The following is a 55,253-nucleotide window of genomic DNA, read 5'->3' as shown; positions in this document are numbered from 1 at the left end:
ACAGGCAACAACAAGCTTGCCGGCAAGATGATGGCGCTGGACAAATATCATCAGCCGTATCGAAAGGAGCTTGTCCCGCATCTGGAGATAATAGAACAGCATGCTCAGAAATTAGGGGCATACGGTGTCGCCTTAAGCGGTGCAGGTCCAACAGTCTTATGTTTCATTGAAACAGGGAAGACAGAAGCGGTTGCCGCTGGACTGAAGGAGCTTTTGCCTGATATGAATTATCTTCCCGTGCAAATTGATAAGAATGGTGTGGAAGTAAAAGGGAAAGCATACAGCAATATATAAAAAGGGCAGCCATTGGCTGCCCTTTTTAGCTATTAAAGTTGTATTAGAATACTTGCTCTACTTCATATACCCCTGGAACTTCTTCCAAAAGAGCGCGCTCAATACCAGCTTTTAGCGTGATTGTCGAACTTGGGCAGCTTCCGCAAGCTCCAAGCAAACGCAATTTTACGATGCCGTCTTCCACATCTACCAATTCACAATCCCCACCATCTCTAAGAAGGAATGGGCGTAATTTATCTAGTACTTCCTGTACTTGTTCTCTCATTTCTAATTCTGCCATTCATATCGACTCCTTTCCTATAATTTATTATAATCACATTAAAGAGAAAAATCTATTCTAGAAACATGAAAACACCTAAACATTATTTCATATTGCATTGTCTCTTCCTGAGACAATAATGTCAACACTTCAATGAGTGAATTAAACAGGAAAGAGAGGAAGAAAAATGAAAAGAGAATTAGAAATAAGCATTTACGGTGCAGAACAAATTTGTGCGAGCTGTGTGAATCTCCCTTCTTCAAAGGATACATATGAGTGGCTGCAGGCTGCTCTTAAAAGGAAATTCCCTGATCAAGATTTCAAGATTCATTATTATGATATCTTTGAAGCTAATTATGATGAGGATAAAAACGCCTTTTGTAAAAGGGTCATTGAAGAAGATTTATTCTATCCAGTTGTCGTAATTGACGATGAAATAATTGGTGAAGGCAATCCGAAGCTGAAACGGATTTATGAGGAGTTTGAAAGGTACGGATACAATAGCGCACAATAATCCAAAGAAAACAGGCTGAAGAGATGTTGTCTCGTCAGCCTCAAAAGGCTCAAAGCCTCATCGCTTCAGCCGCGATTTTTGGGCTGAATGAAGTAACTTTTTTTTTTATTTTTATCTTTCCATAATACCCCGTGCTTTAAAATTCTCGGAATACGGCCAGTCAATGCAGTGTTGGCAATAAGCCCAAATCCATGCTTTTTTCCAAGTGAGCCCAGCACCCCTTTCAGTTTCAGCGTTGGAAAGGAAGGAAGTCTCTCTCCTTTCCAACGGGCAATCAAAACGGCAGCTATTTGCACAGCCTGTTTTTCTGCGAGCTGGGCGCTCGGTGGCAGGCCAAGACTCGCGCAGTCTCCAACTACAAATACTTTGTCATCATCAGGCAAGTGATGATGATCGGTGAGAAGTATTCGCCCTTTTTTATCTTTGTCTGCCGAAAGATCGAGAACTATTTTGTTCGGCTTGACGCCAGCAGTCCAAACAATGCAGTCAAAGGGATAAGGCTCTCCATTATTGTATACCGTATTCTCTTCAATTAAGGTAATAGTGGAATTTTTGATTATTTCCACATTTCGTTCTCCAAACCACTTCTCCACATAATCGCTTACCTTCGAAGGATATGATGAAAGGATTGTATCTCCCCGGTCAAACAAGGTAACATGCAAATCTTGGCGGCTCTCCGCAATTTCAGAGGCGAGCTCCACCCCGCTTAAGCCTCCGCCGATGATAGCAACCCTTGATTCCTCCGCCAATAGATTAAGCTCTGAGTAAGTCATCTGTGAGCGGCTTCTCGTTTGAATGCTGTGTGTAAACTTATCGGCTCCTGTTATGCCATGATAGTTATCCTCGCAGCCTAAGCCAATAACTAAATCATCGTAAACGATACTTTCTCCATTTACGAGATTCACTTTATGTGATGGTAAATCAATACTTGCTACTTCTGCATTTAGAATGGAAACTTGGGGATGTTTAGGAAAGGGAATCCTAATATGCTCATCTGTGACGGTGCCTGCGGCTAAAGCATAGTATTCTGTCTTTAAAAAATGGTAAGGGGCTCTATCAATAAGGATAACCATTATGTTATATGGCAGATTAGAAATCAGGCGGGACAACAGCATCATGCCGCCATAGCCGCCTCCAAGTATAATTAGTTTTTTCATAAAACCTCCCTAAAAAGGACATTCATATTGTATTTGAACAAAGGTTGTTAATATATACAACTTTTTCGAAGCATTTTATCCTTAACTATTTTTAAGTATATTATGAGGATTAGGCGGTTTATTCTTAATTGAAGAAGAAATAACAAACATACTGTTAAGCTTGATAAATAAAATAAAAAAAGTTAGTATATGTGTTATTGAAGAGGTGATTATATTGTTTAAACCGATTATTGAATTTTGTTTAAGCAATCTAGCATCCGGGGCAGAACCGGCAAAGCTCCAATTAGAGCAGGATGATAAACTGGATGTAATAGATTATGGCTGTTTAGGCATGTGCGGACAGTGCGGGGAATCTTTATTTGCCCTTGTAGACGGAGAAATGGTGACAGGTGAAACACCTGAAGAGCTTGTTCAGAATGTGTACAAGCATATAGAAGAAAATCCGATGTTTTAAATAGAAGGAACACAGACAAAGCAGGCGAAACTCGCCTGCTTTTAAGCTTTTTGCAGCTCTCTGATTTTTAGCCAGCCATCTTTTGCGAGACTGATAATATTTTTTTCAATCGTTTTGCTTTGCTGTTCGATTACTTTTGAGAAATACTTAACAGCTTGTTCTGTTTTTGTTGTTCTTCTGCAAAGCTCACCTGCTAAATATAGTGTCTTTATTTCAGAAACTTGAGTTCCTCTGAAGTCTCCGGTTGAATAAGACAGCTCGTATTCAGATAACGCCAGCTTCATGAAGCGAGTTTCCTCGTTTACGTCCTCCAGCATTCGATAAAGCCATGCCAGTCTTATGTATAAACCAGCTATCAAAATATGCTTCTCATGTCTTAGAATCCCAGCATATGCAGCAAGTTTATATGTTTTTACACTGTCTCTTATCGTTCTGCTTTCTCCAAAGTTTTGCGGATTCCATTGGCTTGAAATCTTTTCTGTTAAGATTGCTTTTTCTGCTTCATTTAAACGGACCTCTGCTTGATCTGCGAACGCAAAACCGCATGCAGGACAGACATTGACATAATAAAGAAGCGGATTATGTTCTTCATAAAATGGAAAAAAGTCAGAATCAAACCCTTTTGCTTTAATAAATCGGGAACGCAGCTTCTTTGTTGTAAAAGAGGTGGTACATAATGGACATAGACAATTTTTATCATAAAGAGGTTCAATGGTGGTCATTTTCTCATACCTCTCCAAAAATAATTTAGTTAATTTATACTACTATTATACATAACATTAAGGATAATTACCTATTAAAGTAACGATTATTTAAAAAATTAATAATATTATCAAATAACAGTTGTCATGCTTCTGCAATTAATTGGTATATATTTGGTGAGTTGCACAAGTTGAGTAGTTTTGTCGCGAGGTATATAATATAAGGAAGAAGAAACATCAGAAAGGGAGGATTTATTATGACAGAAGAAGTACTTCATATTACAGATGCGGCAGCATTGCAAATTAAAGAAATGATGAAAGACAACGAAGAGGAAGGCTCTTATCTTAGGGTTGCAATCAGAGGAGGAGGCTGCAGCGGACTTTCTTACGGAATGGGCTTTGCACCTGAAAAAGAAGAAAATGATTATGTAACAGAGCAGCACGGTATTCAAGTGCTTGTTGATAAGAATGACACAGCCATCTTAAAAGGCACAAAAATTGATTATAAACAATCTTTAATGGGCGGCGGTTTCACAATCGACAACCCGAACGCCATCGCATCTTGCGGATGCGGTTCCTCTTTCCGCACAGCAGTTAACGCAGGTACGCCTGAAGAGTGCTAAACAAAAACTGCCTTTTCCGAATGGAAGAGGCAGTTTTTTTCTCTTTTAAATCTCCTCTTAAAATATGTAAAATACCTAAAAAAGAGTGCAGAAAAAGATAAATAGGCGGCTGTTAACCAAATTATACTAGTGAAAAACCGGGATTTTATAGAAATTTTTGTTAATTTACTAGGTAAATGGCTTCTCTTTTAAACTATTTGTGAATAATTGTTTCCATTTTGGGAAATGAATAGTTTTGGAGGAGTTGAAAAATATGACAAGTAAAAAAATTTTTAGAAGGGTCGGAATGACCTTACTTTTCATTGCAGCACTACTAACAACATTTCAATCCATTTCAGGAGTACAAGCGAGCTCATTCCATCTTTCAGACAGTAATGAAACAGAGGATGATTCTTATTTAGATCATACATTTAAAAAGATTGGATTTGGAATTAAGAATTTGAAGGAAGCTTTTGCAGCAAGCACACAAATATCTTCTAGTACAGAGGTAACAGGCAATCCGCCTTTGCTTGAAGAAAGAGATTGGTCCCAATATCCAAAGAAACAAGTTGTGGCTACTGGTTATACGGCTGGCTTTGAATCAACAGGAAAAAACCCTAGTCATCCGTCATTTGGCATCACCTATTCTGGTGTAAAGGTGAAGCGTGATTTATACAGCACGATTGCTGCAGATATAAGTGTATTCCCAATCGGGACCGTGCTATTTATCCCAGGCTATGGATTTGGAGTTGTTGCAGACACTGGCTCTGCCATCAAAGGGAATAAGCTTGATTTATACTATGAAACAGTAGACGACGTATATAGCCAATGGGGCAAGAAAACAGTAGACGTATACATAGTGGAAATGGGCAAAGGGAAACTGACAGAGAAAACATTAACAGCGTTTAATGAAGCGAAATCTATGCAGGTTTTCCGCCAGCAATACACAAGTGCAGAAAGCAAATAAAAAAAAGTTCCACAGGAGATTTCTCCGTGGAACTTTTTTTAGTGAAAAATTAAATCGAGAATGAGTGTTAAAGCTATCCCGGTAAGTCCTCCAAAGAAAACCTCAATCGGCTTATGTCCGAGGAGCTCTTTCAACTGCTTTCTCTTTTGCTGTTCAGGCTTTTGCTGCCAGCCCTTAGCATCATCTACAAATTTATTGAAATCATCCACCAGCTGATTCAGCACTATTGCTTGTTCCCCAGCCTGCCGTCTAACACCAGTTGCATCGAACATAGTAATGATCGCAAAGATAGCTGACACGGCGAAAATCGGGGAATCAGCGCCAGTTTCTAAGGCAACGCCTGTTGAGAGTGCTGTTACTGCAGCTGAATGAGAACTTGGCATGCCTCCTGTGCTTGTAAGCAAGGACCAGTCAATTTTTTTTGTAACAAAAAAAGTAATTGGGACCTTAACAAACTGAGCGAAGAAAATTGCTGCAAGACTTGCTAAAAAAGGAAAATTGATAAGCAGATCCAAAAAAATCACCTCAAGGTTATGTATTCTCTCTAAAATAAAACACTACCCGTATTGCAGCAAATTAAATCTTTTTGAAAAGCAAGTCCTTCCAATCCAATAATAAAAGTCAATAATTATGGAAATAGTGTTAATTGAAAGATATTGCTTTCTCTTATTATAACATAACCAAATTACTGGAGTTCTACTTAAAAAGCAATATTATCTTGGGAAGAAAACTAATTAGCTATACGAAATATCTCGCAGTCCGCTATAATAGAAAAGAAGCAGCAACAGAATGGAGGAAGAAAAATATATGTTTAACTTTAAACAAGAATGGAACTTTACAGATAAATTAGAATGTATAGTAATTGGATTGTTTGAAAAGTCTATTAAACTGGAAGGTAAATTAGCAGAGCTTGATGAAGTCTTTGGAGGAGAATTAACTAATCTGCTGAAGGAAAACGATCTGTCTGCAAAGAAAAAACACATACATATTGTGCATACATTCGGTAAAATTGGCGCAAAAAGAATTGTTTTTGCTGGGTTAGGAAAACAAAAGGAGCTTACCTTCCATGAAGTGCAGGAAATTTATGGAGCTGTATTTCAAGAGCTTTCTAAAGCTAAGTATCAGCAAGCAGCCGTTTTTGTAGAATCCTTTGTGACGGAAACTCTAGATGCTCTTGACAATTCCCATGCATTAGCAGAAGCATTAGCATTGTCTACATACGAGTTTGAAGGCTATAAGCAAAAATCCAATGAGCCAGAGAAAAAGATTGAGGAAGTAATTCTCTACAGCGCAACAGACGAAGAAGAAGTACGTGCTGCTGCAATTGTAGGTTATACATACGGAAAGGGAACTAACTCTGCGAGAACACTTGTCAACCTGCCTGGTAACATGCTGACAGCTACTGATATGGCTGAGTATGCAAAGCAGCTTGGAGAAAAATACAGCTTTGAGGTTGAGATTCTGGAGAAGGAGGATATGCTCAAGCTTGGAATGGGAGCTATTCTTGCAGTGAATCAAGGCTCGACCGAACCGCCAAAAATGATTGTCCTTAAGTATCAGGGCAAAGAAGAATGGACAGATGTAATCGGTCTTGTAGGAAAAGGAGTCACCTTTGATACGGGCGGTTATTCTATTAAGCCGAAGGACGGGATTGTCGGCATGAAAACAGATATGGGCGGTGCGGCTGCTGTTCTTGGCGCAATGGAAATCATTGGAGAGCTTAAGCCAGAACAAAATGTAGTTGCTGTCATTGCTTCAACAGATAATATGATCAGCGGTTCTGCTTTTAAGCCAGATGACGTTATCACTTCGATGAGCGGCAAAACTATTGAAGTATTAAATACAGACGCAGAGGGCCGTCTCGTGCTTGCTGATGCTGTCACATATGCGAAGCAACACGGTGCAGGTTATTTAGTGGATGTAGCAACATTAACTGGCGGTGTGATTGTTGCACTAGGTATGGAAACAACTGGTGCAATGACAAATGATGAAGCTCTGTTTGAACAAGTGCTAGAAGCATCTTATGAAGCAGGAGAGCCTATTTGGAGACTGCCGATATTTGAAAGCCATAAGAAAAGAGTCAGAAACAGCCCGGTTGCTGATTTGAACAATTCTCCTGGACGAGAAGGACATGCCATTGTGGCAGGTGCTTTTATTGGCGAGTTTGCAGAAGGAACACCATGGGTACATCTTGATATTGCCGGTACTTCTTATACAAATAACAGCTCAGAACTGCAGAAAGCAGGAGCAACAGGTGTTATGACAAGAACATTAGCGCTATTGGTTGAAAGATTTAATCAAGAGGGATAAAAAATATTAAAAGAGCTGCATCCAAAGGGATGCAGCTTTTTAGCATTTTAACAATCATCATCAACTGGAGTGCAATGGTTGAGTAGCCAATCCTCCATTGGGAAAGGCATAGATTTATTGGCAACTAACGATGCATGCCCGCCTTCAAACAGGATGAATGTCTTGTCTTCACTTCCCACAAGATCCATGATCGGCTCGCACAATTCACTCGGAACAAGTGGATCATATTTGGTTGAAAAAACAAGCAGGTTGCAAGTAATATTCCGAAAATCAACAGGAATTCCGTTAACTTCTAAACCGCCTTCAACAATCTTGTTATCGCGGACATAGTCGTTCATGAGCTGGTTAAAGGCTTTGCCAGGGAGCGGGATATGATCAAGCGTCCATTTGTTCATCCGCAGCCATTTTTCCCGGTATTTTGGATCATCACTGCGGTTTAATAATGCCAGATAGTGACTGTATGATACAGGAGCAACGATAAGCCTTGTTCCGTATTTAATGAAATCAGGCGGTACCATTCCAATGGTATCAATAAAATCATCTACTTTCACTTCCCCGTCGCGCAAGGCTTTCTGCCATTTGTCAAAGATAGGAAATTGGGAGAAGTCAATCGGAGATACAGCTAAAATAAGGTTTTTTATTTTTTGATCGGTAATAGCTGCAAAAACGGTTGCCAATGTCCCTCCAAGGCAAAAGCCAATAACTGTCATCTCGTTTGTGCAAGCATGGCGCAGTGCTCTTGTGTATGCTTTTTCAATATATTTCGTAATATAGTCATCAATTGTAGTATTGCGATCTTCGAAACCTGGAGTGCCAAAGTCAATTAAATAGGTGTCATATCCAGCATTTGTAAATGCCTCAATCAGACTGAGTGATGGAGCTAAATCTAAAATATATGCTTTGTTAACGACAGAATATATCAAGAAAATCGGTTCTTTAAACTTTCTATGTTTAGAAGGATAATACCAGAGGGTTGCTTTGTTTTTCTTCCAGATTGGATATTTCTCAGAGAGGCCGACAGGTATTTCATCCTCCGAAAGTGCATCCAAAAAATGAGAGAATCGTTTTAAAACCATATCAGTTCACCTTGTAAGGATCAACAGAAGGTGTTTCCGTTATAATCAGCTGCTCTTTTTGTTCGGCCATTTTTTGTTTAACTTGCAGCATCTCTTGTTGAAGTGTGGCAATCTCCTCTTCTTGTTTGGCAATTTCTTCACTTAAGCTTGCAGAAAGTGGAGCATCCATTGATTCATGATTGCTTAATGCAATCTTTGCGACAAGCTCTTTCATTTCATGAAGCATTTTTGTAATTTGATAAAGCTGGTCGTCAATATTGTCGATTTTTTCTTCTGATTGCAGGATAAGCTGTGTGGCATTAGACAGGTCTGTCTTAGTAGGGAAATTTAAAACAGCAGCTGTTTGTTCTGTATATTGTTGAAGTTTTTTTATCTTTTTTGTAAGGGCATTTGTTTGTGTTTTTGCAACATTGATTAATGAATAATGGTTGAGCTGATTTTGAATCATATTGTTAATTTTAAACTGAAGGAAGGTTCCTCCCTTTTTGAGTAAATCATATACATCTAATGTAACCTGACCCATTTGTTAACATCCTTTCTTTTTCAAATATCAGATTTGTCACACCCTTGCAAAGCTTAGAGCATGGATGACAAACCGCCATCTATGGCAATAGTCTGTCCTGTTATATAGTCCGAACCTATGCCTGCCAATAATAGTGTCAACCCTTTTAAGTCACTGGAATGGCCGACTCTATGTGCTGGAATCTTCATCAATAGCTGTTTTTCATGTTTCTCTAATACAGAAGTGATTTTTGTTGGGAAAAAGCCCGGAGCAATTGCATTGACTTGGATATTATACGGAGCTAGTTTTACTGCTAGTTCTTTAGTTAGAGTTATAATCGCACCTTTGCTCGTATTATAGGCAATTGCATCTAAGAAAAGAGGGTGTGTGCCGAAGTTAGCTGTAACAGAGGAGATGTTGATAATTTTTCCGCTTTTTTGCTGCAGCATTTTTTTGGCAGCAGCTTGGGAAAACAAAAAGGTTCCTTTAACATTTACATCCATCACTTTGTCCCATTTATCTTCCGGATAATCTAATGTAGGTGCTATCCAGGAAGTGCCGCTGTTGTTAACAAGAATGTCTATGGAGCCAAACTGTTCTTCAGTTTTTGCGATAACCTGATCGATATCCTTTTGATTCGAAACATCACAAGAAAGTGCCAATGCCTGTATACCTTTTTCTTTAAGAAACTCGACTGTTTCACTGCTGTTGCTTAGCTTTCTTGAGCAAATAACAATGTTGGCACCTGCTTCGCCTAATGCAGCGGCCATCTCTTTGCCTAACCCTCGTCCCCCGCCTGTTACAATAGCTGTTTTGCCTGTTAGATCAAACAACTCATTCATCTCTATGCCCTTGCCTCCTGTAGTTCAAGTTTTTTCCCTATAGTATAAACAAGCAGTGGGTGAAAGGTGCGAAAAATAATGATAATCCCCAAGCCTATTAAGGGAGAATTTTTACAGGGAAGGCGGCTGCCCAGTCCAAAAGAGGGACAGATGCATATGTAATAGAGTATACTGCTACAAATAAAGAAGAGGAGGCAATGCGTGCATATGTATGGATATAGATATCGTCCTCAAGATTCAAGAATTTTCTTTGGAGCACCATTAGTTGGTGGATTAATAGGTGGATTAGTAGGAGGAGCAGTCGGAGGTGCGCTAGTTAGACCAAGACCTTATTTTTATGGACCGCCAGTCCCTTATGGACCGGTTCCATATGGTCCAGCTCCGTACGGCCCATACCCTTATTATTAAAAGTATTTTCCCGCATTATTTGTATGCGGGAGTTTTTTTTTATTATTCACTCCAGCGCAGCTTCAATGTTAAATAACAGCATGGAGGAGCATTCTTATTGTCAAAATCAAGTGTGATTCCATCCGGATTATATTTAATTTTTGGGAGGTTTTTTATTCCGCTTGTGCGAAGTAATTCATTTACAGCGCTGGAATTGGAGGCTTGAGCTGCTTGCATAACTCTTCTTGCATAATCTCTTGATTGGAATCTTGTTATAAGTGTATTTGCATCTGTTAACAGGGCCATGCTGCTTTGCGCACTTTTAACAAACTGATCTGGCTTTACTTCCGGAAGCTGACGAATGGGATAAGGATAATGCAAATATGGGTGAATGGGAATTGGCTGATAAGGATAAACACGATGAGAAGGTCTTAACATATTATTCACTCCAATCGGTTTCTGTTAGTGGCTACTTTATCGTATTCCTATCCAGTTTTTCATATGTACACTTTAGGCACTTTTATGTCCTTTGGCGTAATAAAAAAAGCACTAGGCGAAACGAAAAAGCCGCTTCGCGCTAATGCATAAATTCATTACTTGTTGCGGTGCTCCACTAAATCAATCGCTCCTAATACAATATGTGCTAAGCCAAAGCCAAACACCGTATTGGAAACCATAGAGTCGATTTTGCGGTTCTGCTTCATTACAAGGCCAGCTGTAGTTACTGCAGTACCTAAAACAGTCGGAATTAAACCTTCACGAATATTTTCCATTTAGCTTCACCCCAGTTATAATTTGCCCCTTCTTGTAGGACAATAATAGTATGTGCTTAAACCTCCTTTATTAAGCCCTGTATTGGATTGGTACATATTGTTTTTAAAGCTTCATTAAAATTGTTCATACTTTGTGTATTAACCAATATGTAAGGAAAAAATAGAGAGGAGTAAGCTTTTAGAAAGATGGATTTTTGCTTAATAAGGCATTTCCTAATACAATAAGAGCTATATCTTTATTACCAATGTTTAGCATAAGGAGTTATTAAAGGAATTAGATGAATACATATCTGACTAGTTACTTTCCGCTTTTTTCTATCAGTTTTTTTAGCTTATCTTTTGCAATCCGCATCCAGTCAACAGTGATTGACCTTTTTAAAAGGCTGGGGATGTATGAGGGTTTGTTGGAATTTTTCTCAGAGACAGGGATTAGGCTTGCATTGCTGCTGTTTTTTTGCGTGTTTATTTTTATGGCGTTATCTGCACTTAAACTGATTGCAGACACTTTAAATGGGTTATCGTTATTGTTTTTTTCCATTGATTCAAAAGGGGACAGCTTAATCAAAACAAGGAAAGGAAGCTTCATTTATTTTTGCGGCAGTATTCTCTCCTTGTTCGGTGTATACAGCTATATTATTCTTCTTGCTATCTTTGTCGTGACGACACTTGTTTACTTTGTTTATTTCGTTAACTCTGCAAGCGGCAGTCTGAATTTTAGCGGAATCATTTTTTATATTTTCTTTCAAGTATTAACATGGGCTGTCATGATTACAGGATTTCTGTTATTATGTATCAAGCTATATAACGCTATTATTGGCAGCTTGCCAATCTAAAAAAGCACCTGTCCATTTTTTGAACAGGTGCTTTTTTATGGTATCAATATCTTTTTCCAAATAGAAAGATGGGGAGCATTGCTTTCAATGCTTTTCAAATTGGTTGGGGCATCCTTTCCGACCCAAACACCAACAGTTAAATCATTAGATAAACCGACCATCCAATAATCTTTATAATCATTCGTAGTACCAGTTTTTCCTCCCAGATAAGGAGCTTGAAAATTTGCCTTCTTTGCTGTTCCGGATGTCACTGTGTGTTTTAGCAAGGTTCTCATCTTGTCATTCGTCGCTTTATTCCAGACCGTTTCCTCTGCTTCCTTCCATTCATAAAGCAGATTGCCGTCAGCATCTGTTACGGACGTGATGGCATGTGAGCTTTTAAAGCTGCCGTTATTTCCAAAGACAGTATAAGCATTCGTCATCTCATGCGGAGACATACCAACTGTGAATCCACCGATAGCGGAGGACAGATGAACATCCTCTTCTGTCACCTTTTTAAAAGGAAAATGAGCTAAATAGCTGAAAGCAGTTTTTAGTCCAATACTATCTGCAAGCCTGACAGCAGGTGTATTATAGGAATGAATAAAAGCTTGATCTAATGTGACATTTCCATAGTCTTGACCACTATAATTTTGCGGGCAATAACCGTCTTTGCAAAAAGCATCCGCATTAACGGTGGATTTAACTCCTTTACCTGTTTCCTGCAGATAAGGTCCATACACAAGAAGCGGCTTGATAGCAGAACCAGGCTGGCGATATGCTTGATAGCTCCGGTTAAACTCATATTTTTTATAGTTCTTCCCGCCAACAAGTGCGCCTATTGTATGGCTCTTGTGATCGATGACAACTGCTGCTGCTTCTACATCTGTTGTTATCAGGGAGCTTTTCACTGCTTTTACCGCTTTCTCCTGCAAGCTGCGGTCCATTCCTGTATGAATAATAACGCCACTTTCAAGGAGCTTCTGAACTTCGGCATCCAGCTCTTTGCTGAGAATTTCCTTTTCCTTGTCATTTGCTTTTGTTATTTTTTTAGCATAACCTTTTTCTTCAGAAACGAGTGCTCGTAATTCATCCTCCACATATGAGACATAGTCTGGATAAAGATCTGTTTTCTTTTGCACGTGAAGTGTTATTTTTTCATTTGTCATCTTTTTAGCTTCACTGCTGGATATTTTACCCTCTTTTTCCATTAAGGATATTAACCGTTCTTGTCTCTTTTTTGTTTGTTCAAAATGTTTAAGCGGATCATATATAGTTGGATTATTAGGAATGCTTGCCAAAAAAGACAGTTCTGCTTTGGACAAGTCACTCGATTTGCTGCTGAAGTAATAATTCGCTGCTGCTTCAATGCCATACATATTATTGGCAAAATAAACGGCATTAATATATTGAGTAAGAATTTCTGCTTTTGACCACTTTCTTTCAAGCTCATAAGCGTAAAGAAGCTCTTTTAGTTTTCGATTGTAGGTTTTATCGTAAGATTGAAACATATTCCGGGCTAACTGCTGGGTAATAGTACTCCCGCCTTGTTCAATAGTATCTGATTCAGCATTGGTCAAGAGAGCCCTCCCGATTGCCGGCAGATCAAAGCCAGCATGTTCATAAAAATGCTGATCCTCTGATAAGATGAACAAATCTTTCACATATTGGGGGATTTCTTCATTTATCAAGTTTTTTCGTATCCCTGCTTGCGGGCTGATTTCTGATATGCTTCTTCCACTATTATCCAAAATGTAGCTAGATTGAGCGAGTGTCATGGAAGAGACTGGTATATTGTCGTCCAAAAATTGATGGAAGCTGACATATTTCTTTTTTTCTGCTGCTGTAAAATAAAGAACAGCTACTAAAGCAATTAGCATTATTACTATAAAGGAAACCCCAAGTTTTTTTCGCATTAATTTTCCCTCATTACTTAAAATCCGTTAATAAAAGCATAAAGGATTTTTTATAAATATGCATGAAGTATTTTGCTGAAAAAAAGGGCAAAATATTACCATAATAGTAAACAAAAAAATAAATAGAAAATTTTAAAGCTTCGCGAATATTCTGTTATAATATAAGAAAAGGTTTTTAGGATAGATGGATCGGAGATTTACTTAGAGAAAGAAGGTGAAAAAATGGAGAAGCAGCAACAATATTTATTTATAGATTTTGAGTTTACCATGCCAGAAAAAAATGCTAAGTATAAAGGTTTTCAACCTGAAATAATTGAAGTGGGCATCGTCGCCGTCGTTAATGACAAGATAAGAGAAACCTTTTCTGCCTATGTGGCTCCAAGCAAGTTTCCCATTCTTTCAGAGCGATGCAAATCCTTCCTGCACATACATCAGGAACAAGTCGATAACGGAATTCCATTTCACGGTTTGCTCGATAAAATCAAGGAGATGGGCAGCGGTTTCTCAAATACAGTTGTAACATGGGGTAATATGGACATGAAGGTGCTCAGGAATAATTGCACTATGGCAGGTGCGTCATTTCCTCTTGCTTGCAGTGAAATAGATTTGTCGATGGAATATAAGCGGTTTTTCGGAGACCAAAATCAGACAGGATTATGGAAAGCAGTGCGGGAATACGGGAGCGAAGGGACAGGAAGACATCACCGCGCCTTAGATGATGCGCTGACAACCTATGACATATTTAAGTTTGTTGAAAAGGACAAAAGGTATTTAGGAAAGACGGAAACGACAACGATTGGCGATTTAATTGATCTATCTAAGTTTTATAATAAATTTGCATGAAAAAAGGATTGACAGCTAAGCTTGTTCTACTAGTTGCCACCCTTTTATTTTTTTGCCTAAAAAGGATTCCTCCCATATAAGGAAGAAATCCCGAAAAAAATTAAGCTTTTGTAATTGCCCGGCGGTACTCCTGCTCCAGTATGTCAAGATTGCTTAAGCTCCTTGCTGCAAATGGGGAATTGTCTTTACTCAGTTCATCCTTCATTTTCGAGACAGCCTGCAAAAGGGATGTCCCGTATTCTGGAGTCTCCTCCTCATATGGCTTTACCATCGGTTTGGGAGTATTCATCTGTTCTCTGTATGAGAGGGCTTTTCGCTCATGAAAAAAGACATTTTCTGCCTGCTTCGGATTATGTAAATCACCTTGCATAGGGTGCTTAAGAACAGCTAATACCCTCACTAAGTAGCTGTTGCTGCGTATATCGGTAATTTCGCCGATATATTTGCCTGTTTTGTATATGGCAGTAACCTTTGTGCCAATTGTTAGCTCTTCCACATCATTCGCCTCCAAAAACATTCTTTCTTAAATAGTACCATAATAAATCACTATGTTAGAAACAGGGAAACAGCATAATTTAAACAATTCTACAAATAATACTCCTATTATCGGTATTGGAGGAGTTCGTAAATGAAAAAAATCATGCCTATGTTAGCATTGCTTCTTTTAATGGCAGGCTGTGCGGAAGGAGAAGCAACAAAGGTAGATGTGGAAATGTTCAATGATGTCGGCGATTCTTTAGGCAGTATTAATTTGGAGGAGCAGTCTGCAGGAGTGATGCTTACAGTCAACTTAAAGGGGTTGACACCTGGAGTACATGGCCTACACATACATGAGGTAGGAAAATGTGAGGCTCCTACATTTCAAAGTGCAGGAAATCACTTTAATCCTGAGGATAAGGAGCATGGTCTGCTCCATCCAAAAGGAGCACATGCAGGAGACCTTCCCAATCTAATTGTTGAGGATGACGGAACTGTCAAAGCTGAGCTGTTGGCACCGCAAGTCACATTAAGGGACGGCAAGAATTCATTATTTAAACCGAAAGGAACATCCATTGTCATCACTGACCAGGCAGATGATGGAATGACACAGCCGGCAGGTAATTCGGGGGAACGAGTTTATTGCGGCGAAGTCAAAAGATAGCAAAAAGAAGCATGAAACCAGTTGGTTTGCATGCTTCTTTTCTTTTATTAGAAGAAAGTATCGTACAGTAAAAAAAGATTTAAAAGGACAATAACTGCTGCGATCAGCCAAGAGATAATCGTAATTGCTTTCGAGTTTTGCAGGCTGCCCATAATCCGTTTGCTGCTTGTAAACATAATTAACGGGATTAATGCGAAGCCAATTCCAAATGAAAGGATAACCTGGCTTAATACTAATGCTGATGTAGGATTTACTCCTGATGCAATAATAATAATGGGCGGAATAATCGTAATCAGCCTTCTGACATAGATGGGAATTCGAAATTGAATGAAGCCTTGCATAATGACATCTCCGGACATAGTACCAACAGACGAGCTGGACAGCCCGGCAATCAAAAGGCCGAGACCGAACAGGATAGCTGAAGCTGGACTTACAAGCTGCTCGAAATGCTGAAAGGCAACATCCAAGTCATTTACGATAAAGCCATTTGCATGGAATAAGGCACTTGCGACAATAAGCATAGCCGCATTAATAAATCCTGCAATCAGCATGGCAATAAGGATATCAAAAAACTCAAAGCGGAAAATCATTTTCTTCTCTTTTTCTGTTGTACCGACAATCCGTTTTTGCGTTAAGGCAGAGTGCAGATAAATCGCGTGGGGCATAACCGTTGCTCCGAGTATTCCAGCTGCAAGCAGTACACTGTCTGTTCCTTGGAATTGTGGTGTAAACAAACCGTGCAGCACAGAATGGAGCTCTGGTTTTGCGAAGAACATTTGCACAATAAAGGATAAGACAACTATAAACAGCATTGCTGTGATCCCAGCCTCAAGCGATCTGTAGCCTCGTCTTTGCAGCTCCAGTATGGCAAAGCTGCCGATTGCAGCGATAATGCTTGATTCAAGCATCGGAATGCCAAACAGTAAGTAAATGCCGAGTGCAGCACCAATAAATTCAGCTAAATCGGTAGCAATGATAACTATTTCACCTTGAATCCATAAACCGATGCTGACAGGCTTAGGAAATTCCTCCCGGGCGACCTCGGCGAGATTTTTTCCTGTAGCAATCCCTAATTTTGCAGACAGTGACTGAATAATTAAGGCCATAATATTTGAAAACAAGATAACCCATAATAATAAATAACCATATTGAGAACCTGCAGCTATGTTTGTTGCGAAATTTCCTGGATCGATATAAGCAATTGCAGCAATAAAGGCAGGACCAAGAAACGGCAGGAACTTTCTTAGCCCTCCAGGACCATGTAATACAGACCCTGCGTGAGAAGCCTCTTTACTTTTATCCATATGTTCACCTGATTTCTGTTGATTTTTCCTAAGTGATAAAATGTTTCCTTTGTGCAACTTTCCTTTAGGATATTCCTCGATTTCTATTTTGTCAATGAATCTGCAATAAAATGTATAGAGTAAATAAATTGACCTATTGGTTCTCTGTATCGTAAAAATTAGGACCGCAAAAAAATAGCCCTTTTTAGCTGTTATCGTGTTAACTGCGTATATTTTGTGATAGAATATGGACAGCAAAATAGGAGTAAAAAGGTGAAAGTATGAACAATCAAGAAGTTAATCTAGAGCTTGTAAAACTGCTGAATGAATGGGATCCCTTCAAGCTTGGGGAAGGGAATTATGATACGGAAATAGCCGATTGCGTCTATGCCGTCCATGAACTGGACAATAGGGAAGAGCTTGCAGCAGAAATCCAAAAAATTTATGAGTTTTCTTTTGAGGAATTCATACCAATGGATGAGTGTCTTTCTATATCGACAAAGCTGCTGTTAACAAAAGATAACGGCTCTTGCTCCCTGTAATTTGCAATAAAAAAGTACTGTATAATCTGGAGGGATAAAGATGAAGTTGACGGAAAAAGAAATTGAAGTGGCAGAAATTTTAGAAAAAAACGCCCGTATTACAGATGAAGACATAGCTAAAATGATTGAAGAGGACCTTCAGACAACGAAAGAAATTGTCGCAAAGCTTGAAGATTTGAAAGTAGTTGTCCGCTATACAAGTATTGTTGACTGGTCAAAGGTTGAAGGACATGAAGGCGTTACAGCAATGATTGATGTTAAAGTAACTCCAAAACGGGGAGTTGGATTTGATGAAGTAGCCCAAAGAATTTATCGTTTCCAAGAAGTGAAATCGCTGTATTTAATGTCAGGGACATATGATCTGTCTGTGATTATTGAAGGGAAATCGATGAATGATGTGGCAAGATTTGTTTCGGAAAAGCTGTCCACTTTGGATTCTGTTCTTTCCACAACAACCCATTTTATTCTAAAGCAGTATAAACATGATGGAACAATTTTTGAACCGAATAATGATGATAAAAGGATAGTGGTGTCACCGTGATGAATCAAACGAAAAGCTATATCGCCGACAAAGTAGCAGAAATGAAGCCTTCCGGGATAAGACGATTTTTTGATTTGGCTTCCAATATGGAAGGGGTCATCTCACTTGGAGTCGGTGAACCTGACTTTGTTACATCATGGTCAGCAAGGGAAGCTGCTATTCTTTCCTTAGAGCAAGGCTATACTTCCTATACGGCAAATCCAGGAATGCTTGAGCTGCGCGAGGAAATATCGTCTTACATGAACAGAAGATTCCAGGTCGCTTATAATCCGAATTCAGAGATTATTGTAACTGTTGGTGCGAGCCAGGCGATTGATATTGCGTTGCGGGCGATTCTAAATCCAGATGAGGAAGTGATCGTGCTTGAACCTTGTTTTGTTGCGTATGCACCGCTAGTTACACTTGCAGGCGGTGTGCCGGTACCTGTTCAGACGTTAAAAGAACATGAGTTCAAGGTTCTGCCAGAGCAGCTGGAGGAAGTGATTACAGATAAGACAAAAGCAATCATGATATGCTCCCCGAGCAATCCGACAGGCTCCCTATTGTCTGCAGCAGAATTAGCAGCAATCGCAGACGTTGCTAAGAAGCATGACCTGCTTATAATTTCTGATGAGATATATGCAGAGCTGTGCTATGACGAGGAATATACAAGTATGAGCGCCCTAAACGGCATGTGGGAGAGAACATTGCTCATATCCGGATTCTCAAAAGGGTTCGCGATGACGGGCTGGAGACTTGGTTTTGTTTGCGCACCGGAAGAATTGACGCAGGCTATGCTTAAAATCCATCAATACAGCTTAATGTGTGCTCCGACAATGGCGCAATTTGCCGGACTTGAAGCGTTGAGATCAGGCAGCAACGATGTCGAGGAAATGAAGAAGAGCTATCGAAGAAGACGTAATTTCGTTGTACAGTCATTAAACGAAATGGGGCTGACTTGTCATATTCCAGGTGGAGCTTTTTATGCATTCCCTGATATTACATCAACTGGGCTGACATCAGAACAATTCGCTGAAAAGCTGCTGATGGAAGAAAAGGTAGCGGTTGTGCCGGGAAATGTGTTTGGCGAGAGCGGGGAAGGCCATATCCGCTGTTCTTATGCATCTTCCTTAGAACAGCTGCAAGAAGCTTTAAAGAGAATGAAGGCTTTTACAGAAAGATACAGTAAGTAAACAAGGACCGTTTTTAAAACGGTCCTTTCGTTTGGAAAAAATCAGTCAGCATTTATTTAAAAAATTTGCAAAAACTTTAACTGACAAAGCACAATTCAGAGATAATAATAAATACTTTTGTATTAAGGTCTGTTTTGTGATATAATTTTATAATGCATATTAAAGGAAAAATGAATATAAAAACTAGGAGTGTTCTCATGTCAGATAAAATCGAAGTTGGAAGCATAATTACAGGAAAGGTAACAGGCATTCAGCCATACGGCGCTTTCGTTTCTTTAGACGAAAACTTGCAAGGCCTTGTTCATATTTCAGAAGTAACACACGGCTATGTTAAAGATATTAATGAATTTCTTAAAGTAGGCGACGAAGTAAAAGTTAAGGTTCTTTCTGTTGATGATAATGCTGGAAAAATCGGCTTGTCTATCCGCGCTACAGAAGAAGCGCCAGCAGCACCTGCTGATGCTGAAAAAGCTAAAAAGCCTCGTGCTAAACGCCAAGCTGCACCAGTTAAAGTAGATGCAGACAGCAGCCAAGGTTTCAATACACTTAAAGACAAATTGCAAGAGTGGATTGACCAGTCTAACCGCAATGACCTAATTAAGAAATAATAAAAGAAGCAGGATGCCATAAGCATCCTGCTTTTTTTTATTGAAAAATCTTATTTAGCAGATCTTGGTTCAGGTTCACGAGAAACTTCGGCACTTGGTTTAAACAACAATCCTAAGTTAATCAAACCGGCAATCCCAACTAATCCGTAAATGATTCTGGATAATGCTGATTCTTGACCGCCAAAGATTGCTGCTACTAAATCAAATTGAAAAAATCCAATTAGTCCCCAATTTATTGCTCCAATAATCGTTAACACTAAAGCTGTTCTTTGAATACCACTCATGATTGTTTCCTCCTTGTATTGGATTCCCTATTATCATGATGCAAAGAGAATATATTTATGCATTTCTTTGTCTGCATTTTTTCCTTTTTTGGGGCATTATAAAGTTTGGTAAGCAACTATAAAAAAATCCAGTTCTTATCTTTTGATTTTCGAATTACTTTAGTAAATAATAAATAGTGTCCTCCTGCTGCTTTCTAGTATTGGGAAGCAAAAGGAGCATTAATTTTTATAATAGGAGGAAAAGGGAACATGAATAATTTTACATTCTATAGCCCGACAAAACTGATCTTTGGGAAAGGCCAACTGTCCCAGCTTGCAGATCAACTGGCTCCATACGGAAATAAAGTCCTTCTTGTATATGGTGGAGGTAGTATTAAACGCAGCGGTTTATACGATCAAGTTATTGAGCTTTTAAAAGAAAATAATAAAGAAGTGTTTGAACTTTCAGGAGTTGAACCAAACCCTCGCTTAACTACAGTTCAAAGAGGTGTGGATATCTGTAAGACAGAGGGAATTGATTTCCTTTTAGCAGTAGGTGGAGGAAGTGTCATCGATTGCACGAAAGCAATTTCTGTCGGAGCAAAATATGACGGTGATCCTTGGGATATCGTAACAAGAAAAGCAATACCAAGTGATGCTGTACCATTTGGAACTGTATTAACATTAGCAGCTACAGGCTCTGAAATGAATTCAGGCTCTGTTATTACTAATTGGGAAACGCAAGAAAAATACGGCTGGGGAAGCCCGCTTACATTCCCTGTTTTCTCTATCCTCGATCCAGAGAATACATACACAGTACCTAAAAATCAGACAATTTATGGAATTGTAGACATGATGTCTCATGTACTTGAGCATTATTTCCATTTGGAAGAAAATACACAATTCCAAGACTATATGTGTGAGTCCTTGCTTAAGACAGTAATGGAAACAGGTCCAAAACTTGTTAACGACTTAGAGAATTATGAATATCGTTCCACAATCCTGTACTCCGGTACAATGGCATTAAACGGAATGCTTAACATGGGCTACCAGGGAGACTGGGCAACTCACAATATTGAGCATGCTGTATCAGCAGTTTATGACATTCCGCACGGAGGGGGACTTGCTATTCTATTCCCTAACTGGATGAAGCATAACTTAAGTGTAAAACCTTCAAGATTCAAGCAGCTTGCTGTTCGGGTATTTGGGGTTGATCCAGAAGGTAAAACAGATGAAGAAGCTGGATTGGAAGGCATTGAGAAGCTTAGAGAATTCTGGAACAGCATCGGAGCACCTTCAAGGCTGGCAGACTATGATATTGATGACAGCAAGCTTGAGCTGATGGTGGACAGAGCAATGGCAAGAGGAGAATTCGGACGCTTCAATTTATTAAAGGCGGATGATGTTCGCTCCATTTACAAAGCTTCCTTGTAAGCAGAGCTTATTATAAAAAAATTACTAAGTCCCAGCTATGTTAATAGTTGGGACTTAGTAGGTAATAGTGACTAAAAGAAGAATAACCGAAAAAAACTCAAGTTGTATCCGCTTTCAAAACAATCTCATTCTTGATTAGTTTGGACACTTTCGATAAAGTGAAAGAGGATACAAAAATAAATATAATGGAGGATCATTCATGACACACGTTCGTTTTGATTACTCAAAGGCATTAAGCTTTTTTGGAGAACATGAAATTACATACCTATCTGATGCAGTTAAAGTGGCTCATCATTCCCTACATGAAAAAACAGGAGCTGGAAGCGACTTTTTAGGCTGGATTGATCTTCCTGTTGATTACGATAAAGAAGAATTTTCCCGTATCTTAAAAGCATCACAAAAAATCCAAAACGATTCTGAAGTATTGCTTGTTATCGGAATCGGCGGATCTTATCTTGGAGCACGTGCAGCAATCGAGATGCTGAACCACAGCTTCCACAATGCTTTGTCTAAGGATAAAAGAAAAACTCCGCAAATCATCTTTATCGGTAAAGACATCAGCTCAACATATATGAGCGATGTTATCGATTTCTTAGGTGACAAAGATTTCTCAATCAATGTTATCTCTAAATCAGGCACAACAACAGAGCCTGCTATCGCATTCCGTATTTTCCGCAAGCTTTTGGAACAAAAATACGGAGCAGAAGAAGCTAAATCAAGAATTTATGCAACAACTGATAAAGCGCGCGGTGCACTAAAAACACTTGCTACTGAAGAAGGCTTTGAAACTTTTGTTATTCCTGATGATGTCGGCGGTCGTTACTCTGTTCTTACAGCAGTAGGCTTGCTTCCAATCGCTGTAAGCGGTGCAGACATTGAAGCAATGATGAAAGGTGCAGCAGCTGCTCGTGAAGACTTCAGCTCATCTGAACTTAGTGAAAATGCTGCATACCAATATGCTGCAGTTCGCAACGTGCTTTACAATAAAGGCAAAACAATCGAAATGCTTATCAACTATGAGCCAGGACTTCAATACTTCTCTGAATGGTGGAAGCAGCTTTTCGGCGAGAGCGAAGGAAAAGACCAAAAAGGTATTTATCCATCTTCCGCTAACTTCTCAACTGACTTGCACTCATTAGGGCAATATGTTCAAGAAGGACGTCGCGATATTTTCGAAACAGTTGTTAAAGTGGACAAGCCTCGTCATGAATTAACAATTGAAGCAGAAGAAAACGATCTTGACGGCTTGAACTATCTTGCTGGCAAAACAGTTGACTTCGTAAACAACAAAGCATTTGAAGGTACGCTTCTTGCACATACAGACGGCGGTGTGCCGAATCTGATTGTGACAATTCCTGAAATGGATGAATATACTTTCGGTTACTTAGTGTATTTCTTCGAGAAAGCTTGCGCTATCAGCGGATACCTTCTTGGTGTAAATCCATTCGATCAGCCGGGAGTAGAAGCTTATAAAGTTAACATGTTTGCATTGCTTGGTAAACCAGGTTTTGAAGAGAAAAAAGCGGAACTTGAAAGCCGTTTGAAATAAGAGTAAAAAAGGGCAATCCGAAATGGATTGCCCTTTCTCATTTTATAAATCTATCATTTCATGTTTTTAGGAGGAGATTTAAGGATAAATAACTACTAGGTTACATAAGTGTTAAGGAGGGATACTATGCTAGTAGAACAAGAACAAACATTAGTAAGGGCATTGCAAGAATGTATGATAGTCTGCAATCATTGCCTGAATGAATGTCTCGCTGAAGATAAATCAAGCATGATGATAGACTGCATACGAACAGACCGAGAATGCTTGGAATTCTGTGGATATCTAGAACAGGCTATTATCCGTCAATCTCCATATGCTAAAGAACTTGCTAAAATCTGTATGCAAGTTTGTGAGGATTGTGCACAGGAATGCCAAAAACATGACCATAAGCATTGTCAGTATTGTGCTGAAGTTTGCTTGCAATGTATGGAAGCATGTAAAACCTATTTAAACAACTAATATTAATAAACAAAAAAACAGCGCTAAATATGGCAAGCGCTGTTTTTTCATGCATTTATGAGCCGGCAATCAAGATCAGCTCATCCTTTTCTTCTACTATAAAGGAGGCACCAGGTTTAATGTAGGATTGACTGCCTCTTTTAACTCCTAACAAGAGTTTGTCCTCTAAAAGAAGATACGAGCTGAGGGCAGCAAAATTCAGCTGCTCGTCGTTTTTCCATTCGCCCAAAGAAACAATTTGCAATCTCTTGTCCTTGAAGTTCCCCAGTAAATCGAGAAAGGCAATCATTGTTTCTTGCGAATTGAGACTGCTGTGCATGACAAAGCTCGACAGGCGATTGGTTTGAATAATCTCATCTGCACCTGCTCTGTGTGCATTAGTCACTTGCTCAGCAGTCAATATCTCAATGATGCAAGGAACCTCTGGATTCAGTCCTTTTATTGCAAGCAGTGTTAAAATCGAATTCATATCGGCGTTCATTTCATCTTTGCTTTGGTCAGAGGTGATGATTACCTTGTTAGCCTGTGAGATATTTGCCCGCAGGAGTGTTTCATCAATATTTGGATTGCCTTGGATAAAATGAAGCGATTCTGGCAGCGGGTTTTTTGGGAGCGATTCATCAATAAGAGTGAGGAGTGATCTCTTCCCATCCTTGATAATCGTATTAATCAATGCCTTCGAACGCTCATTCCAGCCGATAATCACGATATGACTCTGTCCTCTGAAAGTTGATTTCCCTTCTATAAAGGCATTTTGTCTGGCGACTGCTGCTGTTGCCAAAGTTACTAAATAAGTCGATAAAAACCCTGCACCAGTCAATATGAGCAGCATGCCGGCAATTCTTCCTACAATGGTGCTTGGAGCGTAATCACCATAACCAACAGTGGAGGCTGTGATAATAGCCCACCAAATCCCCTCAAAAAAAGTCGGAAAGGTTTTTGGCTCCACTATGGTGATGATTAATCCAAAAAATAGGATAATACTTGCTGCGATTGACAAAATCCTCACACTGATAGGCAGGCGCAGAAAAGCGGTTAGTACGGTATTCGGCAATATATTTCACCTCATCATCATGTGTATAAAACCATTATGGACATATAAAAAACCTTTCATAATGAAATGAAAGATTTTTATATGTTCACTTATGTGAGGTTATTTGATAATGCCTTTTAATTTTTTCAATCCAGTCCTGCAATTCTTCATGTCCTTCAAGATTGGAAAGCATTCCTTGAATAATTGGACTTCTTGGGGCATCTGTTTTGATTTCTGACTCTAGAACATCAAGGGTAACTTCAATCGTTTCCTTGTTAGGATAGCTTTCTGTAAGCTTGCGAATTTGATTAAGGATATCCAGTGATTTTTCTGTAGCATCTGCCATAAAATCGATTTTTGGCTTATGCATTAATTTGTAAAGATTCGCTTCAGTGAATATTGGCTTCTCTTCCATAATACCTGCTGCAATGGAGTCCATTCTTCTCCATAAATATTCGGAAACATCTTTAGCATTCCTGTCAATCTGATCATGAAGAAGAAGTCTTAAGAAGGACTGCAGCAACCCTTCGTACATGATTTGCAAATCTAAATGAAAGCGGCTCGTTTTTTCTCCATATAATTCGAGCAGATATGCTAGAGAAAACTCTCTGATATCTGTTTGCATCTGCATAATTAAATGCTTGATGGAATCATTAAGGGGAATCGCCTGCTCACGGGTTTGCATAATAATGAAATCCTTATGCTTCAAAGCATGTTCAAAAAAAGCTGCTGTCTGTTCGACCAGCTTTTCTTTTGCAGTGATGTCTTCTAGCCTAATGCTGTCAAAAAGCTGTACTAATTCCTTGTAATAATAATCAAGAATGGCAAATAATAAAGAATCCTTTGACTTGAAATATATATAGAAAGCACCTTTAGATATTCCGCAATCATTTGCTATTTCTTGAATGGAAGTGGAGGAATATCCTTTTTGCGCGAAAAGTTTCAGCGCAGAGTCTATGATCTTTTTTTCTTTCTCTTTCAATGGAAGCGCCTCCTATTTTTTTATAAGGAAGAGTTGAAAATAGTTATTTTTTAGCGAAATAAACTCTTATAGAGATTTTACTATTAAACCACACAACTTAAAATATGTAAAAAAAAAGCTAATAATTTGTCTTGGGAACCAGTAAAATTAGTTATTTGTACAAATACCTATCTTCCGATATGATAATAATTATCACTTATTGCTCATGTAAGGAAATGCTAAAGAAAAATGGGTAAATTAATTACTTGACGCTATTTTCTTATATATATATACTTACTTACATATAGTAAGTGGTTTGATAAAAATATTTGAATGGAACAAATTAAGATAGATGAAATTTAAAGGAGACTTAAATATGAAAAAAGAAGTGATTGATCTTCTTCAAGATAAAATGAAAATGATTCCGTTTAAGGAAGATAAAAAAATATGCCTTGTCGGGCCAGTCAAGCTGCCTGTTCAGCTTGAAGATCAAGTTGTAACTTTCCAATGGTACACATGGCTGCCAATAGAAGAGCAGCAGTCAAAAGAGGAGCTGTTAAACAGCTTGCCTTCGATGCATCTTGCAGACTTGCAGCAATCATCGGTTTTAGTATACGGCGATTTTGAGCAGACAGAAGATACGCTTATCCGCATGCACAGCATTTGTCATACAGGTGATATTTTCGGTAGCAAGCGCTGTGACTGCGGATTCCAGCTGCATCAGTCAATGAAGATGATTGTTGAACACGGCAGTGGTGCCCTCTTTTACCTTGCCAACCATGAAGGCAGAGGAATTGGTCTGTTCACAAAGTCATTAGCTTATTTGCTGCAGCAGGAAGGATTGGATACAGTAGAGGCAAACCATGCTCTTGATTTTGCTGATGACACAAGAAGCTATGAAGAGCCGATCAGTGTCCTGCAAGCATTGCGCACAAAGCCTGTTAAACTAATTACGAACAATCCTAAAAAGCTGGAAGCATTGAAGAAGATTGGATTAACTGCAAGTGAGAATGTTCCGTTATGGGGAGACAGATCAGCGTTTAACGAGAAGTATTTGGACACGAAAGTGCAGAAATCTGGACATATACCATTGCAAGAAGAGATTGTGACAATTTGAGGAGTAAACGATGATGAGAAATGATCATGATTTTATGAAAATGGCATTGGACCTTGCAGAAACAGCGAAGGGAAAAACAAATCCAAACCCAGTAGTTGGTGCGGTATTAGTGAAGGATGGCGTCATAGTAGGCTCCGGTTTGCACAGAAAGGCTGGAGAACCGCATGCAGAGGTACATGCATTTAATATGGCAGGAGAACATGCTAAAGGGGCTACACTATATGTTACGCTGGAGCCTTGCTCCCACTATGGAAAAACACCGCCATGTGCGAATTTAGTCAAAGATTCTGGAGTGAAAAGAGTTGTAGTGGCAGCTCAAGATCCGAATCCTCATGTTGCTGGTAAGGGGATTGGCATCATAAAAGAAGCGGGGATCGAAGTAGAAGTTGGTGTGCTTGAGGAAGAAGCAAAAAAACTCAATGAGCGTTTTATGCATAATATGATTACTCAAACTCCATTTGTTGTATCAAAGGTTGCGATGACTTTAGACGGAAAAATCGCTGCCTATACAGGGCACAGCCAATGGATTACAGGGGAAGAGGCTCGGAAGGAAGTGCATTACCTTCGCAATGAGGTAGATGCTATCCTAGTTGGAGTAGGTACAGTATTAGCAGATAATCCGAAATTAACGACTCGATTAGACCAACCATCTAAAAATCCAATCAGGATTATTTTGGATAGCAAGCTGCGAACACCGCTCGATGCAAATGTGGCAGATTGCTCTGAGGCACAAACGATTATTTTGACTGGTCTTGCCGAGGATGACAAGAAGGCTGAAGGTTTAAAACAGAAGGGCGTTCAAATTATTCAAGTTCCATATACAAACGGGAAAATGGACCTTCAAGCTGCATTGAAAAGGCTGTATGAAGCAGGAGTAACAGATATTCTGCTCGAAGGCGGCAGTGAAGTAAATGCGAGCTTTATGAGAGAGAGACTTATTCAAAAATACATTGTTTATATTGCGCCGAAAATCTTAGGTGGAAAATCTTCTTTTACACCATTTAGAGGCGAGGATGTAGATACGATAGATGAAGCTGTTCAGCTAAGGTTTGAAACAGTGGAGAAGGTAGGCGAAGACTTAAAAGTCTACGCATATCCTGCTAAAGTTTAAGGGAAGAGGATGGGGAAATGACAGTTCTGAATGCAGAAGTTTGTATTGTTGGTGCAGGTCCCGGCGGTGCAATGCTTGCTTATTTGCTTAGCAAGGCCGGGGTTTCCACAATCCTGCTGGAGCGGCATCATGATGTAGATAAAGAATTTCGTGGAGAGCATTTAAATGAGGAAGGAGAACAAGTCCTCATAGACGCAGGTCTTTTTGCTAAGCTGAAGGAAAAAGGCATACTCTGCATGACTCATGTTGATTATATTGCAGACGGCAAAGTGGTTAAAAGAATACTTCCCCATTCAGAAACAGGCCATACTGGCATTCATGTTCCGCAAAAGCATTTATTGAAGCTGCTGTTGGAGGAATCATCGAAAGAGGCTGCCTTCAGGCTGGAAATGGACAGTGTTGTGAAAGAGCTCATTCAGACTGAAACAGGAGAGTATTCAGGCGTCGTCGCCTGGATTAATGGCATAGAAACAAAAGTGAACAGCAAGATAATTGTCGGTGCTGACGGCAGGTTTTCAACGATAAGAAAGCAGGGGCGCTTTCCTGTTGAAGCGATCAAGCATGGTTATGATTTGCTGTGGGCAAAAATTCCGGCTCCATCTGGCTGGGAGCCAGCGATTAAAATGGCTCTTGTTAACGGCAGTCAGGTTGCTCTGTTTACCCAATATGGAGGTTATATTCAGATCGGCTGGAATATTGAGGAGGGAAGCTTCTCACAAATCCGGAAAGGATCATTTGAGCACTTTATCGACAATCTTCTGTCTGCTTTTCCTGAGTTGGAGGAAACTGTCCGCACTCATATCAAGGCATGGAAGGATTTTGTCCTGTTGAAGGTGGAAAGCTCTAAAAGCAGCACGTGGATCAATAATAATGCAGTGCTCTTAGGCGATGCAGCCCACACAATGAGCCCAACCGGCGCATTTGGACTCAACAGTTCCTTAAAGGATGCAGAAAAACTTGCAGAAGTGCTGAAACAAATTTTACTCTATCACGAATCACCAGCGCTATTAGAGACCTACGAAGCAATTCGGAAAATAGAGGTAGAAAAAGTCCAAGCAGAACAGCTTTACAGAGAATCTACTTTTAAGGATCATTTTCCAAAAGCAACGGCAATTGGCGTTAGTAATTAATTGGAAGGATGCAATAGATGAAGTTCGGTTTTGACATTGATGATACATTAATAAATTTAAGAGAGCATGCCTTTCATTTATATAATAAGAAACTGCAAAAGGAAGTGCATCTCGATTATTTTCATGCACTGAAGATCGTGGAAATACATGAGCCCTTTGGCCTTAATGCTGATGAAGGGAAGAACATGTGGACCACTTTAAGCGAAGAAATTTATTTCACAGATTGCCCGCCATATCCGAATGCAGTTGAATTTCTGCAAAGGCTGACAAATAGCGGACATGAAGTGTATTATATTACCGCACGTAATAAGGAATTTGCAGAACGGACGAAGGAATGGATGAAGACTAAAGGCTTTCCAGTTAAGGATGAGCAGTTCTTCTGCGGTATGGCTGATCATGAAAAAATCGATGTTATTTCAAGCCTGAACCTTGATTTCTATATGGATGATAAGCCAGCGGTGCTAAACACACTGGCACAAACAGGAGTTCACTTGTTAGTAAAAGATCAATCATACAATAAAGATCTTTCTTATGACAGGGTTCATAGCTGGGCTGAGGTTTGGGATTTTCTTAATTTAAATGAGGAAAAAAAATAAAAGCAGGGAGAATGTATCCCTGCTTTTTTGTATGGAGATAATCTGCAAGCTACAGCTTCATTCCCATTCTGCTCTTGTATCTTTTAATTAATATTTGGCAATCTACGCTGACGACACCTTCGATAGCATATAGCTTGTCTGTAAGGAATAGCTCCATTTCCTGATTATCAGCAAATAATCCGTGCATATGCAGTTTACTGGGGCCGGTCATATGATAGAGACTGCCTACAGCAGCATTGTCTGCTAATAGTTTGGCTACTTCTTCGAGATGCTTCGGTTCTACATCAATATTGAAGAAAGCAGAAACTGTTTTGCCGATTTTTTCTGGATTTATTACAGCCGTGAACTTTTCAATAATGCCATTTTCGATCATTGCATTAATCCGCATCTGTACAGCTACCCTTGAGATCCCGACTTCTTTGCCGATATCGGTGTAGGAAATCCTGCCGTTATCATGCAATAAAGACAAGATTAAATGATCAATCTGATCTAGTTTGCTAGGTGCAAGATCATGTCCATTTGTCATAAAATATGTTCCTTTCTCCTTTTAACTGTTTAGATGTGGAACAACAAGACCACCATAAAGGAAGGCAAGAATGATTACAAAAGCTGGGTGAACTTTGAATTTTTGCAGTAAGGCAAATGCGATTACAGCGATTGCTGCTGTTTGAATCCAGCCTAATGAAATATAGGAGTCTTGCAGCATTTCAAAAGTAAGGATTATCATCAATGCGGCAATAACAGGCTGAACCAACAGTGTCATCCCTTTCACTATTTTCGAATCGCGGTGCTTGCTCATCACATTGGCAAGGAAAATGAGCGCTGCAGCAGATGGAATGACCGTCGCTGCCAGTGCAGCAATAAAGCCCCACCAGCCACCGATGCCAAACCCGACATAAGCAGCAATTTTTGTTGCGATTGGACCAGGCAGGGCGTTTCCAAGTGCGAGCATATTGGAAAACTCCGCATTTGACAGCCAATTGTACCGGTTAACAATCTCTTCATACATGAGTGGAATAGAGGCAGGACCGCCGCCATATCCAAATATATTTGATAACAAAAAGCTTAAAAAGATGCTGATTAATACCATGTTTACATGCCTCTTTCTTTTTTATGTAGAATACGATCTTTAAGATTGAAATGAAATGCTCCGTAAATCAAGAAGATTAATACAACAATAGCTGGGTGAAGGGAAATGTATTGAAGCAGGAACAGACATAACAGTGTTAGTGCTGCACCAACATAGATACCTAAGCCTTTGACTGCTTTTTCTGCAAACTCATAGGCCATCATGCCAAGCATTACTGCTATAACAGGAATAACAGCAGACACCATGCTTGTGATGACAGCAGAATGGCTGACAACGTTAATAAAGGAAATTAGCACAACCATTGCCAGGCATGTCGGCAGAATATGGGCGAGCACAGAAACGATAGCTCCTGAAATACCTTTTTGGCGGTAGCCTAAATAGGCGGCCATTTTTGTAGCGATTGGTCCAGGCAAAGTATTAGCAATCGCCAATATTTCCCCAAACTCTTCATTATCAAGCCACTTGAATTTATTTACTGCTTCATAGCGAATAAGCGGTATAACAGAAGGACCACCTCCAAATCCTAATAATCCAGACCGGCCCATCGCGATGATGAGTTCTTTATAGATCATCTTTATTTCTCCTTTCGTAATTAGACACTATGTAATTGGAAAAACCTTTATTATTATCTTTTCGTAAATATAATACCATAATTTATTTTATATGAATCGTAAAATGTTAAAAAATATAACAATATGAAATTATATTTTTGTGCAGGGGCACTTCAAAAAGAAATTGAATCTTGTTGCGAACTATAATACAATAGTAAAAATAATTTCAAAAAGGCATGAAATGCCAATTCTCCATTTGCTTGATTGGAACTAAATCTTCGTGCATTTACTCTTCCATACGATTTCTATATATTTCCCGTAAATCATTTTAATTATGGAACTTAACGTACAAAAGCATTTGCAAAAATTTAGCAAAGTGAAACTACCAAAAAGAAATAAGGGGGAAAATGCACATGAGCAGCAAATTTGAAAAAAGATTGAGAATAGCAGCAAAACGAGAAAAGGCAGACTTAGTTATTAAGCATGCATCTATAGTCAATGTGTTTACTGGAGAACTGATGAAGGGTGATCTAGCTGTATCTGATGATACTATTGCCGGGATAGGCCAGTATGAAGGAAAGCAAACAATAGATGCAAAAGGAAAATTCATCATTCCTGGACTGATAGACGGTCATGTTCATATTGAAAGCAGCATGCTCGCACCGCAGGAATTTGCAAAGGTCCTCATGCTCCATGGTGTTACAACAGCGATAACTGACCCACATGAAATAGCGAATGTTGCCGGGACAAAGGGAATTCAATACATGCTTGACCAGTCGGAAGGATTGCCACTTGATATTCGTGTCATGCTGCCCTCCTGTGTGCCAGCCGTGCCGAATGACAGTAATGGTGCAGCACTGTACGCTGATGATCTGGCTCCTTTTTTTAAACATGAGCGTGTTTTAGGCCTAGCAGAGGTAATGGACTTTCCGTCTGTCCAAAACACCAGTGCAGATATGGTCAAAAAGCTTATTCTGACAAAAGAGAATAACGGGGTAATAGATGGCCATGCTGCCGGCATTGAGCGTGAGAGCCTAAATGTTTACAGTGCTGCAGGAATTCGCAATGATCATGAAGCTACAACAGAGCAGGAAGGGAAAGACAGACTGGATTTAGGTCTTTATTTAATGATTAGGGAAGGAACAGTTGCTAAAGACTTAAAAGCATTGCTGCCTGTTGTGACAGAAAGAAATGCACGCAGATGTCTTTTTGTAACAGATGATAAGCTGATTGACGATCTTTTGCATGAGGGCAGTGTTGACCATTGTATTCGTTTAGCAATAAAAGAAGGACTGGACCCAATCACAGCCATTCAAATGGCTACGATTAATACGGCTGAATGTTATAAGCAAGATAGAATCGGTGCAGTGTCACCAGGCTATAAGGCAGACTTCCTGATTGTAGACAGCCTGGAGGAGCTTACGATAGAGCATGTATATAAAGAAGGCAAGTGTATTGTGGAAAACGGCAAGCTGAAAACAGAGCAGTTTAAGAAACAGGGCTATGAAGATACCAGCCTGCCTGGCTTGAATTATGCTCCATTTAATACTAGTGAGCTACAATTGCCGCTCCAATCAGATATTTGCAATGTTATTGGCATTATTCCTAACAGCATTGTAACAGAGCATTTGATAGAAAAGGTTAGTGTGGAAAATGGTATTTTTCAGCCATCTGTCGAGCAGGATTTGCTAAAACTGGTTGTTGTGGAGAGACATCATCGGACTGGCAATATTGGGCGGGGCATTGTAAAGGGATTTGGTTTCAAAAAAGGAGCGATTGCAACAACCATATCCCATGATTCTCACAATATTGTCGCAGTTGGAACAAATGATGAAGATATCCAGCTTGCGATAGAAGAGTTGAAAAATATTAATGGAGGCATAACAGCAATAGCAGAAGGACAATTAATCGCAGCCTTGCCATTGCCGATAGCTGGCCTTATCTCAGACCAAAGCTATGAAACACTGTATGACCAAATGAACACACTTAATGAACAAGTGAAGCAATTAGGAGGATCAAGCAACTTTAATCCATTCCTGACATTATCCTTCCTATCATTATCTGTCATTCCTACATTGAAATTAACAGATAAAGGCTTATTCGACTTCAGCAGTTTTTCATATACAACAATTGAAGCAACGAAATGACTCTATAGAGAAACGAACATGTTAACGATGTTCGTTTTTTTCTTGTCTGCAAACAAAAAAAGATCCGGCTTAAATAGCCGGACCAAAAAAATATATTTTAAGAGGGGAAACTCTTAACATAAATTTATTCTACTTGGTAATTATGAATAAATAATGAACAAACCATTAAAAAATAAAAAATATTAGTTATTAATTCAGACCCCTCATTTAAAAGAATAGAAAAAATAAAAGTTTTTAAATAATAAGTATATAGTCCTATAAATAACAGAAATCGCTAGGACGATATATTTGGTAAGAAGCACCATTACAAGTTTCAAGTAGGTAAAGATGTTTATTTAATAAAAAAATGGGTCATATTAATAATAAATACAGACATAATGAAAGCGTTTTCGTATATAATGGATATAAGCTAATCATTAACTCTGGTCTCACTTACTGATAAGGGGTGGATGGCATGGAAGAACAAGCGAATTTTTTTAATGGATTGAAATGGGGCATCTTATTGAGCGTACCACTGTGGATTTCCTTTTTTGGATGGGTTAAGCTAATTTATCATTTTGTTTAGAAATAAATAAAAAAGGGCTTCGGGGTTTCCGAAGTCCTTTTTGTTTCTGATTAAGCCAGTATTATAGGCGGATCAATTCCAAGTACAGGTTGTCCATCTACAGTTAGCCAGATATAATAATGGTCAATTTCTTTACCGATAATTTTTTCGATTTTAGCAATAACCTTTTCCTGAACATCAAAAGTAATCTTAGCAGTTTGTTCACCAAGAGGAATATTCTTCATCCCTAATAAGTCAGCAATTTGTCTTGCTTGATCATAGGTTACTTCTACATATTTATCGTATTCTGGCAAATAAGCTGCTTCTGCAGGCTTTACTTGCAAGGAAACGATTAAAATGACAGCCAATAAGCTCCAAACTAGTTTTTTCATAATAGTCTCTCCCTCATGTTAATAGTTTTCTATTTTATCTTGTAATGCTATAAAAGCATCAACTACTTGTGGATGATACATTGTACCTCTGTTTTTTAGAATTTCCTCAAAGGCTTCCTTTTTTGATTTGCCTTTTTTATAGACCCTATCTGTTGTCATTGCATCAAAGGAGTCAACGACAGCAATTATAGCTGCTTCAACTGTAATTTCGTCACCCTTTAAACCCTTAGGATATCCTTTACCGTCATACCTTTCATGATGCTGTTCAACTATTAAACCTATTTCGCCTAGTAATGGAATTCTCGTTTCTTCTAACAGCTCACGACCAAAAGTTGTATGTAGTTTCATGATTTCCCATTCATCATCTGTGAGTTTACTAGGTTTTTGCAATATATTTAAAGGTACTTTAACTTTGCCAAGATCATGAAAAAAGGAAGCAAGGTTTAGGCGGGCAATTTGTTTTGTGTTAAGATCAAGCACTTCACCAACGAGCATCGAATAGTCCTTAATTCTCTCACAATGATCTCTTGTGTACCCGTCTTTTTCTTCTATAGAAATAGTCAGCTCTAATAAGTCTTTAGAAAGTTGGCTATAGTGGTGAAACACTGGCTGACTTGTCACATAAATAAACTCTGTTTCTTCTTTAGCATGGAAAATAGTATATTCCTTGATTGGGCTCTCAAAAAAGGACTGTCCGGGTATAAGCTCGATAGATACTTCATCTCTTTGATATACTAGTTTGCCAGAAACAATAAAAAAATACTCCAGTCCTTCCCAGCCCTCTTCTGGACCCATCGCCCAGCTAGAACCTGGCTGCAGTTTATGGTGAATAACTTCCGTTCCGTCACCTGCTGCAATTAATGAAAGCTGCAAGCCTTTAAAATATACTGTTTCAATAAACTCTCCTTCATTTAATATACCCACACTATTTCCCTCTCTCTTTTTACAATAGAAGCTAATTTGCTAGACTCTAAGATTATACCTTATTTTATCTAAAATATAGTTTAATTGTAATAGGTAAAAGTTATTAAATTAGGTCTAAATGAGTAGTTTTTCTAATGGAAACAGAGTAAAAATTATACAAATTAATGATAGCAAACTATAATAGGAAAAAATAGAGTAATTTTCTTTATTTTTACTAGAAGCAAGGACTCATTCTTGACAGACAGTAATTAATAATAGTATGATTATCTCGAATTCAAGATAAAATAGCTTGTATAAAAATTTTACCGGCGAAGTTTGCCATGAATGGAGGAATAGCATGTTAACAATTGATCCAAGCACGCTTTCTGCGAAAGAGGTGTATAAGTTCTTTATCGGCAGCATTATTCCGAGACCAATCGCGTTTGTTACTTCTAAAGGAAGCGGTGGTGTTATTAATGGTGCACCGTTCAGCTTCTTTAATATCGTATCTTCCAATCCGCCAATCTTATCTGTTGCAGTTCAAAGAAATGGCGGTAATGAAAAAGATACAGCTAAAAATATTAAGGAGTACAGCGAATTTGTCATCCATGTTTGTGACGAGGATAATATTGCAGCAATTAATGAAACTGCTGCAAATCTTCCGCCGGACGAAAGTGAGATAGAACTTGCTGGACTGTCGGTTGCTGAAAGTGCTGTTATTTCAGTGCCTGGAATTAAGGAAGCGAAAGTCCGGATTGAGTGTAAATTAGAGGGAATTGTAGAGATTAAGGATGATAATGGGATACCTACTTGCGATTTAATACTGGGCCGTGCTGTTTGCTTCCATATTGAAGATCAATTATATGAAAATGGAAGAATCGATCCGAAGCTTTTAAAGCCTGTCAGCAGGCTTGCGGGAAATGATTATAGCAAGCTGGGTGAAATGTTTACAATCAACAGACCAAAATAAAGCAGGGCTTATTAAGCCTTATGACTAGGAGACGAAGATGAAGCATATTTTTAAAAAAGGAACAAATGAACAGTTGCCAACCTTATTACTATTGCATGGAACTGGAGGAACGGAGAATGATTTATTGCCACTGGCAGAGCTGATTAGTCCACAATCATCTGTGCTCAGTGTACGAGGGAATGTGTTGGAGAACGGAATGCCTCGGTTCTTCCGCCGACTAGCTGAAGGCGTTTTTGATATTGAAGACCTAAAGGAGCGTACAGAGGAGCTGCATGACTTTTTAGACAGCAGCGCAGAACAGTACGGCTTTGATCGTCGCAATATTATTGCAATAGGTTATTCAAATGGTGCAAATATCGCAGCAAGCATTTTGTTTCATTACGCCAAAGGCTTGAAGGGAGCGATTTTGCATCACCCGATGGTGCCGTTAAGAGGTATCGCATTGCCTGAACTTACTGATGTGCCTGTCTTTATTTCAGCGGGCACAAATGACCCAATCTGCCCTCGAAGTGAATCAGAGGAACTGACAACTCTTTTAGAAGGAGCAGGAGCAAATGTTACGGTTCATTGGGAGAATTATGGCCATCAATTGACGCGAACAGAAGTTGATGCTGCAGCTGCTTGGTTTAACACAATAAAATAAAGAGGTGTTAAGGATGATTAAAATATTTACGAAAGCAGATGGTCATTCTGCAAGCAATGACTGGGTAGAAAGTCATTTCAGCTTTTCCTTTGGTAATTATTACGACCCGGAGAATGTTAATTTTGGCCCTATGCGTGTATTAAATGATGATACCATTCAGCCGGATAAAGGGTTCGGTATCCATCCGCACAGAGAGGCTGAGGTTGTTTCTATCGCCATTGATGGACAATTGAAACATGAGGACAGCTTAGGAAACAGTGGAGTTATCGAATTTGGACAGGTGCAGCGCATGACGGCTGGAACAGGAATTCTTCATTCTGAAGTGAATCCATCCACAACAGAACCAGGCAGATTTCTGCAGCTTTGGTTCTTTCCTGAGACGAAACAGCTGCCTCCTTCCTATGAAGATGTAATATATGATGTGAGTAAATTATCTAATAACTTATTGCCAGTAGTTGCTCCAACAGCAAGTGAAGGTGTGGCGATGATTCATCAAGATGCGACGATTTATTTATCAAAGCTTGAGCAGGGGAAAAGTCTTGAGTTCAGCCAGGAAGATGGCAGGAGAATTCTTGTGTATGTGATAGAAGGCAGAGTTCTTCTTAACAATGAACATCTGCTTGGAAAACAAGAATCAGCCCGTATCACGGATGTTTCTGAGTTACAGTTAGCAGCTTCAAAAGACTGTTTCTTTATGCTGATTGATTTGCCGGGAGGGGAATAAGATGCTGATGATCAGACATGCTATTGGCAGCAGGCTGTTTCTGCAGACAGAGGATTACTCGGTTCTGCCCCAAGGGGATAACTGGGTCATTACGGCAGCTGCAAATAAAGAAGAGCTTGAGAACTTGATTGCCTTCAAAGAGGAATTAAATTTATTTATCGTTGGAAAAAACGAAAAAACTTGGTATTATTCTTCAGATGCCAGCATCAAAATAGTAGATTCCGACAAAGTGCAAGTAACTGCAGATCATAAAACGGTTTATCCCGTATAAAGAAGAAACCCAAATGCGATTGGGCATTTGGGTTTCTTCTTCTTTTTAAATTTGATATACTTTTAATATTAGTTGTTGTTATTGTTAGTGGAGTTGCCGCCTTTACGGCCAATTTCTTGGTAAAATTCTTTATCATGATTTTCGGAAGTGGCTTCTCCGCCTTTTTTGCCGATTTCTTGATAGAATTCTTTATCATGATTATCGGAAGTAGCTTCTCCGCCTTTTTTCCCGATTTCTTGATAGAATTCTTTATCATGATTATCAGAAGTAGCTTCTCCGCCCTTTTTCCCGATTTCTTGATAGAATTCCTTATCATGATTCTTGGAAGTGGCTTCTCCGCCTTTTTGTCCAATTTCTTGGTAAAATTCCTTATCGTGATTTTTAGAAGTTGCTTGTCCACCTTTTTTACCTACTTCTTCTCGACTCATTTTGTTGTTGTTTGCCATGATTATCACTCCTTAGAAATTTTAGTTATTAAATTGTACATTGGTTATATAGCCGATTTCACTTCATATAAACATTTTTGTCGGATTTTTTGCCGAGGAAAAGTTTGGTAATACTAATCAGCACTTATAAAACCGATAATATAGACATATACGTTTTTAGATAGCTTACAAAAAAGGGGATATGATTAAATACATGATTACAATAGATAAATTCATGGAAGTAGTTTCGAAGGCAGAACAGCTCGGCTGTAAGGTCGTTTATGACGCGGACAAGAAAATCAGCTTTAATGCTAATATGTATATTACAGTTCCATTCTTAATTACATTGGAGAATACATATGCACTTGCACACGAGATTGGCCATGTAATGGATTATGTGAATGGAGATTTAGATTATGATAAATGGTTAAATGATTGGTCGTACAGAGTAAACGCAGAAATGAGCGCATGGGTGAATGCTTATAAGCTCCTTAATGAGCTTGGCGTTTCTTTAGACCATTGGCAAGCACATGTCGACAGTAAATTAAGAAATTATTTTATCTTACCTGAGGTTATTTAGAAAAGTAAGGCTCTATGCATGCAAAACAGCATGCATAGAGCCTTTTTTGTATTTCTAAATATTGTTAATAAGTTAAGGATTAATTAAGAATTGTTCGCTAAAATCAGGCTATTCCATTCGGAAGTGACGAACGAAACGTCACGAGCTACTAGAAAGGATGAGTGATTTTCATGACGAACGAGAAAGTAAAATATTCGATTGTAATTCCCGTGTTTAATGAGGAGGAAGTCATTGAACATACGTATGAGCGGATTAAGACAGTGATGAAGAATGCAGATGGAAATTATGAGCTATTGTTTATCAATGACGGAAGCAGAGACCGGTCTGTCGAAATATTATTGAATTTAAGTGAGCAGGACAACAGGATTAAAATCGTTGATTTCTCCAGAAACTTCGGCCACCAAATCGCCATAACTGCTGGAATGGATTATGCGTTAGGAGATGCTATTGTCATAATTGATGCAGATCTTCAGGATCCTCCTGAGCTTATTCTAGAAATGATTCAAAAATGGAAAGAAGGCTATGATGTCGTCTATGCGAAGCGTACTGCCAGAAAAGGAGAGACCTTTTTTAAGAAACAGACAGCCTCGGCCTTTTACAGGACATTAAGGGCAATGACAGAAATTGAAATACCGATTGATACAGGAGATTTCCGATTAATTGACCGCAAGGTGTGTAATCAAATGAAGAATATTCATGAAAAAAACCGCTTTGTCAGAGGGCTTGTCAGTTGGGTTGGCTTTAAACAGAGTGCTGTTGAATATGAAAGAGATGAGAGATTTGCTGGTGAAACAAAATATCATTTAAAAAGAATGCTTAAATTATCTTTGGACGGAATAACGTCTTTCTCTTATAAACCATTAAAGCTGGCCAATTATTTAGGTGCTTCCTTGTCGGTGATTGGATTTGTTTACATGCTGATTGTGCTTTATCAAAAACTGTTTACAACAACTACTGTTACTGGCTGGTCTTCTATTATTGTCATTCAGCTATTCTTTAGTGGAATTACGCTTATGATGCTTGGTGTAATCGGTGAATATATCGGCCGTATTTATGACGAAGCAAAAGACAGACCGCTTTATATTGTGAAAGACATTTACCAGCATGAATCAGCGGCGAAATCATATGTGATGAAATGACTAGGAAGTGGCTTGTTTTTTTTAAGTTTGGAATTGTTGGTTCGTTAAATACAATCATTGACTTTGTTGTTTATGCGCTTTTGACTAGCGTTGGAGCAAATTATCTTCTATCGCAAATACTTTCCTATTCATGTGGACTATTAAACAGTTACTTTGTAAACAGAACATGGACATTTAAACAAAAAGATAAGGCAAGCATGAAGGAGTTTATTCGTTTCCTTGCGGTCAATGCTGCCACATTATCGTTAACATTGATATTGCTCGATTTTTTATATACAAAGCAGGGCTTAAATTTGCTGTTGAGCAAATTTTTAGTAACAGCGATAGGAACAATCTTCAACTTTATTGGAACGAAGATGCTCGTTTTTACGAAGGCAAACACAAATTAATTTATAAAAAAATTATTATAAGAATGGAGTAAGATATGAAAAATTGGACTAAAGGAAGAGTCGACATCCTTTTAATAGCTATATTGCTGTTTTCGGCCGGTTTAAATTTCTATAATTTGCAGAATGCTGGCACGAATTCGTATTATTCTGTAGCTGTGAAAAGCATGTTGACTAGCTTCCATAACTTTTTCTTTGTTTCCTTTGATCCTGCTGGATTTATAACCGTTGATAAACCTCCAGTAGCTTTATGGATTCAAGCGATTTTTGCTAAGATCTTCGGCTTCAATGATTTTGTGCTTCTTTTGCCAGAGGCACTTGCTGGTGTCGTTTCTGTCTGGTTGTTATATATCATGATTAAGCCGAAATTCGGCAGACCGGCAGCACTGATTGCCAGTTTGGTTTTAGCTTGCTCGCCAATTTTTGTAGCAGTTGTCAGAACTAATAATGTAGACAGTATCTTGATTGTTACACTGATGATAGCAGCATGGGCATTGATGAAAGCAGTCGAAAAGCAGAAGCTTGGCTGGCTATTATTAAGCTTTGCTCTTGTGGGCGTCGGCTTTAATGTGAAAATGCTGCAGGCATATATGGTGTTGCCGGCATTTGCTTTCTATTATTTCTTTGCAACGAGAGAATTGAAAATCTGGAAAAAGCTGATGCATTTAGCAGCATCCACTGTTTTGCTAGTTGTTATCTCCTTGTCATGGGCACTTGCAGTTGATTTGACCCCAAAAAGTGAAAGGCCGTATATGGGCGGAAGTGAAACGAACTCTGTACTAGAGCTTGCTTTTGGCTATAATGGCTTATCAAGATTAACTGGTCAAGATTCTGGCATGGGAGGCGGAGGGAATGCTCAAGCACCGCAGACTCAGACTTCGACTGATGAAACTAGTACTAGTGCTTCAGATTCCAGCAATACTAGTGAGGAAGCTCCTACTACTATGCCTAATGGTGGACAGCAAGGAGATGGAGGCAGCTCCAGCCAATCTGGCATGTTTAACACTGGTGAAGCAGGCCCGCTGCGATTATTCCAAAGCGAACTTTCTGGACAAATTAGCTGGCTGCTGCCATTCGTGGTCTTTGCCATTATTGGTTTAGTCTTGTCTTTCTTAAAGACGAGAAAGTATACAATACAGCACCATTTTGCAGCATTTTGGTTTTTCTGGCTAGCACCTATGTTTGTTTTCTTCAGCATCGCGCTATTTTACCATCATTATTATTTAAGTATGATGGGGCCTGCAATTGCCGCACTTGTCGGTATCGGTTTTACGACATTATGGAACTTTTATAAAGAAGAGAATGGCTGGGAGAGCTGGCTGCTGCCTGTTGGAATATTAATTACTTTCTGCTTTGAAGCGCTGATTGTCTATCAGAACAGCTCTTCTGTATCCATTGTATGGATGTGGGTTGCTATTATTTTAGGGGTTGTACTGTTTATGCTGTTAATAGCAGGCAAATCAAGTGCATCCATAAAGGAGACAATAGCAGTTATCAGCATATTGGCATTATTAGTACTGCCGATTTATTGGACTGCTATAACGATTACAAAGACTGGCAATGAATCTACACCAACTGCAGGTCCGACAAGTGGAATGGGCGGACCAGGCGGCGGAGGTGGAGGCATGCGTGCCTTCGATGGTGGTAATATGGAGCAAGGTTCCATTCCAAATGAAATGCCAAGTGATTCTAATGAGGCTCCAACTGGTTTCCCGGGAGCTTCTGAGAATAATGCCAGCAGTGGTTTTACAGGCGGACCAGGCGGCGGGGGCGATATGGACAGTATCGATTCTGGCTTAATGTCGTATCTTGAAGACAATTACAATGGCGAAAAATTCTTCTTGGCAGTACAAAGAGCCCAATCGGCATATTCTATTATGCTGAACACAGACTATGCAGTAATGGCAATGGGCGGCTTTGGCGGATCAGATCCGGCACCGACAGTAGATGAGCTGGAGGAGATGGCTGAAGCAGGAGAAATCAAGTATTTCTTAGTATCTGGTCAAGGAATGGGCGGCAATAGTGAAGTGACAGAGTGGATTCAAGAAAACTGTGTTGAGGTACCTAGCAGCGAGTATTCATCTGATACTAGCACTACTGACAGCTCTGCTACTGATTTATCTAATATGAGAGGCATGGGGCAAACCTTGTACGAGTATCAACAAAAATAGTATGGTAGAAAAGAAGCGGTCCGCAGATGCGAATCGCTTCTCTTTCAAGCTGGCACAAAAACATTCGTGAGAGTATTTATTTATATAGAGGCTTATGTTTTAATAATGCTAATGAATCAAGCAATTGTCAGATTTAAAAGCCAAAGGAGATTGAAACAATGAAGATACTAGTTGTGGAGGATAATAAACCTTTATTAGAATCCATAAAGGGGATATTGGAGAAGGAGTATTCTGTTGATACAGCAGATAATGGAGAAGACGGCTTGTTTTATGCACAGCAAAATATCTATGATTTGATCGTGCTCGATGTCATGCTTCCTTATATTAACGGTTTTGACATTGTTCAAACCTTGCGTAAAGAAAAAGTCAATACACCTGTTTTATTCTTAACAGCAAAGGATTCACTTGAGGATCGGGTAAAAGGGCTGGAATTTGGCGGCGACGATTATTTAGTAAAGCCTTTCCAGGCTCCTGAGCTTGAAGCAAGAATCAAGGCTCTCTTGAGAAGGAGCGGGGCATTAGATATTGATGAAGGGCTTAAGTATGAAGAAATCGTGCTGACAGGCAAGGAAAATGATGTGCTTGTTAAAGGAATGCCAATCAAGTTAACAGTCAAACAATATGAGCTGCTTGAGTATTTAATTCAAAATACTGGGAAAATCCTCACGAAGGAACAAATATTTGATCGGATATGGGGATTCGATTCTGATACGACGATTGCAATTGTGGAAGTGTTCATCCACCAACTGCGTAAAAAATTAGAAGAATTCGCCTATCATAAAGATATTCAAACAGTCCGAGGTGTTGGCTATATTTTAAAAAGAGTATAAGGGGATAAATAATGTTCCAGAAAACAAGAATTAAACTAACCTTCCTTAACTCGCTTGTATTTATCTTATTAATGGTAGTCCTCGGTGTGATGATTTATCATTATACCGAAAAGCAAATATATAAGGATATTAATCAGTCCTTGGAAGAAACGGCGGAAACGATCAGCCATTTTGAACAAAGAGATGGAAGGGGACCAATGCAAGAGCCGCCCCGGCAAATCTCTGTTATTAAGTGGACAGACGATAAGGAAATTGATGTTATTTCCCAAGACATCATGAATTATGCGAGTGAATTCGAGAATTTCTATCCAGAGCAATACGATAAGATTGTAGAGAAGCAGACAGTCAGCGGCTACAGTTATAACACGATTGCTGTTAAAGTAACAATGGAGGATGGATCAAAGGAAATAATTCAATTTATCCGCAGCATTGATCCAGAAAAATCAATGCTGAACCGATTGATTATTATTATGACAGTAGGTGTGCTGGCAGGAAGCATCTTCGCCATAATGGCTGGTTATTTCCTTGCTGGAAGAGCTCTTGTACCGATTCAAAAATCATGGGAATCTCAGCAGCAATTCGTATCAGATGCCTCCCATGAGCTGAGAACACCTTTAGCAGTCATCCAAACAAGAACAGACCTGCTCTTCCAAGAGCCTGATGCCACCATTCAAGAAAAGGCTATAGATATTTCAGTCATTTCAAAGGAAACACGACGATTGAACAAGCTCGTCACAAATTTGCTGACACTTGCCAGAAGCGACTCAAATCAAATGGAAATATCGAAGCAAGAATTTGCCTTGAATCTCCTCATCCAAGAAGTGATTGACCAGTATGCCGATATCGCAGAGTTTCAAGGAAAAAGAATTTATACTGATACAAGGTCACCTATCAAGCTGATCGGTGACAAGGAACGTATTCACCAACTGCTTGTCATCCTAGTGGATAACAGCATGAAATTCACAGGTGAGGGAGGCACGATTGCAATAAATGCCACAGCTAAAACTCACACTGTTGAATTAGAGGTGAAAGATAACGGAATTGGCATCCCAAAACAAGATATACCAAAAGTCTTCAACCGGTTTTATCAAGTGGAGCAATCAAGGACAGATATGGAAGGCACTGGATTAGGCTTGTCTATTGCTAAGTGGATTATAGAAAAGCATTCAGGCACTATTAAGGTTGACAGTGAGCTGGAAAAAGGGACAAAATTTGAAATTACCTTCCCAAAGCTTGGCCAGTAGCCAAAAAACATCCTCCGAAATTTAAGGGAGGATGTTTTTTTTCATTCGCTCAGATCTTTCGCAGTAAAGCCTTGTTTTTTTAGTAATGGTCCTAGACTTGGGTAATAGGGCTGCTTATAAAAGTTTGCCACCCTGTTTGTCCAGTTAGCTTGTTCACTGCCCCGTTCTTGCAAGTATTGCTTAAAAATATCGTTATATTCTTTTAATGAACCGATTTGATCACTGTTATAAGTTTCCTTATGAACATAGCTTTCTTTAGGAAGTCGTGGTTTAACACCAGGATCTTCAGCTGGGAAGCCAATACTTAAACCAGAGATAGGCAATACATATTTAGGAAGCTGTAAATACTCGACAACTTCTGGTGCATTTCTTCTTATTCCGCCAATAGGAACAGTCCCTAACCCTAAGGATTCAGCAGCTGTTATCGCATTTGCCAATGCAATTCCAGCATCTGTTGCTCCAACAAGAAGCAAGTCTGATTGATCAGCAGCACCAAAAGCAGTGTTTTCCAGGTTGGCTGCAAGCTCTGTCCGGTAGAAATCCATGCAGAATACTAAAAATATTGGTGCTTCCTTAATATGCTGCTGATTTCCGCAAAGCTCTGCTAATCTTTCCTTCCTTGCTGTATCCTCTACTAGTATAACAGTAACCTGCTGTCCATTCGCCCATGAAGGGGCAGCTTGCGCTGAATCCAAAATAGCCTCAACCATTTCTTTAGGAACTGGTTTGTTTTCGTATTTTCGATAAGAACGATGCTGTTTTAAAGTCTCTATTACCTGATTCATTATCTATTACCTCCCGTAAGTTTATAAGGTGTATTGTAGCACAATTCGTTTTAAATACTTACTCACTTGCTTGCTAGAAAATAACAAAGGCTAAAGGAGTAACCCCTTTAGCCTTTGTTTATTAAAGCAGTGATTCAGCGCCATCAATATAAATTTCTGTTCCAGTGATATGGCTGGAGGCATCTGAGCTCAGGAACTGAACTAAATCAGCTACCTGTTTTGGCTCACCTGACTTTTGTGCAAGCGGCTGACTTCCTTCAGGATATTCTACCGGTATGGCAATTTCCTTTAATTTTTCTTCCTCTCGGAACGTGTTTTCTTCAATATTTGTATCAATTGCACCAGGGCAAATGATATTTACTCTTATTTTATATTTAGCCAGCTCCAATGCTGCCATTTTGCCAAAGGCAACCTGACCAGCTTTAGAAGTACTATATGCTGACATACCAAAGCTTGAATAAGTTCGGTTGCCGTTAATGCTGCTAGTAATAATAATACTTCCGCCATTTTGTTTCATATGAGGAACAGCATATTTTAATGTAAGGAAGGTTCCTTTAAGATTGGTTTCCATAGTCATGTCCCAATCCTCTGGAGAGAGATGTTCAATTGGGGAGACCTTCCCGTTAATTCCTGCATTAGCAAAAACAATATCAAGCTTACCCCATTTTTTAATGACATAATCAAATGCTGTACTCATGGAACAGGCATCAGAAATATTTGCTTCTAAAATGATTGCTTCTCCGCCAAGTTCTTTTATTTCCTTATCAACAGATTCTAAGTTTTCAGGAATTAAATCGAGCAATGCTACTTTAACTCCACTTTTAACTAGAGAGATAGCGGCTGCATGGCCAATCCCTGATGCCGCACCTGTAATTATTGCTACCTTATTTGACATGTCACTCATAATAACTCCTCCTGTATGGTTGTTCTGTAATAATGCAGCTAGCAAGTTATTTTTCTAATAACCTTTTTTGGTGAAATTAAAACCAATGCAGATTATGCCTGTTTTCTGTAAAATAATAGATAATGGAGAGGAGAGATGATGTTGAAAGCAATGCTAGTTCATTCATATGGTGATGCGTCTGTATTCCGTGAATCAGAAATGGATAGACCCACTATTAAAAAAGGTTATGTACTTATTAAAGTAATGGCATCAAGTGTAAATCCTATTGATGTAAAAATTAGAGCAGGAGCAGTTCCTGCCGCTTCCGCGGAGCTACCAGCAGTTCTTCATGGCGATGTAGCAGGTGTTATAGAGGAAGTAGGAGAGGGTGTTGACAACTTTAAAGCAGGAGATGAAGTATTTGGCTGTGCTGGCGGCTTTAAAGGAACAGGTGGTGCGTTAGCTGAATATATGCTCGCAGACGCCCGGTTATTAGCACATAAACCAAAAAACATCACCATGAAGCAAGCTGCTGTTTTGCCATTAGTAAGCATTACCGCTTGGGATGCCCTTTTTGAAAAAGGGAATATATCTGCGGGACAAAAAGTGTTGATCCATGGTGGAACAGGCGGTGTTGGTCATGTTGCCATTCAGCTAGCAAAATGGAAGGGAGCAGAGGTTTATACAACTGTTTCCTCAAATGAAAAAGCAAAAATAGCAAAATCATTAGGAGCAGATACAGTAATTAACTACAAGGAAGAATCTATTAGTGAGTATGTTGAAAAATATACACAAGGCAACGGATTTCAAACTGTTTTTGACACGGTTGGCGGAACGAATTTAGATAAATCATTCCAAGCAGCAGCCATACATGGTACAGTTCTTGCCATTGCTGCAAGATCAACACATGACCTTTCACCGATGCACGCCAAAGGTCTATCCTTGCATGTTACGTTTATGCTGTTGAAAATAATAGATGAATCATCAAGGAAGGAGCATGGAGCTATCCTTCAAAAAATTGCCGAGATTGTGGCGAACGGGGAGCTTAATCCGCTTGTGGATGAAGAGGAATTCTCCTTTACAGAAGCAGACAAGGCACATGAATATTTGGAAGCAGGAAAGGCAATAGGTAAAGTTGCATTAACTAACAGCTGGAACTGATTAAAAAGCAACATGGCTAAAGGTAATCTTAAAGCCATATTGCTTTTTTTCTTTCAGAAAAAAAACGAGACTTTTTACTCAAAAGAGACATTTCATAGTAAAATAAGAAGAAAACTTATATTGGGGAAACACCACTCATCATGATAACAAATACTACATCCTTGATTACAGCAGTATTGCTATTTAAGTGTAATCATATGAATATACATCAGGCGGTATCGGACAGGAGGGATTTAAGATGGAATTTATTTTATTGATGATGGTAGCGATGATACCACTCATCATTTCCCTGACTGTCCTGTTTTTTTCAAAAACGAGACTTGCTATAACCCTATCCCTATTTTTGGGGATGTTATCTTTTTGGCAAATGGATGTTGCAACACTGTATGCAGAAAATGTACTTCCCCTCAAATGGATAGATAGTCTGTTTCGCTTTTTTAGGGGCGGCTCTATTTTTATTATGCCAATAATGTACTATTTCTCCTATTACTTAGTGTGGAAAAATAGGGAGTTGAAAAAATACAGATGGCTTTTAAATAAAGGAATTCTGACTTTTTTTATTCTCTATACGTTAGTTGTCTATATTGTTAACTTTACTGACTTTGGGATTGTGTCATATACATGGAAAGATGCTAAGCTGTTAGCACCATCACACTTGCTGCCGGTGTATGGCGTAGGTAATCTGCTATTCATGCTAAACATAGTTATCGGCTATCTTAATACATTTCTGTTGCTGTTTATTACGACAAAGGTTCGTGACATTGGTGATAAAAGATTCTATATAAAGTTGGTAGCGGCTGCCCTTCTTATATTCATTAACGGCAACTTAAGCGGTTTTGCTTTTATTCCGTTATATTACTCTAGTTTCAATTCTATTTTTGCTGCAATTATATTATTTATTGGCTTTTTTCAAATGCAATCATTCAAGATAAATGCAATGAACGGAGAATTGCGGAAGCAGAGTGAACAGCTTGAAACAATTATGAATATAAACCCGAATTATCTTCTAGTAATAGATGGAAATACAATCATTAAAATAAATGATTCATTATGTAAGTTATTGAAAAAGACCGAAATTGATTTGCTTGGCGAATCAATTTCGACTATTTTGCAAGAAATCAGTATGGAAACAGTAAAGCCACAAAATTACATTGATGTTAATGGGAAGGTTCATTATATACTGTGGGACAGGAAAGAACTTTATTATAATAACGAAAATAAACGCACTATTTATTTTGGAATGGATATAACAGAGCAAAAGAGAAGCGAACAGTTGATCATCTCTTCTGAAAAGCTGAAGGTTGTTGGAGAAATGGCTGCAAGTGTTGCTCATGAAATCAGAAACCCATTAACGACAATAAGAGGCTTTATCCAGCTTTTAAAAGAAAAAAGTGATAAAACTGGCTTTGAAGATATTCTTCTGGAAGAAATAGACCGAATTAATCAGGTATTAAAGGAATTACTTATTCTTGGCAAGCCTGAAGCTAAAGCAGCTGTAAGAGCTGAATTATTAACCATTCTTCCGAGTGTCGAATTGCAAAATATTAAGCTTTTGTTCCAGGCATTGGCTATTGAACAGAATAAGGAAATTATTGTAGTAAACAGACAAGAAAAAAATGCGTTTATATCTATGGAGAAATCGCATTTCAAGCAGGTAATCATCAATGTATTAAAAAATAGTCTGGAAGCTATCCATGGTGGAAGCGGGAAAGTCAAGATGATCATTGATAGTAAATCTGATATGGTTCGCATCCGAATAATAGATAATGGAGAAGGCATCAACAAAGAGCTTCTCAGTCAAATATGGGAACCGTATTATACAAGTAAAGAAAAAGGCAACGGTATCGGTTTAACGGTGTGTAATCGACTCTTGCAGGAAAATAACGGGCAAATGTCCGTGAAAAGCAAGGAAGGCTGGGGAACATGTGTGATGATTACCCTTCCTATTATAAGCTGATAAAAAGAGGAAAGACATTTATGTTTTTCCTCTTTTTATCTATGTTAAAGTATTGGAATAACATATTTCTCCTGTGTATAAAAAACCAAGAAATAAACAAAATACTATAGTATTTTAAATTACAGGAGGAAATGACATGACAAATAATCGTCCAAATCCAGATAACAGAGCAGATAATGTAGAGAAACTACAAGATATGATTGAAAATACATTAGATAATATTGATAAGTCTGAAGAGACAATGGCATTTGCTTCCTCAGAAGAAAGAGCTAACATAGAAGCTAAAAACAAAAGAAGAGAAGAATCAATCAATGCATTCAGAGAAGAAGTAAAAGACGAAGCTGCAAATCGTGAAAACGGCTATCAATAAGCATTCCTTTTGACCTCTAATCTTTTAGAGGTCAAATTTGTTTTTTGTATAATCAGAAGGAATTTGCTAAATGAAAGAGAATATTAGTGAATATTCAGGGAAGAAGGAGTGGGATCATGATTAAATCAATGTACCCTTATTTCGTTTTTAATGGGAATGGTAATGAAGCAGTGGAATTTTATAAAAATGCACTAAATGCTGAGGTAATAAGTATGCAGCTTTTTGGTGACATGCCTCCAAATCCTGAAATGCCAATTCCAGAAGAAGCTAAAGACCGTGTGTTAAATGCACAGCTGAAGGTAGGCGATACGGACTTAATGCTTTCTGACACATTTCCAGGAATGCCATACACAATAGGCACGAATGTTACTACCGCAATCATTTTGGAAAATATTGAGGACACAAAGAAAGTATTTGCTGCCTTACAAGAAGGCGGCAAAGTAAAAATGCCCCTGCAAGAAACATTTTGGAGCCCTTTGTATGGACAACTCGAGGATAAATATGGATTCGAATGGCAAGTATCAACAGAAGGGAAACTTACAAACGGTTAAGCATTGCTTAAAAGACATCAGCAGACAGGCTGATGTCTTTTTTTAATCCTTGGCTGTCCAATTTCCATCTATATCTTTATGGTACTTGTTCTTAACAGCACTCCAAGCAACTTTAAACGCTGTTTCTTCTTTTTTATATTCATCTAAGGAAGCATTGAACGCTTCTTTAAAAATTTCCTGAGCATGAAAAGGCAGGTTATTGCGTACTGATTCTGGCAGATCTTTCACATCGTTGTAAGGCATGTTATTCCTCCTGCTATCCTTTTATTAATGTTTCTGCACCATCGACATAAATTTCAGTTCCTGTCAGATGAGAGGCTTCATCAGATGCTAAGAACAGGAATAGATTTGCTACTTCTTCTGGTTTGCCTGCATCTGACTTTAGCGGGATTGCCTCTTCCGGAATGCCAAATGGAAACTGTATCTCATCAGGATGATTGGATTCTTTAATGGATTCAAAAATATTCGTATCAATAGTACCTGGACAAATGGCATTTACCCGAATTTTATATGGTGCCAACTCAATTGCAGCCATTTTAGCAAATGCTGCAATTGCTGCCTTGGATGTACTGTAAGCGGAAAAACCTTTTTGAGCAAATCGGCGGTTACCACTAACAGAGCTAATAACAGTAATGGTTCCTCCGTTATTTTTCATATAAGGAATTGCCTGCTTAACAGTCTCGAATGTTCCGACGACATTGTTATTGATTGTATTAGCCCAATCTTTTGTGGAAAAATCCTCGATTGGAGACAATGTTCCGACAATCCCAGCATTTGCAAGAAGGGTAGTAATTTCTCCCCATTTATTAAAGGTTTCTTCCATTGCGTTTGCCACTTGCTCTTCATCAGTTATATCGACTTGAAAGAAGATTGCCTCGCCGCCTAGCTCTGCAATCTCGTTTGTGGCCGTGATGCCTCTTTCTTGATTCATATCGAGTATGCTGATTTTTGCTCCTTCTCTTGCTAAACGAATGGCAGAGGCCTTACCAATACCAGAAGCCCCCCCTGTTATGACAGCTACTTTGTTTTCCATACGCTTCATTTCCTGTCACCCCTATTTCCTACTAGTTTTAAATATTATCCTTTTCCACTTACCCTTTTCAGGAAGGAATATGCATGAAAAAACCCCTTCTCTAATTTAGAGAAGGGGTTCATTTCTTATGAAAGGCGGTTGCTGTAATCCTCAAACTTAAATTGTCTTACGACTTTAATGCCTTCTTCGTCATTGTAAGATACGATAGAAGGGAGATTTACACCATTAAACATATGATTTTTTACCATTGTATAATGAGCCATATCACAGAAAACAATTTTATCGCCAGGCTTTAATGGCTCTTTAAAGGAGTAGTCACCGATGACATCTCCAGATAGGCAAGTCATTCCACCTAGTCTGTATGTGTACTCATATTCACCAGGCATACCAGCACCGATGATATTAGGTCTGTATGGCATTTCCAGAACATCAGGCATATGGCAAGTAGCTGATGTATCAAGAATAGCCAAGTCCATTCCGTTTTTCATAACATCAAGAACTGTACTTACCAGATAACCTGTATTTAGAGCAATTGCTTCACCAGGCTCTAGATAGACCTCAACATCATATTTCTCTTTCAAATACAGAATGCATTCAATCAATGTTTCGATATCATAATCTGGTCTTGTAATATGATGACCGCCGCCTAGGTTCAGCCACTTAACCTTTTTAATATGTTCGCCAAACTTCTCATCAACTACTTTAAGGGTTCTCTTTAAAGTGTCAGAGTTTTGCTCACACATTGTATGGAAGTGAAGGCCATCGATTTCATCAAGCCGATCAGCATCGAAGTTATCCAATGTAACACCGAATCTAGAGTACGGTGCACAAGGATTATAAAGTTCTGTTTCAATCTCAGAGTACTCTGGATTAATACGAATTCCGACATCAATTTTTTTGTCAGCATTTCTTACTTTATCTTTAAAACGGTCCCATTGTGCAAAAGAATTGAAGACAATATGGTCCGTGTATAACATCAGTTCATCGAACTCGCTGTCCACATATGCTGGTGCATATGAATGAACTTCTTTTCCCATCTTTTCAAAACCTAATCTAGCTTCAAACAAAGAGCTTGAAGTTACTCCTGTAAGGTACTTTGAAACAAGTGGAAATACAGAATGCATAGAAAATCCTTTTAATGCAAGAAGAATCTTAGCACCAGTTCTTTCCTGAACATAGTTCAATGTCTCCAAGTTTTTCTTAAGCAGACGCTCGTCCACTACATAACTAGGAGATGGTACTTTATCAAATTCAATGTTTTTCATTGCTTTCCTCTCAATCTATAAGAGTTGGAGTGAAGTTCTCCTGCCATGGCAATCCGTGTTTGTTCAATGCATCCATGAATGGATCTGGATCGAATTCTTCCACATTGTATACGCCTGGCTTTTTCCATTGTCCTTTAATGATAAGCATAGCACCGATCATCGCCGGAACACCTGTTGTATATGAAATTGCTTGTGAGCCAACCTCTCTGTAACATTCTTGGTGGTCACATACATTGTATACATAATATGTTTTTGGCTTGCCGTCTTTAATACCTTGGATAATGCAGCCAATATTTGTTTTACCTTTAGTTCTAGGTCCAAGTGAAGCAGGATCTGGAAGCAATTCTTTCAAGAACTGCAACGGAATGATCTCTTTGCCTTCATAATTAATAGGCTCGATAGATGTCATACCAACATTTTCAAGAACTTTTAGGTGGTTCAAGTAATTGTCAGAGAATGTCATCCAGAATCTGATTCTTTTCACACCTTTAATGTTTACAGCTAAAGACTCTAATTCTTCATGGTATAGAAGATAGATGTTTTTAGGTCCGATTTCTGCCAAGTCATACTCTCTCTTTTCAGAAAGAGGTGCAGTTTCTACCCACTCGCCATTTTCGAAATAGCGGCCGTTTGCAGTGATTTCGCGAATATTAATTTCAGGGTTGAAGTTAGTCGCGAACGGATAACCATGATCTCCACCATTAGCATCCACGATATCGATATAGTGGATTTCATCGAAATGATGTTTTTGTGCATAAGCAGTAAATACACCAGTAACACCTGGATCAAAACCGCTGCCTAATAGTGCTGTTAGTCCAGCTTCTTCGAATTTTTGCTTATAATCCCACTGCCATTTATACTCAAACTTAGCTGTTTCTGGCGGCTCATAGTTAGCTGTATCAAGGTAGTGAACACCAGTTGCAAGACATGCATCCATGATTGTTAAGTCTTGGTATGGCAATGCCACGTTAATAACTACATCTGGCTTGAAGCTGTTGATCAACTCAATTACTTCTTCTGTTTTATCTGCATCGACTTGGGCAATAGAAACCTTCGTTTTGCCGCCGTCTAATTTATTTTTAAGCGCTTCACATTTTGAAAGTGTTCTGCTTGCAATACAAATCTCTTCGAATACATCAGGTACTTGACAGCATTTATGTGCAACAACACTTGCTACACCGCCAGCACCAATAATTAATGCTTTACCCAAAATGAAAAACCTCCTTTAACTTATTGAAAAAATTCAATAAGCATGATTATACAGAATGTGCGACAAATAATCCATAAAATCCGACAAAATATAATTTTTTTTTACACTGTATTTTTTAGAATTTTTCGATATAAAAATATTATACAAGGAAAGGTTTGGAAGAAAAATATATCGATTTAAAATGAGAGGGAAAAGAACGTAAAAAAGACATTTGCCATTGATGACAAATGTCTTCTGAATTTATGTATGTTGGTGGAGACTATCGGGATCGAACCGACGACCTCTTGCATGCCATGCAAGCGCTCTCCCAGCTGAGCTAAGCCCCCGTTTGGTTGATGATAAATTATATTATACATATTTTCAGAAATATTGCAATAACTAAACTAAAAAACAATAAATGGATGGAGATACCTCTCCACCCATTTGGTCAATATAATCAATTTAAGCTTTCTATTTCAATTTCCCTGACGCCATTAATACCGGAAATTTCTTTATAGAATTCTGTTAACTCTCTTTTTTGATCAACTATTAAAATTAAGTTGATAGAATGTTCACCGGTTTCTAAGTCTTTTATGCGCAGGTTTTTAATGCCTGCTTTCAATTCTCTTATGGCTGCAATAATAGTTGCAACATCTTCCTTTTCCGTTGCTTTGAGCTTAACTTTTATTTCTTTTTCTCTTAGCTGTCTAGGACCGATAAGGCTCATAAGGAAAGGAACAAACTTTACGCTCACTAATAAAAGGGTTACACCTGCGATAGCTTCTATGTAATAACCGGCCCCAACTGCAATTCCAATTCCACCGGCACCCCAAATTAGTGCTGCTGTCGTCAGCCCGGAGATACTGTCATTCCCTCTTCTCAATATTACCCCAGCTCCTAAAAAGCCGATGCCGGAAACAATTTGTGCAGGAAGGCGAAGGGGGTCCATTGTAATATTTACAAACTCGCTCCCGGGAAACTTATATGCTGCCTCTATAGAAACAATAGTGAGCAGGCAGCTCACAATACTGATAACAAGACTTGTCTTTAAGCCAACAGGCTTCCTTTTTATTTCTCTTTCTAAACCGATAATCAAGCCAAGTCCTGTTGAAATCCCTAATTTAACTAAGAAGTCGATGTCGATAAGCATAATACCTCCTGTAATCTGGTTGTTATATAATTATGTGGCTTAAAGCTCTTTTATTTATGTTTTTAGTCCGCTTGTATTTTTTATCAATAAAACACAATTGATACTTAAGTTTTTTAGTGGATTTTCCTTTCTCTCTATTTTGTAGCGTATATAACCATTATTAAGAGGTTGAAAACATGAGGTATCCGATTATCATATGTAATGGAGACGGAGGATAATTTTCTTTATCTTCATATATGTAACCTGTTTTTGCAATCATTATATCGGCATTTTTTAATTAGTAATTCTTATTATTAAAAATAACTGAACAAATGGTGTGTTTATTTTAAGATATAGGAAGGAACTAGAGCCTGGGATAAAATTTGGTTTTCTTACGAATAAAAACTTAAAAAATGTATTGCTAATTAAAAATATACATGGTATATTATTTCTCGTCCTCAACAAGGGATTTTAGATGAAATAAAAAAGTTCTAAAAAGTTGTTGACATGAAGATTGCTTTCATGGTAAATTGATAAAGTCGCTTCTGAAGCAAGCGATTAAATGAAACAG

General features: G+C 38.7%; 64 protein-coding genes and 1 tRNA gene (1 of these 65 running past the window's edge). 36 read left to right on the top strand and 29 right to left on the bottom strand.

The annotated features are described in order from the left end of the window. On the top strand, positions 1 to 294 hold the final stretch of the coding sequence (gene thrB / locus LXM54_RS17195; protein ID WP_233316483.1) for a homoserine kinase. Its footprint begins 624 nt before the window's first position; only the last 294 of its 918 coding nucleotides appear in the window; the start codon falls outside the window, past its left edge; the stop codon is at positions 292 to 294. A gap of 43 nt (positions 295 to 337) precedes the next feature. Here the strand turns inward: thrB and LXM54_RS17190 are convergent, their stop codons facing one another. Continuing rightward, the gene (locus LXM54_RS17190; protein WP_233316482.1) at positions 338 to 574 is read right to left on the bottom strand and encodes a NifU family protein; all 237 of its coding nucleotides are present in this window, start codon (positions 572 to 574) and stop codon (positions 338 to 340) included. Between the two features lie 166 nt (positions 575 to 740). On the opposite strand from LXM54_RS17190, the gene LXM54_RS17185 reads away from it, so the two are divergent. Next, a complete protein-coding gene (locus LXM54_RS17185; RefSeq protein ID WP_233316481.1) occupies positions 741 to 1,067 on the top strand; it encodes a YuzD family protein in 327 nt (108 codons plus the stop codon). Between the two features lie 65 nt (positions 1,068 to 1,132). Here LXM54_RS17185 and LXM54_RS17180 read toward each other — a convergent pair whose 3' ends face one another. After that, positions 1,133 to 2,224, bottom strand: coding sequence for an NAD(P)/FAD-dependent oxidoreductase (locus LXM54_RS17180; protein WP_233316480.1), 1,092 nt, complete (start codon positions 2,222 to 2,224; stop codon positions 1,133 to 1,135). Between the two features lie 214 nt (positions 2,225 to 2,438). Here LXM54_RS17180 and LXM54_RS17175 point away from each other — a divergent pair, with 214 nt between their 5' ends. Next, entirely contained in the window at positions 2,439 to 2,678 is a 240-nt protein-coding gene (locus LXM54_RS17175) for a YuzB family protein (RefSeq protein WP_233316479.1), read from the top strand. 41 nt (positions 2,679 to 2,719) lie between these two features. Here the strand turns inward: LXM54_RS17175 and LXM54_RS17170 are convergent, their stop codons facing one another. Further along, positions 2,720 to 3,400 carry a DUF2225 domain-containing protein gene (locus LXM54_RS17170; protein ID WP_233316478.1) on the bottom strand — a complete coding sequence of 227 codons (681 nt, stop codon included), beginning with the start codon at positions 3,398 to 3,400 and terminating at the stop codon, positions 2,720 to 2,722. Between the two features lie 236 nt (positions 3,401 to 3,636). Between LXM54_RS17170 and LXM54_RS17165 the strand changes: the two genes are divergently transcribed. Beyond that, the gene (locus LXM54_RS17165; protein WP_233316477.1) at positions 3,637 to 4,002 is read left to right on the top strand and encodes a HesB/IscA family protein; all 366 of its coding nucleotides are present in this window, start codon (positions 3,637 to 3,639) and stop codon (positions 4,000 to 4,002) included. Positions 4,003 to 4,255: 253 nt separating this feature from the next. Beyond that, positions 4,256 to 4,948, top strand: coding sequence for a 3D domain-containing protein (locus LXM54_RS17160; RefSeq protein ID WP_233316476.1), 693 nt, complete (start codon positions 4,256 to 4,258; stop codon positions 4,946 to 4,948). A 38-nt stretch (positions 4,949 to 4,986) separates the two neighbouring features. Here the strand turns inward: LXM54_RS17160 and LXM54_RS17155 are convergent, their stop codons facing one another. Then, positions 4,987 to 5,463, bottom strand: coding sequence for a divergent PAP2 family protein (locus tag LXM54_RS17155; protein ID WP_233316475.1), 477 nt, complete (start codon positions 5,461 to 5,463; stop codon positions 4,987 to 4,989). Between the two features lie 292 nt (positions 5,464 to 5,755). On the opposite strand from LXM54_RS17155, the gene LXM54_RS17150 reads away from it, so the two are divergent. Continuing rightward, positions 5,756 to 7,258, top strand: a complete 1,503-nt coding sequence (locus LXM54_RS17150) for a leucyl aminopeptidase (RefSeq protein ID WP_233316474.1) — start codon at positions 5,756 to 5,758, stop codon at positions 7,256 to 7,258. 47 nt (positions 7,259 to 7,305) lie between these two features. Here the strand turns inward: LXM54_RS17150 and LXM54_RS17145 are convergent, their stop codons facing one another. From LXM54_RS17145 to LXM54_RS17135, 3 genes are read right to left on the bottom strand one after another with little or no spacing between them, the layout of a single operon-like run. After that, entirely contained in the window at positions 7,306 to 8,334 is a 1,029-nt protein-coding gene (locus tag LXM54_RS17145; protein ID WP_233316473.1) for an alpha/beta fold hydrolase, read from the bottom strand. A 1-nt stretch (position 8,335) separates the two neighbouring features. Continuing rightward, entirely contained in the window at positions 8,336 to 8,857 is a 522-nt protein-coding gene (locus LXM54_RS17140; RefSeq protein WP_233316472.1) for a hypothetical protein, read from the bottom strand. A gap of 53 nt (positions 8,858 to 8,910) precedes the next feature. Beyond that, positions 8,911 to 9,684, bottom strand: coding sequence for an SDR family oxidoreductase (locus LXM54_RS17135; RefSeq protein WP_233316623.1), 774 nt, complete (start codon positions 9,682 to 9,684; stop codon positions 8,911 to 8,913). A gap of 201 nt (positions 9,685 to 9,885) precedes the next feature. Here LXM54_RS17135 and LXM54_RS17130 point away from each other — a divergent pair, with 201 nt between their 5' ends. Continuing rightward, on the top strand, positions 9,886 to 10,086 hold the full coding sequence (locus LXM54_RS17130) for a hypothetical protein (protein ID WP_233316471.1): 201 nt from the start codon (positions 9,886 to 9,888) through the stop codon (positions 10,084 to 10,086). 42 nt (positions 10,087 to 10,128) lie between these two features. Here the strand turns inward: LXM54_RS17130 and LXM54_RS17125 are convergent, their stop codons facing one another. Together LXM54_RS17125 and LXM54_RS17120 are read right to left on the bottom strand one after the other, a co-directional pair. Further along, positions 10,129 to 10,503 (bottom strand): hypothetical protein, encoded by a 375-nt coding sequence (locus LXM54_RS17125; protein ID WP_233316470.1) that lies wholly within the window; start codon positions 10,501 to 10,503, stop codon positions 10,129 to 10,131. A gap of 155 nt (positions 10,504 to 10,658) precedes the next feature. Then, complete coding sequence (locus LXM54_RS17120; RefSeq protein WP_233316469.1) at positions 10,659 to 10,838, bottom strand: asparagine synthase; 180 nt, start codon at positions 10,836 to 10,838, stop codon at positions 10,659 to 10,661. A gap of 278 nt (positions 10,839 to 11,116) precedes the next feature. Between LXM54_RS17120 and LXM54_RS17115 the strand changes: the two genes are divergently transcribed. Beyond that, positions 11,117 to 11,671: a DUF5366 family protein gene (locus LXM54_RS17115; RefSeq protein WP_233316468.1), complete on the top strand. Its 555-nt coding sequence runs from the start codon at positions 11,117 to 11,119 to the stop codon at positions 11,669 to 11,671. Between the two features lie 35 nt (positions 11,672 to 11,706). On the opposite strand, the gene LXM54_RS17110 is transcribed toward LXM54_RS17115, so the two are convergent. After that, positions 11,707 to 13,566, bottom strand: coding sequence for a transglycosylase domain-containing protein (locus tag LXM54_RS17110; RefSeq protein ID WP_233316467.1), 1,860 nt, complete (start codon positions 13,564 to 13,566; stop codon positions 11,707 to 11,709). A 222-nt stretch (positions 13,567 to 13,788) separates the two neighbouring features. On the opposite strand from LXM54_RS17110, the gene kapD reads away from it, so the two are divergent. Beyond that, entirely contained in the window at positions 13,789 to 14,409 is a 621-nt protein-coding gene (kapD, locus tag LXM54_RS17105) for a 3'-5' exonuclease KapD (RefSeq protein WP_233316466.1), read from the top strand. A gap of 100 nt (positions 14,410 to 14,509) precedes the next feature. Here the strand turns inward: kapD and LXM54_RS17100 are convergent, their stop codons facing one another. Next, positions 14,510 to 14,905 (bottom strand): kinase-associated lipoprotein B, encoded by a 396-nt coding sequence (locus tag LXM54_RS17100; protein WP_233316465.1) that lies wholly within the window; start codon positions 14,903 to 14,905, stop codon positions 14,510 to 14,512. 132 nt (positions 14,906 to 15,037) lie between these two features. On the opposite strand from LXM54_RS17100, the gene LXM54_RS17095 reads away from it, so the two are divergent. Next, positions 15,038 to 15,550 carry a superoxide dismutase family protein gene (locus LXM54_RS17095; protein WP_233316464.1) on the top strand — a complete coding sequence of 171 codons (513 nt, stop codon included), beginning with the start codon at positions 15,038 to 15,040 and terminating at the stop codon, positions 15,548 to 15,550. Between the two features lie 47 nt (positions 15,551 to 15,597). On the opposite strand, the gene LXM54_RS17090 is transcribed toward LXM54_RS17095, so the two are convergent. Further along, entirely contained in the window at positions 15,598 to 16,854 is a 1,257-nt protein-coding gene (locus LXM54_RS17090; protein ID WP_267913430.1) for an Nramp family divalent metal transporter, read from the bottom strand. 260 nt (positions 16,855 to 17,114) lie between these two features. Between LXM54_RS17090 and LXM54_RS17085 the strand changes: the two genes are divergently transcribed. The 4 genes from LXM54_RS17085 to yugI all read left to right on the top strand — a co-directional run bounded on the left by LXM54_RS17085 (position 17,115) and on the right by yugI (position 19,696). Then, on the top strand, positions 17,115 to 17,375 hold the full coding sequence (locus LXM54_RS17085; protein WP_233316463.1) for a DUF1871 family protein: 261 nt from the start codon (positions 17,115 to 17,117) through the stop codon (positions 17,373 to 17,375). 40 nt (positions 17,376 to 17,415) lie between these two features. Continuing rightward, complete coding sequence (locus tag LXM54_RS17080; RefSeq protein ID WP_233316462.1) at positions 17,416 to 17,916, top strand: Lrp/AsnC family transcriptional regulator; 501 nt, start codon at positions 17,416 to 17,418, stop codon at positions 17,914 to 17,916. After that, positions 17,916 to 19,088 carry an aminotransferase gene (locus LXM54_RS17075; protein ID WP_233316461.1) on the top strand — a complete coding sequence of 391 codons (1,173 nt, stop codon included), beginning with the start codon at positions 17,916 to 17,918 and terminating at the stop codon, positions 19,086 to 19,088. The genes LXM54_RS17080 and LXM54_RS17075 overlap by 1 nt, the downstream gene beginning before the upstream one ends. A gap of 197 nt (positions 19,089 to 19,285) precedes the next feature. Next, positions 19,286 to 19,696 (top strand): S1 domain-containing post-transcriptional regulator GSP13, encoded by a 411-nt coding sequence (gene yugI, locus LXM54_RS17070; RefSeq protein ID WP_233316460.1) that lies wholly within the window; start codon positions 19,286 to 19,288, stop codon positions 19,694 to 19,696. 50 nt (positions 19,697 to 19,746) lie between these two features. On the opposite strand, the gene LXM54_RS17065 is transcribed toward yugI, so the two are convergent. Next, positions 19,747 to 19,980: a DUF378 domain-containing protein gene (locus tag LXM54_RS17065; RefSeq protein WP_233316459.1), complete on the bottom strand. Its 234-nt coding sequence runs from the start codon at positions 19,978 to 19,980 to the stop codon at positions 19,747 to 19,749. A 249-nt stretch (positions 19,981 to 20,229) separates the two neighbouring features. On the opposite strand from LXM54_RS17065, the gene LXM54_RS17060 reads away from it, so the two are divergent. The 3 genes from LXM54_RS17060 to LXM54_RS17050 all read left to right on the top strand — a co-directional run bounded on the left by LXM54_RS17060 (position 20,230) and on the right by LXM54_RS17050 (position 23,401). Further along, entirely contained in the window at positions 20,230 to 21,393 is a 1,164-nt protein-coding gene (locus LXM54_RS17060; RefSeq protein ID WP_233316458.1) for an iron-containing alcohol dehydrogenase, read from the top strand. A 199-nt stretch (positions 21,394 to 21,592) separates the two neighbouring features. After that, on the top strand, positions 21,593 to 22,942 hold the full coding sequence (locus LXM54_RS17055; protein WP_233316457.1) for a glucose-6-phosphate isomerase: 1,350 nt from the start codon (positions 21,593 to 21,595) through the stop codon (positions 22,940 to 22,942). A 126-nt stretch (positions 22,943 to 23,068) separates the two neighbouring features. Beyond that, positions 23,069 to 23,401, top strand: a complete 333-nt coding sequence (locus LXM54_RS17050) for a four-helix bundle copper-binding protein (RefSeq protein WP_233316456.1) — start codon at positions 23,069 to 23,071, stop codon at positions 23,399 to 23,401. Between the two features lie 55 nt (positions 23,402 to 23,456). Here LXM54_RS17050 and LXM54_RS17045 read toward each other — a convergent pair whose 3' ends face one another. Both LXM54_RS17045 and LXM54_RS17040 read right to left on the bottom strand, forming a co-directional pair. Then, on the bottom strand, positions 23,457 to 24,455 hold the full coding sequence (locus LXM54_RS17045; RefSeq protein WP_233316455.1) for a potassium channel family protein: 999 nt from the start codon (positions 24,453 to 24,455) through the stop codon (positions 23,457 to 23,459). Between the two features lie 85 nt (positions 24,456 to 24,540). Beyond that, on the bottom strand, positions 24,541 to 25,416 hold the full coding sequence (locus LXM54_RS17040) for a TetR/AcrR family transcriptional regulator (RefSeq protein ID WP_233316454.1): 876 nt from the start codon (positions 25,414 to 25,416) through the stop codon (positions 24,541 to 24,543). Between the two features lie 355 nt (positions 25,417 to 25,771). Between LXM54_RS17040 and LXM54_RS17035 the strand changes: the two genes are divergently transcribed. The 4 genes from LXM54_RS17035 to LXM54_RS17020 are packed head-to-tail and all read left to right on the top strand — an operon-like array spanning position 25,772 to position 29,349. Continuing rightward, entirely contained in the window at positions 25,772 to 26,512 is a 741-nt protein-coding gene (locus tag LXM54_RS17035) for a GTP cyclohydrolase II (protein ID WP_233316453.1), read from the top strand. Between the two features lie 13 nt (positions 26,513 to 26,525). Then, entirely contained in the window at positions 26,526 to 27,623 is a 1,098-nt protein-coding gene (gene ribD, locus LXM54_RS17030) for a bifunctional diaminohydroxyphosphoribosylaminopyrimidine deaminase/5-amino-6-(5-phosphoribosylamino)uracil reductase RibD (protein ID WP_233316622.1), read from the top strand. Between the two features lie 17 nt (positions 27,624 to 27,640). Beyond that, entirely contained in the window at positions 27,641 to 28,753 is a 1,113-nt protein-coding gene (locus LXM54_RS17025) for an FAD-dependent monooxygenase (RefSeq protein ID WP_233316452.1), read from the top strand. Positions 28,754 to 28,770: 17 nt separating this feature from the next. Continuing rightward, positions 28,771 to 29,349: a 5' nucleotidase, NT5C type gene (locus tag LXM54_RS17020; RefSeq protein WP_233316451.1), complete on the top strand. Its 579-nt coding sequence runs from the start codon at positions 28,771 to 28,773 to the stop codon at positions 29,347 to 29,349. 49 nt (positions 29,350 to 29,398) lie between these two features. Here LXM54_RS17020 and LXM54_RS17015 read toward each other — a convergent pair whose 3' ends face one another. The 3 genes from LXM54_RS17015 to LXM54_RS17005 are packed head-to-tail and all read right to left on the bottom strand — an operon-like array spanning position 29,399 to position 31,011. After that, positions 29,399 to 29,875: an Lrp/AsnC family transcriptional regulator gene (locus LXM54_RS17015; RefSeq protein WP_233316450.1), complete on the bottom strand. Its 477-nt coding sequence runs from the start codon at positions 29,873 to 29,875 to the stop codon at positions 29,399 to 29,401. Between the two features lie 21 nt (positions 29,876 to 29,896). Beyond that, a complete protein-coding gene (locus LXM54_RS17010; RefSeq protein WP_233316449.1) occupies positions 29,897 to 30,439 on the bottom strand; it encodes a chromate transporter in 543 nt (180 codons plus the stop codon). A 2-nt stretch (positions 30,440 to 30,441) separates the two neighbouring features. Continuing rightward, a complete protein-coding gene (locus LXM54_RS17005; RefSeq protein ID WP_233316448.1) occupies positions 30,442 to 31,011 on the bottom strand; it encodes a chromate transporter in 570 nt (189 codons plus the stop codon). Positions 31,012 to 31,403: 392 nt separating this feature from the next. Here LXM54_RS17005 and ade point away from each other — a divergent pair, with 392 nt between their 5' ends. Beyond that, on the top strand, positions 31,404 to 33,137 hold the full coding sequence (gene ade, locus LXM54_RS17000; RefSeq protein ID WP_325169585.1) for an adenine deaminase: 1,734 nt from the start codon (positions 31,404 to 31,406) through the stop codon (positions 33,135 to 33,137). Positions 33,138 to 33,752: 615 nt separating this feature from the next. Here ade and LXM54_RS16995 read toward each other — a convergent pair. After that, a complete protein-coding gene (locus tag LXM54_RS16995) occupies positions 33,753 to 34,073 on the bottom strand; it encodes an 8-amino-7-oxononanoate synthase (RefSeq protein ID WP_233316446.1) in 321 nt (106 codons plus the stop codon). 18 nt (positions 34,074 to 34,091) lie between these two features. Further along, the gene (locus LXM54_RS16990; RefSeq protein ID WP_233316445.1) at positions 34,092 to 34,997 is read right to left on the bottom strand and encodes an HD-GYP domain-containing protein; all 906 of its coding nucleotides are present in this window, start codon (positions 34,995 to 34,997) and stop codon (positions 34,092 to 34,094) included. Between the two features lie 337 nt (positions 34,998 to 35,334). Between LXM54_RS16990 and LXM54_RS16985 the strand changes: the two genes are divergently transcribed. The 4 genes from LXM54_RS16985 to LXM54_RS16970 are packed head-to-tail and all read left to right on the top strand — an operon-like array spanning position 35,335 to position 37,584. Beyond that, positions 35,335 to 35,946, top strand: coding sequence for a flavin reductase family protein (locus LXM54_RS16985; protein ID WP_233316444.1), 612 nt, complete (start codon positions 35,335 to 35,337; stop codon positions 35,944 to 35,946). A 37-nt stretch (positions 35,947 to 35,983) separates the two neighbouring features. Next, the gene (locus tag LXM54_RS16980) at positions 35,984 to 36,589 is read left to right on the top strand and encodes an alpha/beta hydrolase (protein ID WP_233316443.1); all 606 of its coding nucleotides are present in this window, start codon (positions 35,984 to 35,986) and stop codon (positions 36,587 to 36,589) included. Between the two features lie 13 nt (positions 36,590 to 36,602). After that, a complete protein-coding gene (locus LXM54_RS16975) occupies positions 36,603 to 37,313 on the top strand; it encodes a pirin family protein (protein ID WP_233316442.1) in 711 nt (236 codons plus the stop codon). A 1-nt stretch (position 37,314) separates the two neighbouring features. Next, positions 37,315 to 37,584, top strand: coding sequence for a hypothetical protein (locus LXM54_RS16970; protein ID WP_233316441.1), 270 nt, complete (start codon positions 37,315 to 37,317; stop codon positions 37,582 to 37,584). 68 nt (positions 37,585 to 37,652) lie between these two features. Here the strand turns inward: LXM54_RS16970 and gsiB are convergent, their stop codons facing one another. Next, entirely contained in the window at positions 37,653 to 38,030 is a 378-nt protein-coding gene (gene gsiB, locus LXM54_RS16965; protein ID WP_233316440.1) for a KGG domain-containing protein, read from the bottom strand. A gap of 193 nt (positions 38,031 to 38,223) precedes the next feature. Here gsiB and LXM54_RS16960 point away from each other — a divergent pair, with 193 nt between their 5' ends. From LXM54_RS16960 to LXM54_RS16935, 6 genes are all read left to right on the top strand, one after another. After that, entirely contained in the window at positions 38,224 to 38,589 is a 366-nt protein-coding gene (locus LXM54_RS16960; protein WP_233316439.1) for a hypothetical protein, read from the top strand. A gap of 170 nt (positions 38,590 to 38,759) precedes the next feature. After that, positions 38,760 to 39,728 (top strand): glycosyltransferase family 2 protein, encoded by a 969-nt coding sequence (locus LXM54_RS16955; protein ID WP_233316438.1) that lies wholly within the window; start codon positions 38,760 to 38,762, stop codon positions 39,726 to 39,728. After that, positions 39,725 to 40,117: a GtrA family protein gene (locus tag LXM54_RS16950; protein WP_233316437.1), complete on the top strand. Its 393-nt coding sequence runs from the start codon at positions 39,725 to 39,727 to the stop codon at positions 40,115 to 40,117. Before LXM54_RS16955 ends, LXM54_RS16950 begins: the two co-directional genes overlap by 4 nt. A 35-nt stretch (positions 40,118 to 40,152) precedes the next feature. Beyond that, positions 40,153 to 42,285, top strand: coding sequence for a glycosyltransferase family 39 protein (locus LXM54_RS16945; RefSeq protein WP_233316436.1), 2,133 nt, complete (start codon positions 40,153 to 40,155; stop codon positions 42,283 to 42,285). 158 nt (positions 42,286 to 42,443) lie between these two features. After that, on the top strand, positions 42,444 to 43,115 hold the full coding sequence (locus LXM54_RS16940) for a response regulator transcription factor (protein ID WP_233316435.1): 672 nt from the start codon (positions 42,444 to 42,446) through the stop codon (positions 43,113 to 43,115). Between the two features lie 11 nt (positions 43,116 to 43,126). After that, the gene (locus LXM54_RS16935) at positions 43,127 to 44,359 is read left to right on the top strand and encodes a sensor histidine kinase (RefSeq protein ID WP_233316434.1); all 1,233 of its coding nucleotides are present in this window, start codon (positions 43,127 to 43,129) and stop codon (positions 44,357 to 44,359) included. Positions 44,360 to 44,400: 41 nt separating this feature from the next. Here the strand turns inward: LXM54_RS16935 and LXM54_RS16930 are convergent, their stop codons facing one another. Both LXM54_RS16930 and LXM54_RS16925 read right to left on the bottom strand, forming a co-directional pair. Next, positions 44,401 to 45,144 (bottom strand): NADPH-dependent oxidoreductase, encoded by a 744-nt coding sequence (locus LXM54_RS16930; protein ID WP_233316433.1) that lies wholly within the window; start codon positions 45,142 to 45,144, stop codon positions 44,401 to 44,403. A 121-nt stretch (positions 45,145 to 45,265) separates the two neighbouring features. Next, on the bottom strand, positions 45,266 to 46,048 hold the full coding sequence (locus tag LXM54_RS16925) for an SDR family oxidoreductase (RefSeq protein WP_233316432.1): 783 nt from the start codon (positions 46,046 to 46,048) through the stop codon (positions 45,266 to 45,268). Positions 46,049 to 46,189: 141 nt separating this feature from the next. Here LXM54_RS16925 and LXM54_RS16920 point away from each other — a divergent pair, with 141 nt between their 5' ends. The 4 genes from LXM54_RS16920 (at position 46,190) to LXM54_RS16905 (ending at position 50,066) form a co-directional block, all read left to right on the top strand. Further along, positions 46,190 to 47,188, top strand: coding sequence for a zinc-dependent alcohol dehydrogenase family protein (locus tag LXM54_RS16920; RefSeq protein WP_233316621.1), 999 nt, complete (start codon positions 46,190 to 46,192; stop codon positions 47,186 to 47,188). A gap of 238 nt (positions 47,189 to 47,426) precedes the next feature. After that, positions 47,427 to 49,145, top strand: coding sequence for an ATP-binding protein (locus LXM54_RS16915; RefSeq protein ID WP_233316431.1), 1,719 nt, complete (start codon positions 47,427 to 47,429; stop codon positions 49,143 to 49,145). Positions 49,146 to 49,281: 136 nt separating this feature from the next. Then, positions 49,282 to 49,515, top strand: a complete 234-nt coding sequence (gene tlp / locus LXM54_RS16910; RefSeq protein ID WP_233316430.1) for a small acid-soluble spore protein Tlp — start codon at positions 49,282 to 49,284, stop codon at positions 49,513 to 49,515. A 116-nt stretch (positions 49,516 to 49,631) separates the two neighbouring features. Then, the gene (locus tag LXM54_RS16905; protein ID WP_233316429.1) at positions 49,632 to 50,066 is read left to right on the top strand and encodes a VOC family protein; all 435 of its coding nucleotides are present in this window, start codon (positions 49,632 to 49,634) and stop codon (positions 50,064 to 50,066) included. 42 nt (positions 50,067 to 50,108) lie between these two features. Here LXM54_RS16905 and LXM54_RS16900 read toward each other — a convergent pair whose 3' ends face one another. The 6 genes from LXM54_RS16900 to LXM54_RS16875 form a co-directional block, all read right to left on the bottom strand. Beyond that, positions 50,109 to 50,309 (bottom strand): ChaB family protein, encoded by a 201-nt coding sequence (locus LXM54_RS16900; RefSeq protein ID WP_233316428.1) that lies wholly within the window; start codon positions 50,307 to 50,309, stop codon positions 50,109 to 50,111. Between the two features lie 13 nt (positions 50,310 to 50,322). Next, positions 50,323 to 51,108 (bottom strand): SDR family NAD(P)-dependent oxidoreductase, encoded by a 786-nt coding sequence (locus tag LXM54_RS16895; protein WP_233316427.1) that lies wholly within the window; start codon positions 51,106 to 51,108, stop codon positions 50,323 to 50,325. Between the two features lie 116 nt (positions 51,109 to 51,224). Then, on the bottom strand, positions 51,225 to 52,364 hold the full coding sequence (gene nspC / locus LXM54_RS16890; RefSeq protein WP_233316426.1) for a carboxynorspermidine decarboxylase: 1,140 nt from the start codon (positions 52,362 to 52,364) through the stop codon (positions 51,225 to 51,227). Positions 52,365 to 52,374: 10 nt separating this feature from the next. Then, positions 52,375 to 53,574 (bottom strand): saccharopine dehydrogenase family protein, encoded by a 1,200-nt coding sequence (locus tag LXM54_RS16885; RefSeq protein WP_233316425.1) that lies wholly within the window; start codon positions 53,572 to 53,574, stop codon positions 52,375 to 52,377. A gap of 250 nt (positions 53,575 to 53,824) precedes the next feature. After that, a tRNA-Ala gene (locus LXM54_RS16880) sits at positions 53,825 to 53,900 on the bottom strand. Positions 53,901 to 54,010: 110 nt separating this feature from the next. Then, the gene (locus LXM54_RS16875; protein ID WP_233316424.1) at positions 54,011 to 54,703 is read right to left on the bottom strand and encodes an MgtC/SapB family protein; all 693 of its coding nucleotides are present in this window, start codon (positions 54,701 to 54,703) and stop codon (positions 54,011 to 54,013) included. Positions 54,704 to 55,253: the final 550 nt, after the last annotated feature.

This window comes from Bacillus sp. Au-Bac7, assembly GCF_021341655.1.
Taxonomy (GTDB): Bacteria; Bacillota; Bacilli; order Bacillales; family Cytobacillaceae; genus Niallia.
This window is presented reverse-complemented; position numbering and strand designations above follow the sequence as displayed.

What these genes read in the sequence shown, in the direction of transcription:
- LXM54_RS17190 (WP_233316482.1), bottom strand. Translation starts at nt 574, where the DNA reads ATGGCAGAATTAGAAATGAGAGAACAAGTACAGGAAGTACTAGATAAA.
- LXM54_RS17185 (WP_233316481.1), top strand. Translation starts at nt 741, where the DNA reads ATGAAAAGAGAATTAGAAATAAGCATTTACGGTGCAGAACAAATTTGT.
- LXM54_RS17180 (WP_233316480.1), bottom strand. Translation starts at nt 2,224, where the DNA reads ATGAAAAAACTAATTATACTTGGAGGCGGCTATGGCGGCATGATGCTG.
- LXM54_RS17170 (WP_233316478.1), bottom strand. Translation starts at nt 3,400, where the DNA reads ATGACCACCATTGAACCTCTTTATGATAAAAATTGTCTATGTCCATTA.
- LXM54_RS17165 (WP_233316477.1), top strand. Translation starts at nt 3,637, where the DNA reads ATGACAGAAGAAGTACTTCATATTACAGATGCGGCAGCATTGCAAATT.
- LXM54_RS17160 (WP_233316476.1), top strand. Translation starts at nt 4,256, where the DNA reads ATGACAAGTAAAAAAATTTTTAGAAGGGTCGGAATGACCTTACTTTTC.
- LXM54_RS17150 (WP_233316474.1), top strand. Translation starts at nt 5,756, where the DNA reads ATGTTTAACTTTAAACAAGAATGGAACTTTACAGATAAATTAGAATGT.
- LXM54_RS17145 (WP_233316473.1), bottom strand. Translation starts at nt 8,334, where the DNA reads ATGGTTTTAAAACGATTCTCTCATTTTTTGGATGCACTTTCGGAGGAT.
- LXM54_RS17140 (WP_233316472.1), bottom strand. Translation starts at nt 8,857, where the DNA reads ATGGGTCAGGTTACATTAGATGTATATGATTTACTCAAAAAGGGAGGA.
- LXM54_RS17130 (WP_233316471.1), top strand. Translation starts at nt 9,886, where the DNA reads ATGTATGGATATAGATATCGTCCTCAAGATTCAAGAATTTTCTTTGGA.
- LXM54_RS17125 (WP_233316470.1), bottom strand. Translation starts at nt 10,503, where the DNA reads ATGTTAAGACCTTCTCATCGTGTTTATCCTTATCAGCCAATTCCCATT.
- LXM54_RS17120 (WP_233316469.1), bottom strand. Translation starts at nt 10,838, where the DNA reads ATGGAAAATATTCGTGAAGGTTTAATTCCGACTGTTTTAGGTACTGCA.
- LXM54_RS17115 (WP_233316468.1), top strand. Translation starts at nt 11,117, where the DNA reads ATGAATACATATCTGACTAGTTACTTTCCGCTTTTTTCTATCAGTTTT.
- LXM54_RS17110 (WP_233316467.1), bottom strand. Translation starts at nt 13,566, where the DNA reads ATGCGAAAAAAACTTGGGGTTTCCTTTATAGTAATAATGCTAATTGCT.
- kapD (WP_233316466.1), top strand. Translation starts at nt 13,789, where the DNA reads ATGGAGAAGCAGCAACAATATTTATTTATAGATTTTGAGTTTACCATG.
- LXM54_RS17095 (WP_233316464.1), top strand. Translation starts at nt 15,038, where the DNA reads ATGAAAAAAATCATGCCTATGTTAGCATTGCTTCTTTTAATGGCAGGC.
- LXM54_RS17090 (WP_267913430.1), bottom strand. Translation starts at nt 16,854, where the DNA reads ATGGATAAAAGTAAAGAGGCTTCTCACGCAGGGTCTGTATTACATGGT.
- LXM54_RS17085 (WP_233316463.1), top strand. Translation starts at nt 17,115, where the DNA reads ATGAACAATCAAGAAGTTAATCTAGAGCTTGTAAAACTGCTGAATGAA.
- LXM54_RS17080 (WP_233316462.1), top strand. Translation starts at nt 17,416, where the DNA reads ATGAAGTTGACGGAAAAAGAAATTGAAGTGGCAGAAATTTTAGAAAAA.
- LXM54_RS17075 (WP_233316461.1), top strand. Translation starts at nt 17,916, where the DNA reads ATGAATCAAACGAAAAGCTATATCGCCGACAAAGTAGCAGAAATGAAG.
- yugI (WP_233316460.1), top strand. Translation starts at nt 19,286, where the DNA reads ATGTCAGATAAAATCGAAGTTGGAAGCATAATTACAGGAAAGGTAACA.
- LXM54_RS17065 (WP_233316459.1), bottom strand. Translation starts at nt 19,980, where the DNA reads ATGAGTGGTATTCAAAGAACAGCTTTAGTGTTAACGATTATTGGAGCA.
- LXM54_RS17060 (WP_233316458.1), top strand. Translation starts at nt 20,230, where the DNA reads ATGAATAATTTTACATTCTATAGCCCGACAAAACTGATCTTTGGGAAA.
- LXM54_RS17055 (WP_233316457.1), top strand. Translation starts at nt 21,593, where the DNA reads ATGACACACGTTCGTTTTGATTACTCAAAGGCATTAAGCTTTTTTGGA.
- LXM54_RS17050 (WP_233316456.1), top strand. Translation starts at nt 23,069, where the DNA reads ATGCTAGTAGAACAAGAACAAACATTAGTAAGGGCATTGCAAGAATGT.
- LXM54_RS17035 (WP_233316453.1), top strand. Translation starts at nt 25,772, where the DNA reads ATGAAAAAAGAAGTGATTGATCTTCTTCAAGATAAAATGAAAATGATT.
- ribD (WP_233316622.1), top strand. Translation starts at nt 26,526, where the DNA reads ATGAGAAATGATCATGATTTTATGAAAATGGCATTGGACCTTGCAGAA.
- LXM54_RS17025 (WP_233316452.1), top strand. Translation starts at nt 27,641, where the DNA reads ATGACAGTTCTGAATGCAGAAGTTTGTATTGTTGGTGCAGGTCCCGGC.
- LXM54_RS17020 (WP_233316451.1), top strand. Translation starts at nt 28,771, where the DNA reads ATGAAGTTCGGTTTTGACATTGATGATACATTAATAAATTTAAGAGAG.
- LXM54_RS17015 (WP_233316450.1), bottom strand. Translation starts at nt 29,875, where the DNA reads ATGACAAATGGACATGATCTTGCACCTAGCAAACTAGATCAGATTGAT.
- LXM54_RS17010 (WP_233316449.1), bottom strand. Translation starts at nt 30,439, where the DNA reads ATGGTATTAATCAGCATCTTTTTAAGCTTTTTGTTATCAAATATATTT.
- LXM54_RS17005 (WP_233316448.1), bottom strand. Translation starts at nt 31,011, where the DNA reads ATGATCTATAAAGAACTCATCATCGCGATGGGCCGGTCTGGATTATTA.
- ade (WP_325169585.1), top strand. Translation starts at nt 31,404, where the DNA reads ATGAGCAGCAAATTTGAAAAAAGATTGAGAATAGCAGCAAAACGAGAA.
- LXM54_RS16995 (WP_233316446.1), bottom strand. Translation starts at nt 34,073, where the DNA reads ATGAAAAAACTAGTTTGGAGCTTATTGGCTGTCATTTTAATCGTTTCC.
- LXM54_RS16985 (WP_233316444.1), top strand. Translation starts at nt 35,335, where the DNA reads ATGTTAACAATTGATCCAAGCACGCTTTCTGCGAAAGAGGTGTATAAG.
- LXM54_RS16980 (WP_233316443.1), top strand. Translation starts at nt 35,984, where the DNA reads ATGAAGCATATTTTTAAAAAAGGAACAAATGAACAGTTGCCAACCTTA.
- LXM54_RS16975 (WP_233316442.1), top strand. Translation starts at nt 36,603, where the DNA reads ATGATTAAAATATTTACGAAAGCAGATGGTCATTCTGCAAGCAATGAC.
- LXM54_RS16970 (WP_233316441.1), top strand. Translation starts at nt 37,315, where the DNA reads ATGCTGATGATCAGACATGCTATTGGCAGCAGGCTGTTTCTGCAGACA.
- gsiB (WP_233316440.1), bottom strand. Translation starts at nt 38,030, where the DNA reads ATGGCAAACAACAACAAAATGAGTCGAGAAGAAGTAGGTAAAAAAGGT.
- LXM54_RS16960 (WP_233316439.1), top strand. Translation starts at nt 38,224, where the DNA reads ATGATTACAATAGATAAATTCATGGAAGTAGTTTCGAAGGCAGAACAG.
- LXM54_RS16955 (WP_233316438.1), top strand. Translation starts at nt 38,760, where the DNA reads ATGACGAACGAGAAAGTAAAATATTCGATTGTAATTCCCGTGTTTAAT.
- LXM54_RS16950 (WP_233316437.1), top strand. Translation starts at nt 39,725, where the DNA reads ATGACTAGGAAGTGGCTTGTTTTTTTTAAGTTTGGAATTGTTGGTTCG.
- LXM54_RS16945 (WP_233316436.1), top strand. Translation starts at nt 40,153, where the DNA reads ATGAAAAATTGGACTAAAGGAAGAGTCGACATCCTTTTAATAGCTATA.
- LXM54_RS16940 (WP_233316435.1), top strand. Translation starts at nt 42,444, where the DNA reads ATGAAGATACTAGTTGTGGAGGATAATAAACCTTTATTAGAATCCATA.
- LXM54_RS16935 (WP_233316434.1), top strand. Translation starts at nt 43,127, where the DNA reads ATGTTCCAGAAAACAAGAATTAAACTAACCTTCCTTAACTCGCTTGTA.
- LXM54_RS16930 (WP_233316433.1), bottom strand. Translation starts at nt 45,144, where the DNA reads ATGAATCAGGTAATAGAGACTTTAAAACAGCATCGTTCTTATCGAAAA.
- LXM54_RS16925 (WP_233316432.1), bottom strand. Translation starts at nt 46,048, where the DNA reads ATGAGTGACATGTCAAATAAGGTAGCAATAATTACAGGTGCGGCATCA.
- LXM54_RS16915 (WP_233316431.1), top strand. Translation starts at nt 47,427, where the DNA reads ATGGAATTTATTTTATTGATGATGGTAGCGATGATACCACTCATCATT.
- tlp (WP_233316430.1), top strand. Translation starts at nt 49,282, where the DNA reads ATGACAAATAATCGTCCAAATCCAGATAACAGAGCAGATAATGTAGAG.
- LXM54_RS16905 (WP_233316429.1), top strand. Translation starts at nt 49,632, where the DNA reads ATGATTAAATCAATGTACCCTTATTTCGTTTTTAATGGGAATGGTAAT.
- LXM54_RS16900 (WP_233316428.1), bottom strand. Translation starts at nt 50,309, where the DNA reads ATGCCTTACAACGATGTGAAAGATCTGCCAGAATCAGTACGCAATAAC.
- LXM54_RS16895 (WP_233316427.1), bottom strand. Translation starts at nt 51,108, where the DNA reads ATGAAGCGTATGGAAAACAAAGTAGCTGTCATAACAGGGGGGGCTTCT.
- nspC (WP_233316426.1), bottom strand. Translation starts at nt 52,364, where the DNA reads ATGAAAAACATTGAATTTGATAAAGTACCATCTCCTAGTTATGTAGTG.
- LXM54_RS16875 (WP_233316424.1), bottom strand. Translation starts at nt 54,703, where the DNA reads ATGCTTATCGACATCGACTTCTTAGTTAAATTAGGGATTTCAACAGGA.